This is a genomic window from Sulfurisphaera javensis (assembly GCF_041154675.1).
Lineage (GTDB): Archaea > Thermoproteota > Thermoprotei_A > Sulfolobales > Sulfolobaceae > Sulfurisphaera > Sulfurisphaera javensis.
The window spans coordinates 2,469,784-2,527,454 of the sequence record NZ_AP031322.1; the positions used below are offsets into that span (position 1 = coordinate 2,469,784).

Sequence of the window (57,671 nt, forward strand, 5' to 3'; positions counted from 1 at the left end):
TCATTTCTTTTCCTAATTCATCTCTTATGAATTCTTCCCATAACTGCTCGTTGTAGTCACTCGCTATGCTATCAATTAAATCGTCAGTGTCTTTAAACACTCTTATTACGCGTAGTGCTAAATCTCCTTGAAGCCTTATTCTCATTCCTTCCTTTATTTCCTTAACTTCCCAAGAGTGAAAGTTAAATCCTAAATAGTCTCTAACACCAAGGAAAAACATTCTATCTATATGAAAACCATGAGGCCAATCCCTTACAAATATTTTTCCAGAATCATCTACACCAAAAACAAATCTTGTTCCTACAAATACGTATTCGCCCTCTGCATGAATTGCTTTAGATGTTGAAATTGCTAGGAGAGCTCTGTAATAATGATCATCAGATAAAAAGCACTCCTTATGTTTTACTAATTCATCTAAGTTATATAGTAACTTTTTGCAGTCCATATCTACATTTTCGTATTACTCTTTATAAATTTGTCTGATAAAATTTAAATACCACTTGTAAGAAGGAAATTGTATGGATGATGTTGTTCCATATGCACTATATGAGTATTTGAGTAAGAATCACAATGTAAGCAAGGTGAAGATTAGAGAGGTTTATGAAAAATTCTACTTTGATAACGAAATAACAGCTTTTGATATGGGAATGTCAAGTTTGGCTACTCTTGATTATTTTCTTAAAAGGGATATAAGGAGGGATCTCAAAAGATATTATTTAATAAGCTTATTTCACACTGATATGATTACAAGATTTATTTTACCCGGAGATCTTTTTGCACATTATAATCCAGAGGATTTAATAAGGCTTGTTGAATGTAAGCCTTTGTTAAAGTTTTTGTCTATTCGCAAGAGACTTTCTCTGGGTGATTTAGCTAAGGATTTAAACAAGACCAAGTTGATTCGTATTAGCAGTGACGGTAGTAAAGAATTTACTTTAGCCCTTTATTTTGCACTTAGGCAGATAAACTCAAGAACTTATCTAAATTCAAGTTACATAGATTCTCCTTGCACTGCATATAAATACTTAGGATGTAATCTTTCAATATTTAGAGATAGGGGATTTGAATATTTACATAGAAGTAGATTTGAAAATATTTCTTTTGAAGATACTAAACATACACTGTACCTAAATGTAAATCCAAAGTTACAAATTGTTGCTTATAATGATAGCGGATTTAATAGGAAGTATGAATTGAGAAGGGAGGGAAAGTATCGCGTGATTAAGAGAATTTAGCGATTTTTCTAGGCAAATCCAAGGATGTTTAAAAATGTTTTTCTCAGAAAATGTTTATTACCCCTCTTATTTTTTCTCCTTTTTTGTCTCCTTGTATAAATACAAACTTTGTTTTTCACGTAAGAAAATGTTTAAATAATAGCATTGTGACTATCTATTATGCAAGTCCAAGTAGTTGAGAAGAAGTATACCATCCCTCCGGAGGAAAGCCTTAAGGAGAGAGTAGTAGATCTAACTACAATGGGGAGGAGAGCAATAGATTAAACCCCTCCCTTTTTTATGGTGATTGATATGAAGCTAACAATCCCTATGAAGAGAGTTTACTTAACACTCTCTGACAAACTTTACAAAGACTTTCCCGCATTGATCTTTCAAATTAATGACGTATACATTTACGTTACTACATATAAGCCGTCTCTGGATAAGAAATCTAAAACAATGGTTGTGCCTTTACATGATGCAATAATTACAATTAGGGTGATTGAGAGAAAGGAAAAGCAAAGGGCTAAGGTCGTTAGTTCTAAAGGGTATGAGTTATTAGCTGAAATTATAACAAACCGCCTTGAGAAAATGAGAAGTTTAGAAGAGAGGGAGTATTACAAAAATTTGAGGTTCATGTAGAAAATATATCTACCCCTAGCAAATCCTTTAATATATCTTTTTTACTCTCGTCATAAGAAACGTATATCATGTTACTCTCCTTCTTCAGTATAACAGCATCTTTAATTAATCCTGCATGAGCCATAAAGTTTCTTTCTAATTTATCTTCGCTTTCCTCTTCCACGGACTGAATTGAAGAATTCGCATTCTCTTTTCTCTCCTTCTTTTCATAGACTGAAAAATACGATGCTTCTTCTCCTTCCTTTAATTTTTTCTTTCCTAAATTATACACGTTATTTAGCTCACTATAAATTAGCGTTTTTTGTGCATCAATCTTAAATATCTCATCAGTTAAATGACTTAACTCTTTTGTGCTAACCCATTTCTTTGGTTTAACTTTACTACAAACGTAATCATAAATTATTTCTCCCCAAACGTTATCCTCACTTAAGTAACTCAAGTTTTTAACATCTGAAGAGATTAATAAAACGTTATTTTCTATCCTCACGCTTAACGTATAGTCTGGTATTTTATTTTCTTTACATAAATTGTAAAGGGGAAGTAAAGCGTTGTATTTCAGAGAGAGGACAGTGGCTCTCTTTTTCTTATCCAGGATTTTTGTTTCATCCACAGAATTATAATCAAAATATTGTTTAGAGTAAGAAAGTACTTCAGTATATGTGAAAACTCTGTTTACTGGATCTGTTGGAATGAAGTTTATTACTTTAAGCTTTAAAGACAAGAATGAGGTTAAGCGAGATAAAACGTATAGGGTTAAAGCACCAAGGTAGTTAACTCCATGAGTAATATCTAGGATAACCTCTTCTTTATCCTTCAATCTTTTGTAAAGCTCTAATGTTAAGATTCCTCTTATAAACTCAGTTGGTATGTAACGATCCTCTACTCTGCCATATTCATAATTTCCATATTTCCCAATTGCTGGCAAAACGATAACATCGGCTTGCAAATCTATGTTTTTCAGAATGCAATTTACGTATTCTTCAATCTTCTTTTTCCAACTTTCATAATCTGAGGGAAGAGAAGTTGGTAAGCACTTAACGACATTTGAGTTTTCATTTACTCTTGGTGTTAAAATTGAATCTAAAGTAATTACAATTAACTTGCTAACATCTTTATAGCAAACAGCACTAAGGAAACCTTTCTTTTCTTCTCCGCAAACATACTTTGCCTCTCTCCATCCAGTTGGATCTCCCCAAGTTGAAATGTAAATTGGCATAAGAAATAATTATAAGAGGAAAAATAAAATTTTATACATTGGAAAGGTAATTAGCTATGCCTTGTATAATCCCAGCTCTTAGCTTGAAGAGTTTTTCAATTTTCTCTTCCTCAACTTGTTCTTCCGAAGAAATTTCTAGCATTAAATTCACAATATCCTCTGAAAAATCAGCCGGATCAACTTCAGCATTGAACTTTTTCTTGAATTCTTCCTTTACATTTACTACGTTGACTCTTAGCTTTCCTAACTCTGGGAAATAAGAAGTAGTTAAGATTACATCTGACAATTCTAAGGCATCGTAAAGTAACATTATAACCTCTTTCTCCTTAGGATTCTTTAAAAACTCAACTTTAGTCCCACCAAGGAAGGGGTAAACTACTGCAACGTATTCATCATCTTTTATTCTCAGCCTGTCTAATATTACATTCCTAACCGCTGAAGAAACAACCTTGTCAAACACTTTTACTCTCTTAAATATTTTGAAAGCTAGGGTTAAGGCATCTTTTCTTGCTTTTTCAAAATCTATGCCTTCCATTGGATATAAGGAATAGAAAATTACTTTGAAAGTCTCATCAACGTTGACGTTGTTCAAATAGGAGGAGAAAGTGTCATAGTCCAACTTTTTGCCATTAATTACCATTCCTCCTTCCCTAATTTTCTCTAATAAACCAACTGGTGAAGTTTCCCAGACTTTCAGTAAGTCTCCGAAATAGCTGTAGTTAATGAGATCTGGTCTAATTCCGTAAAACAGTCTCAAACCGGTTAATAGAAAAGACATTCCAGCATCTACATCAACATTCTTAACTTCATATGCATAAGCATAAGTTACATCTTCATGACCTCCTCTTCTGGGAGTTGGATTGCAATTTAAGTCAACTTTGTCGGAGTAGTAAACGTACTCGAGCTTCCCATCTTTAACGCTCGGTAATCTTTTCCTTGAAAGTATATACCAACGAACTCTTACTGGTACTTCTCTGTATTTTACAAAACCTTCTCCTTTAAAGTGAATGTCAACAAGGACTTTAGGCAAGATTCTTCCAAGTTCAAGATCTAACTCAAAGTTAGGTGGTAAGTATTCACCAGTTTCTTTACTCCATTTAGTCAGTATTGCCTCATATTCATCCATACCGTCCTTAATGCACTCGTTCGTAACCTCATCTACTGGTCTTTCAACGACTGTAAAGTATCTGTCTCTTGGATTATACTCAACGTGATCAACAATTGTTTTATTTGATAAGTCAACGTAACCAGGTTGGTAAAATTCAATCAAATCCTTCATACTTATTCTATCAACTTCTTCTTTTCTTCCTCCGCTTTCAATTACTATTCTATTCCTCTCACTGTTTATCTCATAAAACTTGAAAAGACGTAAGCGAGGGTAATTTATTTCTCCCCTTTCGTTAATGAGGTTAACAAGTGAAGCTAAGTTTTTCTCAATTTCGTTCAACCTTTTTCCATCCCTCATTTTAAGCACAGCATTCCATAACTTTACGTAAAGGCTATCTGGGTTATAAATTACAACTTCTGGACCAATGCTTAACCAAACTTTCAAAGTTTCAAAACCGTTTCTTAACCTAGGGTCAAACCCTCCCGGAATGATTATGCTTTCAACGAAATCAATGTTTTCTCTTCTTCCTGCTCTTCCTTCTCTTTGTAAAAAGTCTTTAACTAAAAATGGTAAGCCAAGATGGATTATTCTCTTAGCATGTCCAATATCTATTCCTTGAAGTAGAGTTTTCACAGTGAAGACGTAATTTTCAACTCCCTCTCTTAACCTTTTTTCCAACAACAGTCTAGTTTTCTTGTCAACTTTTGAATGATGTGTAGGAATTCCTAGGTATTTGCCAAATTTTTCACATTCAAGGATTGATGGGAAGAAGGCAATTGATAACTCGTTATTACATGATTTGTAAATTGAAAGCAAATCTTCAATTTCTTCATCATCCTTTAGAAATGCGTCGTAAATGTCTGTTCTTAACTCCCTATCCATGAGGAGAGTAGCGTTATAATAAACATCAAAGATCTTTTGAACAAAATCATCAAAGCTGAAGATTTGATAAGCCCTCAGTTTGTTTAAGTGTTTATAATAAACGTTTTCTAGTTCTTTTCTTTTTCCAATAACTACAAAGTATCTATGTTCTGGTTTGAAAGCGTCACCTTTGATTACTTCAGCATTATTAAGCCTTTTAGCTAGATCATCAGGATTTGATAAAGTTCCACTTATGATTACAAATTGTGAGTGAGAGAATGAGTTTAGAAGGATTTCAATTAAGGCATTTGCCTTAGCCATGTCATAAAAGTCAAGTTCATCAACTACAATTAAGTTTGGTTGAAGTGTTGTTAAGTATTCAAGGTGAAGGATTAGCATGTCTGGATTTGTTGTAATGATTTTGCTTCTAGGAAGGCTTCTAATTACCTCGCTTTTATCACTTGTATCGCCATCATATCTTACAAGATCACCATAGTATATTCCTTTTTCTTCTTTAGCGTATACATTATATCCTAAACAAGAGAGGTTTTTGTAAAGCCTAAATGTTTGATCGTTTGCTAAAGCCTTTGTTGGGTAAATTGCTAGAACTCTTACTCCTTTTCTCAAAAAGTAAAGTAGCCAAGATTCTGTTTTTCCACTTCCAGTTGAAGCTGTCAATACTACGCTTTTTCCTTTTTCTAAGGCTTCAAGGGTTTGTAACTGATGAGGATAAAGGTAATAATCGCAGAAAGAGGAATTGCAATTTTTACAGTCAACGAGGTCTCTGAATTTTTTGTCTGTCTTAACTGCCTCTTTTTTTGGCTCACTGTAAACTAAATAAGCGTAATCCTTGAGTAATGTGAAACTATCGCACATAAAAGTATTTAAGAAAAGGAATTTAAAAAGTATTACTTTTTCAGAGACCAGAGGTTTTCATCACTTTTCAGAAGGATTTTTTCATCACTTTCTTCTCATTAACACCACAGCAACAGCTATAATTATTACTATTACGATGGCAATGGCTATTATTGGTGTTAAAGATGATGTTGGAGATGTAGTTGAGGAAGTGCTAGGTATGGTAGAAGTCGTTGTAGTTGATGAGCTGGATGTTGTGCTAGAAGTAGTTGTTGAAGTAGTAGTGCTAGTTGTAGTAGTTGTTGTTGTGCTACTTGTTGTAGTAGTTGTAGAGGTTGTTGGCGGTGTGGTTGTTGTAGTAATAACAGACACTACACTAGTTAGATACAACCCTGGGAAAGTGGCATAAGCTACATAGTAGTTGTTACTAACTTTTATTCCCAGATACTGTACAGTGAGAACAAATTGATTATATTCTGGCTTAACATAAGGTAACTTTGCAATAACATTCACGCTTTGGTTAAGGTAAAGTAAATACACACTGTCATTATAATATCCTATAAACAAAGGTTCAAATGGTGGTTGAAGTAAGAATGGGGGGAAGAATATTAATAAGCCTGCTGTAACGTCATATAATCCCCTAGTAATGTTGTAGGGTGTTATAAATGACTTTACTCCGCTGATAGTGTAAAATGTTAAATTAAATTGACTGTTTAGAGCTTTTTCTTGAATAATATAATTAGGGAAGGGGAAGAATGTACCAGTTAACGAGAATAAGGTTTTACCACTCATTGTTTCAAAATATGTTACTGAATTTTTCCCAACCATATCAAGAGGTTCATTATCAAGAGTAATTAATCCAGCTGGAGTACCGTTAACGGGGATTTTCATCACTGTGACAATTTTTGACGGAATTAATGACATGCTAACAACGTAAGTTTTACCATTACTTACATTATATACATAAAGCACGTTGTTAGCTACAGTAACAACATTTTCAACTTGGGAAACATTAACCAACGACTCTTCAAGGTTTGGCAAGTTTAACATCAGTGTGTACTCATAATATGATGTTGGGGTTACATAAATGAAAACGTATGGAAGAACTTGATTAGCAGAACTTCCTTGGGTCGATGCGTTTGTAATCAATACACCGTTTGGAGTGTAAATTACATTTGGAGTATATCCTTCTGGTTCAATTGGTAAAAGTAAAGTAAAGTTCTTGTTGTAGGTTGAAGTTTCCACTTGAATCTTTTCACCATAAAGAGTAATATAAATGCCTTCGTAGTAGATAAGAAATCCATTTAACTTTTCCTCTGTCACGCTTACTCCATTGTACTTAAAGAGTGTTATGTTACTACTGTTAGTATTTAGGTTAATGTAACCTATTTCAACGTTTAATTCACCGTTAGAAACAAATATGTATGATATAATTGCATAATTTTCTGGTGGAACTTGATAAGTCACGTTAAATATTTGTTGCAAATTTTGATTCACTAAAACATATGTGATCTTGCCAGATGAATTGTATGCATATAGCAAGTAAACTTGGCCGTTATAATATGCTAAAGCTGCTGGTAACGCAAAACTGCTTGTAATTTTTTGGACTGACACACTTCCTAGAGTGTTAGTTGGTATTAAAAACAAGAGGAATAAGAGGAGTAGTAAGACAGAATATTTTTCTTTCATATGAACTATTTGCAATCTTTCATAATATAAAATTAATGTAATAGTGCTAGGACTCGCTAACCTAAGTCTTCAATTAGTTCACGTAAAATTTAATTTTCACTAACTTTTTGTATTGGAAAAGAAATAGGAGTGGAAAGGTTAATTAAAGTTGTAAGTTTAATTTGAGTTGTTACAGTATGAAAACTGCTCGTAAAAGTTTTATTAATCATTCATTTTAAATATTCTTTGTTATGCGATTCACTGAATTTCATTCAGGCTTTTCGAGATCAAGCAATTATTACTTTGTCATTAATGGTAATAAACTAATTCCTTTAGTCAACTTTGCAAAATCTAAAAGTGGATATTATGATTATGTTACTTACGAAGTCGATTTAGATAATGTTCCCGGAGAAACCGTCGAGTTATCAGTTAGTAATAGAGGGCATATCACATTATCTAAGTTTAATTATCCTTTCTCGATATCGAATTCCGTTTTTGTTCCTCTCTCGATTTTAAATAATTTAGATTTTACCTATTTAGATAATGACGAAAAGAGATTTCTTCAGGGTGAATGGAGAGAATATTACTTACCAATGTTAAATTTTATAAGACAACTAAATGAAGCAGTGTTTCCCTCACTTTTGAATAATCAAATTAAATATGCAAACTATCCCTTATCATTCCTACTTTATTACAGTAAAAAAGCTAGAGAAAAATCGTTGGAAAATCTCACTAAACAAATTCATCAAGTTTGGTTAGCTACTTTCATTGCCTCTTATTATCACTATACCAGAAAAGCGTTAATTAGTTTTAACCCAGATTTTACCCAAAGTTCCTATTATGCTATAGCCACTGTTAATTGTCATTCAATAAAATGTGGTATTTGGTATGAATTTGACATGCAACCTCATACTATGTGTAGAGGAGTAAACTGGTGGGGTCATAAGTCTTCACAAGAACTTCAACAATTTCGTACAAGAGTTGAAGAAGTAAAATCTCAATATGGATTAAAAACAGCCCCCATAAGACCAGATATTGTTATTTTGTCTTATGCATCTAACTGTGATGAAATAATGCAGTATGGATTACATGTTGATACTATCATTGAACTCAAAAATTCCGATTTCTGTTTCTGGCAAAACTCAATATATCAACAAATAGTTCCTTATAAACAGATTTTCTCACCAAGGCAACTTATTGTAGCTTCGTTAAAACCAGTACCTAAATCAGTTAAAACAACATTGAGCAATCAAGGAATTACAATTATAGATGAAGTTCATCCGAATGGGGATGGATTAAAACAACTATTACAATTATTACCATAACTTCAGTCTTTACACAAACTACTGTTATAGATTAGAGAAGAATTCAAAGTTTAATGACTTTAGTAAGCGATGAGGGAAACTCATAATTTAACTAGCGCTCACAATTAGTTTTCTGATGTCTTCGTATATTGCTTGAAGTAGAACATAATACGATTATCTTTAACCAGAAAAATTTAAGATTTTTCCTTCAATTCTATTACTTATGTCGAGTGAGTTGTTAGATCGAGTTAAAAACTTGATAAGTATGCTTGATGCAAAGGAGGGAGTATATAAGTTAGTAGCTTATATAACTTTACTTTATCTTTATCATTCGAATTTAAACTACAATAACCGAATTAATTTCATAAGGTTGCTCTCTAATAATTCAGATGCAGCTAAACTAAATGAAAAGATAAACAAAGAACTAGAAAATATACGCCAATATTATAACAGTCTAAGTAATAATAATAAGATTACAGCTAAGCAAAACATAAACATGGAAATTGAAAAAGCAATAAAAAATAAAAGTGATTCACTTAAAGATATTCATTATAAATATATTTCAATAAAATCAGATATAAAATATTTACAAAATCTTGTAACTTTAATTAAATATGTGGATCCTGTGTTTGGGACTGTATTTGAAGCTTATGATAAAGATACACCATATATATTTTTTGATATAAATAACTTCGACAATCTCATAGATTTTTCTAAATCTTCAATACCTAGTTATAAATATAGTAACTTTAATGATCTAGTAAGCTGTTTAGAAAATAAAGGAATTGCAATGCAGATAGAAGAAGACAAGATATTAATCTTTCCCGTGGTAACTAAATTTTCGCAAGTAACAGTCGCTGTAACATCACTACAACAAATTAATTTCCAAAACGTTTATGGTTATACAATTGTTGGAAAAATAGGTGAAGGAGCGACTTCAATAGTTTATAAAGCTGAAAAAGGTGGAAAGTATTATGCAATTAAAATATTTAAACCAACAACGACAGGAGGTACAACAAGGTTAGCAACAAACTATTTCTCAAACGTAGCTACAGAAGCTAGTAACTTAATTACATTATCTGGTAAATCCCCCTATATTGTAAGGATTGAAGGAATCCATATGGATGTGAACTCAATTAAGGACTTAATTAACGGAAGGATCGATCTAAATAATCCACCAGCAATAATAATGGAATTTATGGAAGGAGGAAGTGTATGGGAACTAATGCAAAATACCAATATCACTTATTCCACTTGCTGGCCAGAAATCGTCAAAAAGATAGTAAAACAAGTAGCCTTAGCCTTAGATTATTTACACTCACAAGGATATGTGCATTTAGACGTTAAGCCCCAGAACATCTTTCTGTCAAAGGACCCGGGCAAGACTGGAGCAGATGTTATGAATAACGTTGATGGAATAGTTAAGTTGGGCGATTTAGGTTCAGCTGTAAAAATTGGAGGAAAAATTGATCAAGTCACTCCAGCTTACGCACCACCAGAACAAGTTGAAGCATCAATTTTAGGCAGTGGGGCTGATCCAAAGATGGATATATTTGCTTTAGGTATGTCAACTTACGTTTTATTAACCTTACGCAGTGATAATCCAGCTAGTAACTTTCTAGATAAGGCAATAGAATCATACAATAATGGTAACATCAGAGACGCTTTAGATTTAGTAAATCAAGCTAAACAAGCACTTTTATCATGGAAACCAACATTACCTCAAAATACGCCCTCTGAACTACAACAAGTTATATTGAATGCAATAAAAACGGATCCACAATCAAGGCCAACTGCAAAAGATATTATAAAAATGTTATAAATATCTCATTCAGAAAGGGAAAAATTTAATAAAATATGCACTTCTTTTATTATTATGTCAAACGGTTCATTAACACATTTAGATGATTTAATACAATTACTTTCATCAAGAAACGTTGAGGAGAAACTTGGGGCTTACATTGGATTACTTTACCTTTACCACACAGATTTTTCATCTTATCCTAAAATAGATTTTATCCAATTATTCCCAGCAAGTACAACAACATATTACGTAAACCACAGGGTAAACATTCAATTAATGGGGATTTACATGGACTACAAATTAAACATTATCTTAGGCTATGATATTAAGCCAGACATTAACGCGGTAATTGAACAAGAGATAAATAAGGTAAGCGATTTACTTAAGGACATTCATTACAACTTCATAAGGAGAAGAATAACAAGGAATGATGAAAGAATTATTTCACAACTTAGTAATTATGTTGACCCCACTTTTGGAACAGTTTTTGAATTATATTACCAACCTCTAACCTTTTACAATCCAAATTATGGTTATGTTGATTTTACTAAAATTTTCCCCTTTATGTCTCTAGCTCAGCTAATTAAATACATTATAAGCAAGGGAATTGGAATTCCATTAGAGCGTGAAAGCAGAATATTGATGTTTCCAGTAGTTAGCAAATTTTCTACTGCTAGTGCGACTTTTGGAATTATCACTGCTAGTTTCAGCATATCGTCCCCACAAACAGTTTACGGTTATAAAATCTTAGAAAAAATCGGTGAAGGAGCTACTTCAACAGTTTATAAGGCTGAGAAAAGAGGGAATGTTTACGCTATAAAAATCTTTAAACCCGTAACTTCTGGTGGAACTACAATGATGGCTAAAAGTTACTTTGACAATATAACTGCTGAGGCTGGCAATCTAATCATGCTATCTGAAGGCTCTCCTTACGTTATTAAAATTGAAGGAATTCACGTGGATAGAAGTTCAGTAAGGGATTTAATTAGTGGAAGACTTGATCCAAATAATCCACCAGCAATAATTATGGAGTTCATGGAAGGAGGGAGTGTTGAAACACTTATGTTGAATCCTAACATAACTTATTCCACTTACTGGCCGGGAATTGTTAAAAAGATAATAAGGCAAGTTGCAATGGCTTTAGCATATCTTCACTCAAAGGGTTATGTACATTTAGACGTTAAACCTCAAAACATTTTTCTGTCAAAGAACCCGGGGAAGACTGGAGGAGAAGTTTACACAAACATCGACGGAATAGTTAAGTTGGGTGATTTAGGCTCAGCCGTAAAAGTCGGTGGGAAAATTGATCAAGTTACTCCTTCTTATGCACCGCCAGAACAAGTTGAGGCTGTGATTCTTGGTAAGGGAGCAGATCCTAAAATGGATATTTTTGCTTTAGGAATGACAGCTTATGTAATGTTAACCCTACGTCGTGATAATCCAGCTGGAGATTATTTAGATAAGGCAATTGAGGCTATTAATCAAGGTAAGGTTGGAGAGGCATTGAATTTTCTAAATCAAGCTAAACAAACACTAGCAGTATGGAAACCCGTACTTCCTCAAAACACACCCCTTGATCTACAACAAGCTATTTTCAGAGCCTTAAATCCAGATCCTAAGCTAAGACCAACTGCACAAGAAATTGTTAATACATTACGATATCCATGACATAAAGAAAGATTGTGAGAAAGTAAATATAGCTTGTTATGACTCTGTCAAAATTTTCTTAGCTTTTTCATACATTTCTTTTACAGTTTTAACGTAACCCTCAATGTCTTTCAATTTTCCTTCATGAAAACCCCAAACGTGTAAATAATAAGCTGTTACCCAACCTTTATTTAACCAATCTCCAAGAGTTTTTGACAGTTCATATGCTACGTTACCAAGAGTGTAAGCATACCATTTTCCCTCTTGTTGATACTCAAGAGTGTTAAATTTCTCAGCTAAAGCTTTAACAATCTCCTCAGCAACTTTGTATGCCTTTTCTGAAGCTTGAACAGTATCACCTTTCTTCAAATACTCTTCACATTCATTCAAGTACTTATCAGCTAGCAAAAGTCTAATTTTAATGCTTTCTTTAGGGTCAAGTTTAGATAATGCTGAAATTATAAGATCTTCAACGTTTATACCTTTTTTCCTCGGCCTTTTTAATTAACTCTTCCATAATGGATTTTCATTTCCTATTCTTTTAAACTTAGCTAACAGTGAAGATAAATCAATTTGAACTTTAGTTTAACTATTCTTTAAAACAAAACGAGAGTTTATAAATTAAAAAGATTCAAATACACAGAGTATTACATTTTCTTAACGCACTTTACTAATTTTTTAGCAAAAAGAATTTTATGAAAAGACAGTTAAATTCTCATAGAGACTCTTCAAAACATGCTTTGTGAAGGAAATTCTTAACTCTCTTTACGTTTTGTCGTATACCCTAACTTTATAGCTAATTTTACACCTTGTTTATAACCATATATTCCAAAAATTACTACAGTCAATATGACTAAAAAGAATCCAATACCAAGTGTGTGAAGATTATGCACATATATTGGAGTTACAATGTTATAAGTTAATAATGGCGGGTACAATAGGATTGCAATACCACCAATTATAAATGCTAACCCTCCATATTCAAGAACAGTCTTAGTTATAGTTTTACCTACAATAGCTATTCCTTCCATTGTTAAGTTTTTCATCCTACTTAACCAAGTTCCGAATAATGTACCAAACATTACTTGTGCAGTTAAAGTTCCTAAACCAAATAATGCCCCGGGTAACCAGCCTAAATAAGCATTAGGCATAACTGGTGCTAGGACAGTATAAACTATTAATGCAAATGCTCCAAATCCGAATCCTGCAATAAAACCGTGAATGAAAGCTAATTTAACTGGTACTGGTTTTGTTATATCTTTCTCATTAACATAAGCTGGATTTATTTTATGTTCTAACTCAAGTTTTTGTAATTCACTACCTTTCTCATGTATACCACTAATTTCTCCTAATTTCTTCTCTAAATAATGCCAATGGAAATATCCTCCTTTTTTAGCTATGTAAATTCCAGCCAAAGTCATTGCTAACCCAACAAAAATATACGTTACTCCAAATGCTGTAGTAGTCATAAAAATTCCAGCTAAAGCTAAATATGCTAATTCAGAAAGTATTGATCTTTGTAAAGTAAAACCAGACGAGAAAATTAGCCCAGTTTTAGCACCACCTTTAGCACTAAAAGTACCTACTGAGTAGGAAAAAGTTATTGGCCATGTATGTTCATCTGGTGTAACTCCATGCAAAATTCCCAGTAGATATGCTATAACTAAAGCACTAATTACGTCTACATTTTGTGGATTCCAAAGATTAATAATTAACCAGATAATCACAAGTAATATTAGGGGAACCCTAATATTTAAGTTTTTCTTGCAGTATGTTTATCTATTATAACACGGCAAGACTCTGTCATCTCCTTGATACAAGGACTAAATGTATAAGATAAAAACCATGTACACCAATTTTTCGAGTTTTATTCCAACTAACTATTTATTTTTTCCACCTAATCACAAAGGTTTTCATTTCGGGATTTATAATCTTCAAAACTAAAACATTTTCATTTTGTATAAATTCATGTTTAGTTTTTATTTTGTCAAAATCTAAGAGGTTTTCAGAATAAACCGTAAGTTCGTTTGCTTCTGCCCAAGAAGGTTTCCATGGAAGTTCAACTTTAATTTTAAAATAGTATGTAGGATATGGCACAAACGAACCAACACCATCCTCCCTTTCATTAATAAATTCTTTATACCAAATATAATATCCCCATTTTACTATTTGCCCGGGTAAGAGGGATGGATTGAGAGAATAAGAGATTTTTAGGCTTCCTTTATTGTTAATTTTTTCGCAAGAAATGTTAGGAGTTCCCAGATCGAAAGGATCAAACACTTTTATTTTTCTACATCTAATACTATAGTAACCAGCCTCGGCTAAATAAACAGATTCCATTCCATTTAATTCCCTAACAGTTGAAATAGGAAAAGAGATGTAAGTATAACTTTTGCTTAAGTCATATTTAGGTGAGACTTTAGCTTCTACTTCATGAACTAAATAATAAGCCATTTTCCTTTCCTTTATCTTCTCATAAACAGTCCCTCTTCTAATCTTATCATTTTCAATCTTAACAGTACCATTAGGTTCCATAGCTTCTTTAATCAAGTTGATAATTTTTTGAAGAGATTTTCCTTTGAACTTTTCCTTTACTTCTTCAATGCTAATTTCCTCATTCTCGTATAACCTATATAAAATGTAAGCAATGATCTTCCAATCAGAAGTATTTGAGATTATATCCATATTTTGAATATTATGTGTAAGCATAAAAGCGTTACTATTAATGTTTAAATTGTTTTAAAGAATAAATGATAATGAATTTTTATACGTACAATTAAAAAATAATAATGATCCTACAAGTAAATACATAACTTTCTGTCATAATGTGATAATTGAAAAAGTGTATTCTAAATGAAAATAATACCTTGATATGATAGAAATGAAGCGTGAGAATTTTATTTTTAAAGTTCTTAACGCGTAGAGTTAAGTCACGTAAGTTAGTAGTTGAAGGAAAAATACAAGGTTAGTTCTTGCAAGTTCTGCTTTGGACGGTTCTCAAACCAGAGTTTACATCGTGAAGTGAATGCCATGGTTAGCAAGTATTGAAGATTTTTCTGAGGTAAACAATACTTCCTCAATGGTGATTTTAAAAGAACTTATTAAAGTATTTGGAGAATATTATAGTTGAGACAGTCTTTAAGGCAATTCACGTAAAGGCCAGATGGGGTTTTCAAGATAAAAATATCAAAGACGAGATTTCAAAACTAGATTAGGAGATAAAAAGATTTAATCTGACATGAGATATTAAGTTTGTGGAAGAGGTTATTAAAAAAGCAGAAGAAAAGGGTATAGATGTTATTGACGTTTTGTTGAGAGAGTTACAAAAGGAAGACCCCGAAGAAAGTTTGAAATTAAGAATTCACTTGGCTGATAAATTTTTATCAGAAGCAAAATCCTATTTAGAAAAGAATGACATTGTTCAAGCGAGTGAAAAGGGATATAATGCTGGAGAAGAAATAGTTAAGGCACTATCTGAAAAATACAAAACGAGGGAATACGAGCAGTATACGAAGGAAGGGAGATGGTATACATATTCCCTTTTCTCCTCAGCAATTAGTTTATCAAAAGTATTAGGTGATTGGGTTTTAGATGGATGGAGAAATGCTTATGATCTTCATGTTTGGGGATTTCATGAGGGAAAACTTGATGTTGAAAAGGTAAAATATCTATTAGGAAAAGTTGAGGAGTTTGTGAATAAAGTAAAGAGTGTGTTAAAAGTTGAAGGATTAAGTAAATGAACAATCTTTATCGTACAGCTGAAGATAAAAATTCAATATCTTATGATATTATTCAGTAAAGTAACAAGATTTTTGTGAGAAAGAAAGAAAATACATAATGTGTACGATTTGTTTTCTCATTTATCTATGGGCAAGAAGTTAAAAAAAAATCACTTCCTTCTTACAAAAACTACTGCTACTCCTATCAAAGCTACTACTATTACGATTATTCCGACAAAGGTTAAACTTATTGAAGTTTCTAGGCTTTCGTTTATTGGTTGGTTAACTGTAATGCTTCCACCCAGTGGTATATTCTCTGTACCTACGAAGCTTCCAGTTTCGTAAAATGGTAGGTTAACATTTAGCGTTATTGTAGTTCCAGCATCTACCCATTCGCTTGAGGTTGTAATTCCGTTTATTGTTACTGGGTAAGATGAGGATATAGTAACTAAGTATTGTTTGACGGTGACGATTTTGACAGTAGTTGGTGAGTTTACATTAAATGTTTGTGGAGTAATTGAGGTAATTACAAACCTTGTATTTGGAGACTGATAATATGTGATATTTTCCACTTTTATTGAAGTATTTGCATTATACCAACCAGAAGTTAAAGATTCGTTTTTGCCATTTATTAATGCATAAAGTGGAACTGAGGAAGAAACGTTGATAAAGTACTGAGGAACTGCTGTAATAGTTACTGTAATTGGATTATTAACTGTAAACGTTTGTAATGAAATTCCAGTTATTACAAATCTTTCATTTGACGTTTTATAATACGTTATGTTTTCCACTCTTACAGAGGTACCAGCGTTATACCATCCAGAGGTTAAACTTTTGTTCATTCCGTTAATTATTGCGTAAACTGGTATTGGTGAATTCACGTTGATAAAGTATTGATTAATTCCAGAAACATTTACTGTTAATGGGCTATTCACAGTAATTGTAGTTTGGGGATAAATTGAGGTTATTACAAATCTATGATTAGATGAGTAGTAGTAAGTGAGATTTTCAATTTGTATTTCTGTACCCTGTGGGTAATAGCCAGAAGTTAGAGTTGTGTTTTTGCCATTCACTAGCGCATAAACAGGTGCTAATGAGTTTACGTTGACTTTGTAATACCATGTATATGACGGAGTAATCTTGTATATAGTAGGTAAGTAATCGCTTGGATAAATTACATAACTACTTTGTGACGTAAGTAATGCAAAGGCCGAAGAATTAGCCGTATAGTTTGTAGTGAACTGAACTGTAATTGGTTCATTAATATACATTGCTATAGATTTATTTGTGATAAGAGTTCCATTTATGTAAAATGGTACTGGAGATGAGATTTCAACATATGTTAAACTTGGTGGAATGAAGTTAACAGGAAATGTGGCATTGTTGAAAGTACCAGTAGTAACAATGATTAAGCCATTATAATATATTACATGTAAATTATCAGCTCCCTCCGCCGTATCATAACCATAAGTTGACACATCTGGAACACTAACCCATTGACCGTTTTGTAAATAGTATAACGCTAATGCTGATTGCATTTCCTGGAAATATGTTTGTTCTCCATTAGCAAATCCTCCCCAGATTAATTCAAAATCATCATAAAGATAACCAAGTGGTCTGTAAGAGTTTACAACAAAACTAGCATTGATGACGTTACTCACTGGTATGAACACAGTATCATAAATTATAAGATGTGGAGGAATTTGCTTCACTCCATTAAGAAGACTGATATAGCCAACACTAACATACACTCCGTTACTTGTATAGCTCTCATTCATCCACAGATAGAATGAAAGTGGAAGTGAGTAGAAACTTAATGGAGTTGTATAAACATATATAGTATTATTGTATACGTATCCATGCCCGTAAGCTGTTAGAGTAGCGTTGTATGTTGTAATGTTGAACATGTTAATTCCAAACGCATACTGACTACTATTTGTAATAAAGCATGCAAAATTCTGTACCCAGAAGTAGTAAGTTTGTGTAGGAGTTTGTACTTGTAACACAGCATTTAGCTGTAAAGATACTCCGTAAGGCTGTTGTGTAAACGAACTGTTATAGGCTAGTAAGCTCTTAATGTATGCGAAACCTAGGAGAGCATTAGTTGAGATATTTGGATGATATACTCCAATTCCAGTTGGTATACCTGAAAAAGATATTGCTGAAATTATTACAGGAGATAATAAGAGTAATAGGATTAACCATTTCATAGGAAGAGGAGTCAAGATACTCTTTAAAAACCTTACTTTTCCTGTTAGTGTTGAAGTTTTAATTGAGTCTATTCTCTAAAACTAAACCTTATTCACGATAAATAGACGTCAGAGCAAAAACTTCATATTGATATTTTCGTAACTATATTCCCAGAATCTTTGTTAAAAACAAGCTCTTTGTTCTTAGAGTTAAACGTTAAAATGATTTATTTTCTAGACTGAAATGAAAATAGTTAGAAAAGTTTATAAATACTACACGATTTTTAGTTCAATCTCTATAATGAGACTCTACAGATTTAGTAAACTATCATTAGTTTCTTTAAATCGATAGAAGTATTATACCTTCGTAATATTTCTCAATAAAACTGTTTAACTTTTTTGCAAATAAAATGAGGCTTATTAAATTCGTAGATAAAAGAGAAATTAAAGTCTAGCTAAAGAGTAAGACTTGAGATAGTGTGATGCTATTTAGTGTAGTAACTAAGGTGCAAACTAAAGACGTTTTATAATCTCTTTATGAAGACAAAATGAAAGTCTATCATTCTAGCTAAAAGAAAAAAGGCTAACTTATAGGAGCAATCTATGTCTAACTAATGTCACTATACTTATCACAAATATCTCTTTATAATAATTATTGCCAGTATTGGTAAGAGTATTATACTAGCTAAGATAAATAATGGCTGTTGTTGAGAGTCTGATGAGATTCCTACTGTTACGTTATACGACTGTACAAGAAATCCGTATTGAGATAATGGAATTAATGTTAATCCTACTTCCCATTCTTTGACTGGTGAATAAAGCGAGATCTCGATTACTGAATTCATTGATATCGGTTTACTTGTAGATAGCTTAACTTTGATTTTGTTCATTCCAGGATATAAAGTTACAGGTGTTGCAATATGAGTATTACCATAATTAATTACTAAAACTAGGTAGAATGTGTTGTTGTTTTCATTGTTTATTTCAAGCTTAAGATTACCTCCATCTAATTTTGCTTCTTCTAATTTAATTAGGGAAAATTGATGTTTAATTATTGATACTATTGTTGAAGTATAGAGGAGAGCCTGTTCTTTAAACCATATTGGACCATTAGCAGGTGGTCCAGTTTGCCATGTCCAATCGCTACCTTCAGCAACATATAAGTAATTCCATAAAGTGTCTAGTAAATTAGTTGAGTTAGGAGTTTTGTCAAATGGTAAGTATACTACTGGAGAGATGTTTGCTCCTAATGCAATTGTATAAGCAATTAAGTATTCTCTAGCAACAGACAAGTTTTGCCATATCTCAATTTTTCCGGGATAACCATTATTCCAGTAATCTAGATTTAAATCCCACGAACTTACTGGTAAGTTAGTAATTACTGCAGTTGGTTTATGTGTTAATAGTGCTTGGCTTGCTGTTTGTGTTATAAGCCATTGGCCTTGATATTCTGATAGGGTTTTATATATTGCATAAAGGTCTTCGGGACCAGTAGTTGGGTTGAAAATAAGTGGATTTTCTCCATCTAAAGCTACTGTAACTATTCCTCCAGGATTATACATGTAAATTTCAGCCAATTGTTGTATTAATTCTCTTGCAGTTAACTGGGGGGATTGACTAAATAATAAGAAACCAAATTCATTTGATAATGTAGTGTTTCTAAATAATACGAGAATTGTTTGCCCTAAGTTATTTTCAACAATGAAAGGTTCGTCTGGATTTATTGTGCCCTTTACTAATGTTGCATAAGGTAAGAATGCTTGTTCATCAAGAATTGTGAATGATATATTGGATTCGTTATAAATTCCAACAAGTCCCATACAAAATGCCATTTCTGGAGTCCAAGTTCCATTAGCTTTAACTCCAAATACTTGGTAAGTCATGTTTTCTCCCATAAGTACTTGGGAAACAACATCACTCCAATATCCGTCACTTAATAAAAGAGGCTGTAATGGATGGTAAAATGGTACTGTTAATACTTCTACTTTTCCTTCTTCAACTAATTTCTTATATAGATTTAAAGTAAAGTTTACAGCCTCAACATCATGAGTAACGTTTAATCCAAAGTTTGATGTAAATGTGTAATTCTTTTCATGTAAAATAGTTTCCCATTGATAGAGTAAGACTGGTGTAAAGTCTATTGTTACACTCACATTAAACTCATTTATAAAGAGTGCTTGTAACTCGTAAGCTCCTACAAGGCTTCCATTCCAGACAAAATCTTGGCCAGTATGTAAAAATACCCATGGCTGTTCCCAAGTTCCGTTAGGTGCAATATAAAGTGGCTGATGCATATTCCACACAATTACTAAACTTAATGGTTTCTTACCAGTTACGTTTAAGATGTAAAGTGCTGGTAATGTAACTTCTCTTTGTAATGAACTATTTACATAAATAAAAAGAACTGGATAGTAAATTCCTTGAGGAATATTCTGTGTGTTTAACGTTAAGTTTACCTCATTATAACCAGGGGATAAGGTTTCTTGATAATTGTAGTTTACTCCTTGAATGGAAAGTGAGAAAGTTGAACTTACAGTTTGCCCATAAAGGTTATTTATAAGGATTGAAATGATTGCATTCTGCCCTTCTACATAAACATACTTGTTATAAGTTGCGTTAAGAAATATTATTGGCGAATATACATCTTGTATTGCAAAGTTTGTTCCAGATACGTTATGAATCCATTGATTTAAGGTTAAATCGTGATAAACCCATTGTACCCATTGTCCCGGTTTAAATGGTCCAATCATAATAGTATAGTTTCCCCAGAGAGGGTTATAGCTCATTAATTCATCTGTTATGTTACTCCATGGTAAACCGGTTTGTGGTCCAGTTGTTAAACCGTAATGAATGTCTATTTCGTCTGGAGCTCTACCAATCATTGTTATTAGTATACTTCCGTTTTGAAGTACTGTAGCATAAGTATACCCAACATTAGGTGGATTAACTTCTAAATTCCAATTCCAAAATGGATGATTTTGGTAATTTATCCATTGTCCAGTTGTATTATCATAAAATACCCAAGCGATCCACGTTCCATTCTTAAAAGGTCCTATAGTTGCTGAAAAATTTTCTCCGTTCCAGACCATTTCTTTATTAAAAATTTCAATCCATGCTTGTTGTGGTCCATTTTCTATACCATAATGCAATGTAATTGTATTATTTTCTGGTAATCCAGCTAAAAATATTGTTACTAAACCATTACTTGTTACTGTGAAATTAACGTTTATTTGAGATTGAGCTTTTAACAAAGGAAATGATAGCAATATTTGTAGAAGTAATAATATCATGACGAAATAGGAAATTTTTCTTATCATAACAGTTTCTATTTCTTATGGTATTAAAGTATTTTTCACTTTCACATCATATTTAAACAAGTCCCTTCTATGAGATTTAAAAATTTGCAATATTTTTAGCTGAATATAAAAACTTACTTTAAATTTTTGGAAAAGTAATGTTAAGTATTAGTTTAGATACTTTTTTTAAGAGAGAAATGTAAGGTTAATATATGATTTTACATTACGAAATGTTTCATTTTTGTATGCTTAAAAGTTTTTAAGAAGTAGATTACTCTCTTATTTTGTATACTTTAAATTTTTATATTTGAGGATTGACAAATAATGTAGAAAGGTGTTTTTAAAATGAACTCAAAAAATAAAAAAGAGAAAAGAGCTCTTTCTAAAATTGCTATTGGCATAATTGCTATCGTTATAATAATAGTTGCAATAGCCGCTGTATACTTTTTAACAAGCCATCCTTCAAAAACTACAGTAACAACAACTGTTCCTTCTACTATTACAACAACTACTACTTCAGTTCCACTAAACACTTCTAATCCACAAGATTTAATGGAATTAGTTGGATTAACCTCACCACCTTCAACACCAGTAACAATTACTGTATGGGATAGTTACAGTACTTCAGAAAATCAAGCTTTCAATCAAACTTTAGCTCAATTCGAAAAAGAATTCCCATGGATACATGTTGAGGTAACATATGGTGTTGGTGTAGGAACCTCACAGTTCGAAACTGCTGCTAAAGCTGATCAAGCTCCTATTGTTTATAGAGATACAAGTGATTCTGGTGGAGCATTATTTGCTTCTGGATTAGTTTTAAACTTATCTCAATATTTACCGCCAAGCATTACATCATTATATCTACCAACAGCAATCCATGATTGGGAGTTAAATGGTTCATTATATGGTTTACCAGATGATATAAACTATATAGTTATGTTTTACAACAAGAAGTTTGTTCCATATCCACCAAATACAACTCAACAATTAATACAAATTGCTGAACAAGTAAACTCTACTTATCACATTTGGGGAATAGCTTACGGTGCAAGTGATGAGTATGGTTATAGATTTGCAGCCTGGTTTGCTGGATATGATGGACAAATATTTACAACTATGAATGGTCAAGTTTATCCAGATCTAAATACTACTGCAATGGTTGAAGCTTTGCAATTCTGGTATAATTTAACTTATGTATATAAGGTGAATTATTTAGCCCCATCTACTGGTGCGGGAGGAGTTGAAGGGCAATTATTCATTGCAAATAAGACGGCGATAATATTTGATGGACCTTGGGATTTAGATGCGTATTTACAAGCTTTAGGACCTAACTTAGGAGCTGCACCATTACCAGTTGTTAGTCAAACTGGTTTAAGAGCAGAACCGTTCATTGGATCTACTGGTTGGTTAATTGCTTCTCCACAAGCTAGTGGTGCTTCACCTTTGCAAATTAAAGCTGCATTAATCTTCATTCTCTATGTTACCAATTATCAATCTGACTTGAGGTTATGGAATATTGCCCATGATATACCAGCAAATGCTCAAGCATACAATACAGCAATTGCTGAATTAAATGCTGGTGAATTAAAGCCTTCGTACTTAAACTCTATCATGAAAGGTATTTTAGAGCAAGCTAAATATGGTCAAAAGTTCCCCAATATTCCTCAAATGGCATATTATTGGAACTCATTCCATGAGTATGCTAGCGAGTTCTTTGCAGGCAAAATCTCTGCTCAACAAGCAGCACAAGGAATGGAGCAAGCATTTGTACAAGCTTTAGTTCAAAACGGGTTACTTAGTAGCATAAACTTACCTCCACCACCATTACCAACATTATCAACTTATGTTTTAATTTTAAGTGCTATTCTATCTCCACTTGTTATAGATAGGAGGTGGAAAATTTGAGAAAAGACAAGCTTTTTTCTTTCTTTTATATTTTACCAATTCTTGTTGTAACAGTTATTCTATTCGTGTTTCCTCTAGTTTATTCAGTTTACATTTCATTTACAAACTTAAGTTTATTTCACTTCTTCAAGTACAGTTTTATAGGCATTGAAAATTACATTCTCATCTTCAAATACGGATATTTTAACACTTTGCTAATTAACACACTAATCTGGACTTTGGGGAGCTTAATTACTATGATGGCTTTAGGATTCTTCTTAGCTTTAATACTTAATCAAAGAGACTTAAAGGGAAAGTCAATATTTTACGCAATATTAATTTTGCCATGGGCTTTTCCTGGATTTATCTCATTACTTATATGGCAAGGATTATGGGTTGACCCTTATGGAATGATGAATAGATTAATACTTCCCCTTTTACATTTGCCTCCAGTTAACTCTCTTACTTCAACAAAGGATGCTTGGATTGAATTAATAGTTACTAACGATTGGTTATCATTTCCTTATTTTATGACAGTATTTTATTCAGCTTTACAAAGCATTCCAAGAGAATTATATGAGATTGCTGAGCTTGATGGAGCTAGTACTTTTCAAAAATTCTTCAGAATAACTTTACCATCGCTTAAAAGAACTATTGCCTTTGTGTTTATAACTAGCTTTGTATTTACATGGAACAATTTCTATCCAATTTTCGTTTTAACTGGTGGAGGGCCGGGAATTTCTACTGAAACTTTCATAGTTTATGCTTATGAAGAGGCATTTGATTACAATAATTTTGCCTTAGCAGCAGCTTGGTCAAACATTTCAACACTTATAATCATCATTTTAGCTATAATTGTAATTAAGTATACTCATATTTTAGATAATATAGCTGGGTGAGAGAATGAACAAATACACTTTATTTAAAATTATTAGGCTCCTTATTTCTTACTTTATATTAATTATAATGGCAATTTTTTCAATTTTCCCTCTATATTATGTTTTCATGACTTCATTTAGCAATGCACCTAATTTAATTTCACTTTCAATTTCTGATCTATTTCCAAAGCATTTGCACTTGACAGCTTATAAAGAGTTACTTTCAGCAAATCTTTATGGTGGTAATTTCCCATTGTGGGTTAGGAATAGCTTAATTTTAGCTTCCTCAACAGCAATAATCTCGGTCTTCTTAGCCTTAATTACTGGTTATGCATTATCAAGACTTGATATTCCAGCAAAGAAGATCTTAGCAATCTTCATTTACATCGTGACATTCTTCCCTTACACAGCAACAGCAGTACCTTTATACTTACTTTTTGCAAAACTTCATTTACTTAATTATATAGGTTTAATTTTAGCTTACACACCGGGTACATCAATTTTCGCAGCATTTATAGCAAAACTTAGTATTGACTCAATTCCATCATCTTATGAGGAAATTGCTATGATTGATGGCTTATCACGTTTTGGTGCATTCTTAAGAATTGTAATGAGATTAGCTTTACCAGTTGTTGTATTAACAGCAATATTAGGGTTTTCTGGAGCTTATCTTGATTTTGCCTTAGCTTATGCTTTCTTATTACCAAATGTAAAGGAATGGACTGCAACTATTGGCTTATATTACTTAGCTGGTTTATTAAATCCAGCAAGTGCTCCAGCATATAACATTTTTGCAGCTGGGGCAGTTTTAATGGGAATTCCTTTAACAGCTTTATTTATAGTTTCACAAAAAATGATGACTAGAGCTTATAGTAATTTAGCTGGGGTGAAACAATGAGTTATGTTAAGCTCGAGGATGTTTGGAAATGGTATAAGAATAAAAACAAAGTGACAGAAGTATTAAAAGGAGTAAATCTAGATATAGAGAAAGGAGAGTTTGTAGTAATTCTTGGGCCGTCTGGAGAAGGAAAAACAACAATTTTGAAAATAATATCTGGATTATTAAAGCAAGATAAAGGGCATGTATATCTTAGAGGGAAAATTGTTGATGATGTTCCTCCTAAAGATAGAAACGTTGCCATGGTTCCTCAAAATTATGCATTATATCCATTTATGTCAGTCTTTGATAACATAGCTTTTCCGTTAAAAGTTTCACACACTCCTAAAGAGGAAATAAAGAAGAGAGTAGTTGAAGTTGCTAAAATGTTAAGAATTGACGATTTACTTGACAGAAAACCTTCACAATTAAGTGGTGGGCAAATGCAAAGAGTTGCTATTGCTAGGGCATTAGTTAAGGGGGCTGACATTATATTAATGGATGAGCCATTATCTAATTTAGATGCACAAGTAAGAGTTCTAGCTAGAGAAGAGTTAAAACAGTTACAAAGGGAACTAAAGTCAACAATTATTTACGTTACTCACGATCAAGTGGAGGCATTAAGCTTAGCATCAAAATTAGCAATACTTCATGATGGTATAATCCAAGCTTATGGTGATCCAAAGGAAATTTATAATAATCCAAATAACGCTTGGGTTGGTAAGTTTTTAGGCAATCCACCAATGAATGTTATAAAGGGAAGTGTTAATGGTGATAGTATAATCATTTACGATTATAGGATTCCTTTACCAGAAAGGTTTAAAGGAATAGTTAAGGACGGGCAAGATGTTTTAATTGGAATTAGACCAGAGGACTTATTCATATCTGATAAAGGAGTTTTAGAGGGAGAAGTTGCAATGGTTGAGGATTTAGGACCTTACACTATCCTTCATGTCAAGATAGGTGATGAAACCGTAAGAGTGTTTGAGAAATCGTTTATAAGGAAAGAGAGAAATGAAAAGGTTAAGTTAGATGTTAATGTGAATAAGATAGTATTGTTTGATCCTAAGAGTGAGAGAAACTTACTTTTACTTACGGGTATAGGGAATGGTAAAAAGTAGAAGTATAATAATCGTGGTTATCGCTATTCTTTTTCTTATTTTAGCAATTTCTTTCTTTCCTTCAACAAAGAAAAGTAGTATCGAGAAAACTACATTCACCTTTCCCAATTACTTTGTAGTTCATAATCTCGTAATATATGACTCACCTTCCTATTTGTTATTAAACAATTGGGTAAATGAATCAATTTGGATATCAACTGGAATACCAGAACCAAACGCATTGTTAAATAACTTACCAAATTTGCCACCAACAATAACAAACCTTTATGTTGGTCCTTATGGTTTATTAAACTTTACCTTAAGTGTTAACGCTAATACTTCTTTAGCTTATCTAAATTTAAATAACTGTATTATTCTGGAAACTAATAAAGGAAACATTACTATACTTGAACCTCCTTACACACCATATTTTCTAATCCTTTTCAGCTTAAACTCAACTACTGCAGTTACAATTAAACCAACTAGCATGAGAATTTCTTCTTCTCTTTTCGTCATTAATGAAACTTTGCCAATTTATATACTTACAAATGGTACATTTCCTTTAGGAAAAGGTAAGTGGTTTATTGAGGTTAGCGTGTTAGAAAAACCAAACAGTAGCATATTAGCTTTAATAAAACTTAACAAGATGGAAGTTACTAAGTGGTTAGATAAATCTAAATCAACGAATCTGCCGAGTAACCTTAAGAAGGAGTACTATTTATCCCTTTTGATTGTCAAAGATGATCAAAATCCTTATTTAGGAACATTTTCAGCCTCTCCATCTCCAATCTATTTATATTCATGGGTTAGGGATTCAGCATTTTCAGCCTTAGCTTTACAATATTCTGGCCATTATCATTCAGCATTAAAGTATTGGCTATGGCTAAGTAAGGCTGAAGAACTTTATCCAGGAGTTTTTTACACTAGGTATAATTTTTACAACGGTAATCCAGATACAACTTTTGGAATACCAGAACTTGATGGTATTGGATTATTTGAAATTGGTATTTACTCTTATTATAACTTAACTGGTAATGTATCTTTCTTGAGAAGTGTATTTCCAACATTAGAGAAAATTGTTGAATATCAAATAAAAGAGATAAACTCTTCTCCTTATCATCTTTTACCACAAGATTTAAGCGTTTGGGAAGATAGAGATGCTTATCACTTTTGGACTGAGGCATTTAACGATCTCGGTTTATATTATGCTGTGAAAATTTACAAAGCTCTTGGTTTTGAGAATTACACTGTAATTGAAAAGTACGAGGAAATGCTAAATCAAAGTATAATTAGTAACTTCTGGCAAGGAAGTTATTTTGCCTCAGCCTTAGGTACTTCAGTAATTTTTGAAAATGGGAAGAGTGAAACTGTCTTATCACCAGAACCCCCTTCAATAGATTCAGCAACATTATTACCCCTAGATTTAGGTTATTTACCGGTAACTTCAAACTATTCTTTAACAAATTTTGAAACCGTTAAATCAAAGCTTACTATAAATGGTGGTTTAGCAAGGTTTTATGGAGATGATTATCATTATGACGAATATTTGTATGACAGTACTGGACCAAACCCACCATGGATTATTACAACACTTTTTGAGGCATTATATTTTGAGAAACTAGGGAATTATAGTCAAGCATTAAACTTAATGAACTGGGCTTATCAACATTCTCAACACGGATTATTACCAGAGGCAGTTAACCCAGTGTCTCCATCATATCCATTACCAACAACTTCGCCCTTGACTTGGTCATCTGCAATGTTTATTATAGTAGCTTTAAATTATAACTAACTATTGTTCTTTATGAGATAATTGTAATTTTATGTTGTTCAATATTAGATAAGTTCAGTTAAAGTGCATCGGATTTCAAATAATTGAGCCATAGTGTTTAGCTTATTATTATGATAAGGCAATATTATATTAAGACGTAAATTTAAATTAGGCGTAAGTGAAGTTTATTATGCGAGATAAAATATGCATGAATCAAAAAGGGTATTTAAAGATATTTTAATTATTTTCCTTATATTTACATTTTTAATATATCCTATCTTAGGCTTAATTTTACTTGCTGGGGGCATTTTTATATTTAACTTTGGTGTATACTTTATTCTTCTTATATTATCAGAAATTATAGGCATTTTGATTATTTCTTCACTTAAAAAAAAAAGACGGAAAGTATACACACTAAACCCTATTCCATATTATACTCAACGAATATCATTCAAAAGAAAGCATTATAGACCACACAGACACAAAAGAAAGCATTATAGGTCACCAAAATATAGTAAACCTAAGAAACAATACTCTCCACCACCTCCTCCTAAATCGCCTTCTCCGTCAGTACCACCAATATCTAATTGGGATCCTAACGTATGGGTAGGTAATGAAATTCACGGATATAAAGTCGAATCAGTTATTGGAACAGGTGGAAATGGTTATGTCTTAAAGGTTTCTTTAGGTGGAACTTATTATGCAATGAAAGTTCTTTCAATAACTCCACCACAAAGCGGTACTGTAACAATGATTGCTACAAGCGGTTTTGATCAATTATTTAACGAAAGTGAGAATTTAAAGAGATTGTCTCAAAATCCAAACTTTGTAAGGATATATGGAATTTATGTTGATTCAAATATAATAAGACAAGCCCTTAAGGGCGATTCAATGGCTTATTTTAAGAATCCACCAGCAATAGTTATGGAATTTATGGAAGGGGGAAGTGTGGACAAATTATTAAATGATAGAAACATTGTATACTCAAATTATTGGCCACTAATTGTAAAGAAGATAATAAAGCAAGTAGCTTTTGCCTTAGATTATTTACATTCGCAAGGATATGTGCATTTGGACATTAAACCTCAAAACATTTTCCTTCTAAGAAATCCCGGTTATTCCGGTTATGAAGTTTATAATAACATTGATAAGATTGTTAAGCTTGGTGATTTAGGTTCAGCAGTAAGAATAGGAGGAAGAATAGAGCAAGCAACAACTGCTTATTGTCCTCCAGACCAAATAGAGGCAGTAATTTTTGGCAGAGGTGCTGATCCTAAAATGGATATATTTGCTTTAGGAATAACAGCATATGTTTTACTAACATTACGCCGTGATAACCCAGCTATAGTATATTTAGATCAAGCCTTTGATTCATTTGTTAATGGTAATATTAATGATGCGATTAGTTTCGTAAATCAAGCTAAGCAAGTATTAGCAACATGGAGGCCAATGTTACCTTCAAATACACCACCAGATTTACAACAAATAATTCTGAGATCAATAAATCCATATCCACAATATAGGCCTACAGCAAGGGAAATCGCATATGGGCTTTCTTAGATTGCATTGGAACATTAACAAGATCATAGAAATTTTATTCATCACGAACCAAAAGAGCTCAATTTTTGAATTAAAAATATTTATTCCCTTATCAGAATATTCTAACAATGTTATGGGAATGTAATGTTCGTAAAAGTTCGCAACTACTAAATTTCACACTTCTGCGGGTGGTTTGATGACTATATCCGCTAGACTAGAATTTAGTCATAAATATTCTTTTAATTCACCTATAAGGGGGACATTCAAATTAACAGTAGTTCCAGAAATGCTATCTGTAGCCTCAGGCTTTCATTACATAATTTTACTTGACACTTCTGGTTCAATGAGAGGAGAAAAAATCGAAACAGCAAAAAGAGGTGCAATTGAATTATTAAATAGAATACCTCAAGGAAACAAAGTTACGTTAATTACATTTTCTTCTTATGTAAATACTTTATTTGAGTTTGAGGAAAGAAAGGATTTAGTTATTGAAAATATACAAAGAATTTATGCTAAAGGATACACAGCATTTCATACAGCATTAACTACTGCAGTACAAATTGCTAAAAAGTATAATGTGCCGGGATATTTCATATTACTAACTGATGGACGCCCTACAGATAGAAAAGATATTCAAGCTTATGAAATGTTAGACTTTCCAAGAGAATTCAAAGTCATAGCTTATGGCATTGGCTATGATTATGAGGAAAGATTTTTGAAAATTATAGCTGATAAAACTGGCGGTATTTTCATTCACATTCAAGATCCTAAGGAGATTATAAATTCACTTCCTCAAGCAGCTGTAACTAAAATAGGGGCAAAGGATGTCGTAATAGACATTGATGCACCATCATCAATAAGGTTATTAAATTATCCCGGACCACCAGTAATATTAAATGCAATAGATAAAACAGTGACAATTTACGGTGAAACTACAATTCCAGCAAGATTTAACGGAAATGCATTAGTAGTAACGATTAGTTATGTAAATCCTTTAGATAACTTAAAAAAGAATATTACATTACAAGCTCAAGTTTATCCAGCAACTGATACCCAAATGTTTCTTAGTGGTATTAATAATGAGATTAATAATGAATATCAGTATTATGAGTTAATGAATAAACTTGCTGACCAAGTTAATTCAGAAAACTTAATAGAGGCTACAAAGACATTAAATCAAATGCAACAAATAGCACAACAAACAAAAAGGGTTGACTTAATTGAAACGACTAGGAAGTTACAACAAAGTATTGGATCAACTAGAAATGTAGAACAGACTAGGAAAACCATAATGAGTGAAGTTACGAAAAAGATGAGATCATAAATTGTAAAGCTCTTGTCTATGAAAACTACATTTCAATATCTTTATTCATCTCTTTAGCTATATTAATTAACTCTTTAGGACCAAGAGAGACATCAGCAATTTCTGGCGGTTTCTCCTTTAAGCTTATTAGACCAACTTTAGGTGCAACTTTACTTAATTTCTTCACAACCTCTTTAGCCTCTGAAGTTGTAATTTCACCCATCTTAACTTCAAATGCAATTATTGGTTTCCTCCTTCTCCTAATTATAATGTCAATATCCTCTTTTGGAGAATAAACAAATTCACCTTATATAGTATTTGCTCATCATTTCACCTATGGAAAATTGCACTTTCCAACCTATTGGTAAATCTTCAATCTCAACATCCCTTTCACTAAGCAAATACTTTGATTCCGCATAAAGGGAGAGAGATAAAACTGGAGATAAATGCTTGTAATAGTACTCTTTGCCAGTCGTTTTTAACTTTCATAATTAACCCCATTTTACTCAGCTTGTTTAACATAGATGAAACAGTTGCTTCACCCCCTCAACTTGTAGTATTCCAGCTAATTCAGAGCTTTTCCAAACTCCTTCAGCAACTTTTAGTAAAATTCTGTAGTACGTTTCCGTCAACTGCCTTTCCTCTTCTTTAAATACTTCTTCTATTAAACCTTTAGAAATCAGTATGAACTCTTTAACTCTAGATACAAAGTCATCATAAGAGTTTATAAAAGGAATAATCCATGGGTCTCTAAAGAGGACAGACAGTATTGGATCTTCTAATTGTGCCAGAACTGTATCGTAATTCATTATCCTTATCCCCTTAGGAGTAAAGAAACCTAAAAGGTGAGAATTTGAATCAAAGACTTTGTTTAGCACACCATAACTTGACCCGGCTAAAACAAGTATACTGTCCTTGGGCATAGTAGATAAGTCAGTATAATACTTCATTGGCAACCTCTGGAATTCATCAATTATAACAAAACTTCCTTTTCTAAGCTCTTCCCTTATGTCCTTTAGGATCTCTTCTATCTTCTTTCTTTCACCATTTTCTAATAGCCCTTCTTGTTCATCAGCAATTGTAACGTAATAATCGTACTTGAGACAGTTCTTCAAAAGCGTAGTTTTTCCAGTTTTTCTTCTTCCGTAAATTAAAGTCCAATAATTAATCATTTTCAGCTCTTTGCATTCTTTTCAGTACTAGTCTCACAAGACTAGTCCTATAAGACAAGAATATATAAATTTAACTATTCAGGAAAATCGTAATGAGGGAAGTTTAAGATAATAGAAGACTTAATAATTTCTCAAAGTTATGATTCTTAAGAGAGTTAATGAAGAAGTAATGTCTATTTAAGAATTAGGTCTCACATATTCTTCAATTTTCATCAATGTTTGAATTGCATTTTCCAAAGTTTCCTCATTATACACGTGATGATCTAATAATCTAACAAAGTAACCTTTTCCAATTTTCTTAACCCAAGAAGAGTAATAGAGTCCCTTACATAAAGTGTAATCAAGCTTAATTTCTGAAATGGGCAAGATAGACACACTCGCTTTTTAAAGGTCTTAAGGTTTTTCTATCTTTGTAGTTTAACGTCTCTCCGAGTAATGTCTGTTCAGCTTCCTTTTCTTCATTCAAATAGCACACATTTCCTATGTTGAAGAACTTCAGATAATTCACGTTGTAAGGAATGTATTTTACTTCCATGTTCTTCTCTACATAGATTGTTGATATTATGTCTCTGTAACATAACATTTCTCCTTTTCTTGTTGGTTTCAAGTGAGTAGAAAAGAAATCAAAGTGTGGTAGCCATTTGCTGTGTTTCTCCTTGAACAGTCCCTCTAGGACTTCTGGTTTATCATTATTTTCAATACACCTTACTCTATAAAAGAATGGTACATCACCTAGCCAAACAAATATTCCACCTTCTTTTATAAACCTTGCAAGGTTATTATCAAGAGAAGTCAAAGTGTCGTAATCGACATTAAAAAGTGTGTAAGGCATTACACCCTGAAGCATAATAAGTATTCCAGGTTTTTCTACAGCCTTATTCACACTGTGGTAATCAACAACTTGAACCTCTTGTTTTCCCTTACTCAAGCAGCTAAGGAAATTAATTTAACAATTGAATATGAAGTAGTTCCATTTACACCAACATTAAAACAAGATTTAATAACAGGAAACTATCAATTGATTACCTTTGGATGGGATGTTACTCCTATAGTACCGGGCTTTCTATATTTCATTGATGGACCTTTAGCACCATCTAATAGTGATGATGATTTCGTAAATACAACTATTAATCAATTATTAACAGAAGCTTATGTAACTCCCTCTACACTTAACCAATCTGAGATGTATACTAAACAAGCCATATATGATCTACAATATGCAGTACTAGAAATAATAGCTGGCTGGGGTAATAGTGTAGCTGGCGCTTATTTATCTGGGTATGCAAATTACATTCCAACTGTAAGTGCTGGAATTAGCTTAATGAATGTCCATGTAGCTAATTCTACTAAAGGTAAATTTACATGGGGTTTAGCTCCAGAATCGGCAGCACCAACTACTTATGATGTTTATTCTGCAGAAACTGCATGCGAATTTGATGGACTACAAGAAGTGTATGATACACCATTATCATCACCACCTTACAATCCATTACAATTGTTACCATGGGTAGTAGCAAACTGGACTATTATTGATCACTTAAACGAAACTATACCCGGTACTAATATCAAATTAGTTAACGGACAAGAGATAATAATGTATTTAGTTCACAATGATACTTTCCAAAATGGTTTACCACTAACAGCCTTAGCTATAAACTTCACAATATGGTACTTTGATATGGGTGGTTATTCAAGCAATCCGTTTAACGCTTCGAAAGATACAGTATATATAGGAACTTACTGTGGTAAACCGGTCATATTAAACTACACTGCTGAAACAAGTGCTCCATCATTTGAATGGTTTGATCATTTACCAAATTTAGTTTATTCATACGTACCTCCAAATAATCCATACGAAATAGAAATATTCTTCAATGATAGTAACTTATGGAACATATACTCATTAAGTGGAATCTACATAGTTCCACCAAACATATTTGAAAACATTCCACCACAATGGTTAGGAGAAGACATTTACTCAGTATCTCATAATGGTCAAGTAATTGGTTCTGGTCCATACTACTTATACTCATGGAACACAAGTACTGGATCAATATTCTTAAGAAATAATGGTTACTTCAGATTAGACCCATTAGTTAACTTCATTGCTAACATTACTCAAGGAAATACTTACACATTAACATTTAACATTACTCAAGTTTATGGAGCACCGGCATACATTAATGGAAAAGCAACAGTAACAACACCATTAGTACCAATTGATAACGCTACTGGTGTTGCTGAAATATGGATATATGGAGAAACACCAAAGCCAATAGAGACAATACCAATAACTCACGTTAGTGGAAATACTTATGAGGTAACAATTAATACAGCAAACTTAACTCCCGGAGATACTTACGTAGTGTTCATTAATGCAACATACACAGAACCAGTAATGTTAAACTTCAGTGCTAACAGCGTTGGTGGTGGAGTTAAATATGTACCAATGACTCACTACTTCTATGAGTACTATTCATTTAATGTAATATCAAAGACTGCTGTTGTAACAACTACAACTACGTCAACAACAGTCACAACAACCACTACAACTACAACTGCAGTTTCAACAATTACTCCAGTAACATCTGTAACACTACCAAGTGTACCAAGTGTTACAGTAACAACTACAACTGCAGTATATGAATCAGTTGGAATTGGAGCAGTATTTATAATAATAGCTATAGCAGTTTCATTCTTATTAGGTAGAAAGAAAGAATAAAGGTAATTTTTCTTCTTCCTTTCTTTTTTATTTTCCACTTATCATTTCAATAGCCTTATCTAATTGTAAATCTCTTTTTTCTCCCGGTGGAATATCAACCTCTATATCTGGTTCGACACCTTGATTTTCAATTTGTAATCCAATTTCATAGAAGTGAACAGCATGCTCTGGTTGGGTTACTACTGTTCTATCTGCTAAAGTGTGCCTTAGTGAAATTCCAATTACACCACCCCAAGTTCTTTTTCCAATAACAACTCCCAACTTGTATTTCTTAAATAGATAAGTAAAGATATCACCATCTGAACCAGCATATTCATTAACTACTTCAACTAATTTAGGTGGAGAAGACATATAAGGTTCTGGGATTGGTTTCCTATTTCTACTAACTACCTCTCCTTGCCTTTTTAAAAGTAGGCGGGAAAGAATTAAACCAGATATAAATCCACCCCTGTTAAATCTAGCATCAACTATTAAGCCTTCTTTATCAAACTCTGAAACGAAAAGCCTGTAAAATTCTGCAAAACCTTGAAACATCATATCTGGTATGTGAATATAACCAACCTTGTTATTAGTCTTTTCATGAACATATTCCCTATTCCTTTCTACCCAATCGCGGTAAAGTAAATACTTTTCATTCTTCAATAGACGCACATACACTCTCCTCTTTTTGCCATCTTTTGTTATTACATCAAGAGTTACGTTCTCTTTATTCATTAAATAATACTCTATTTGCCTATAAGTTATACTCTCTCCATCAATTGAAACTATACAATCTCCTTCCTCTAATTGAACTCCGGGATCACGTAAGGGACTTCTTTCGTTCTCATTTGTAGGATCTCCCTTATAAATCCTTGTAATTTTAAAACATCCATTCTCAAACTTTACTTCAGCTCCTAAACCGTAAGTGAATAATGGATCATCAGTTTCATAACTATAAACGTATTGGTAAGAGTGGGAAGTTTTAGCTTCACCTTGCATTTCGTTAATTAAATCTGCTAATTCAAATCTAGTGCTTATCCTATCCACTAGTGGTAAATACTTATTTATTACTTCATCCCAGTTATTAAGTCTTTTCTCATTCCAATAATTTTCCTTTATTAATTCCCAAGCTTCAGATAGCATTTGTTTCCATTCTTTTTCTGGGTCAACAAGAACTTTTACCCTAGATAGATCTACAACGCCACCTTTCTTGCCTTGTGCATTTAAATCTGGTTTAGTTGATACGTCAAATAACCTTACTCCATCTTTTAGCTGAACTAATATTTTGCTTTTATCTAATGAAAGTGAGAAAAATCTTACGTTTTCAAGATAAGTGTCTAAGCTTTCGTTATCAAGATCATAAACTAATAATTTACCCAACGTCTCGTCTTGAGATAAATTACCCTTCACTGGGAAAGTTAGTAAAAATACCTTGTTACCCTTTGCTCCTTCAATTTTTACATAAACATCTTCATCAACTGGGAATGGGATTACCCTATCTTGTATTCCCTCAATTTCAATTTCTTTCTTATCTTTAATTTCTTCAAGAGGTTGGTTAAATGGGGAATAAACGTTGGCTAATGTAACTAAATAAGGTTTAATTGCCTTCTGAAAACTCATGTTAAATATTACTTTATCTGCCGTAGGGTCTAAATGCCTAACTGACAGAAAATATAAGTATCTACCATCTGGATCGAAAGAGGGTGAAAAGTCATCGCCATAAGGTGAAGTTATTCTAATTATTTTACCACTCACATTTCCAAGTTTGATTGACCTAGTATAAGGACCTTCTGGGAATGAGTATGCAAACCATTCACTATTAGGATGCCAATCCATTTCAGTAATTATACCATATTCACTTTTATCAATAAGCTTTGCATTACCACTATCTAGCTCTACAAGCCATAATTCAAGTTTGTTATTTGAGACTAGAAGTTTTTTACCATCTGGTGAAATTTTCATGCTTTCAATTCTTCCTAAATTAACGTTGATTTTCTTTTCGCCATCAAGAGAGAGAATTAATAATTCCCTTTTGTCATTAGTTGCTATTACTTTTCCATCTGGAGTTACTTGGATAGAATAATATTTTACCCCTTGTTTTTCTCCCAATTGATATGCTGGACCTTCAAAAGGTTTCATTATGAATACTTTACCTCTACTAACAATTGCTAAATATTCATTGCCAATTTTACCATCTGTAATGTAATCAAATGTTGAAACAAAGTGAGGTTTTCTTTTCTTTCTATCAGTAAATATTGAAATGTCAAGTTTTCTTAACTCGTCTTTCTGAGGATTAAATAAATAAAGATCACCTTTATGTTGAAATACAATTAATTTTCCATCGCTAGATGCATTTCTACAATATTCTAAGAATGTGTGTTGTCTTAATTCACTCCCATCGAGGTTTACTGAGTATAAATTTGATTTTCCATCATTATCATAAAGGAAATAAACGCGGTTATTAATTATGATTGGCCAACTAATTATTCCGTTTAAAGATAAGAATTTCTTGAAAGTTTTACTATTATCAAAAGAAATCCAAAATTCTCCTTTTGTACCACCTTTATATCCTTTCCAAAATGGGAGATCTTGATAGCCTCTTGCCACAATAACGACGTTGTCTTTAATTGTTACGTTTGAAACTATTCCATAATCAAGCCTTTAATATTCCCCAGTTTCTACGTTTATTTTATAAGCGACTGTTGAAAAAGGCGTTTTATAATCAGTTATTGCTATAATTTCTTTATCTGAAATCCATTGAGAAACTCTTATTGAAAGGGTGTTAAAATAAGTAATTCTCCTTTCACCATTTTCGTCAATAAGAAAAAGATCTGAAACAGATTTCCCTTTATTTAACCAAATTCTGGTAAATACTATACTTCTCTTATCTGGACTTATTTTAGGCCATACTGAAACACCATTACCACTAGTTACTCTACTTGCAGTCCCTTTACTTATGTCGTAAATCCAAATGTCATCATCTGTAGTAAAAGCAATTAAATTTTCTTTAATATCTGGAAACATGTAATATCCTTTCATATATTAGGAAATTTGAGTTACATTATAAAAAATTATTGAAATGAATGTGCTTACTTACGTTAATTCATAAAAAATTCTATCAGAAGAGATGAGATAAAGGAAAATTGAAGTTGGAATTATTATCGTGTCATTTTTCTTTTCAAATTCATCTAATGAGAGAACGTAACTAGGTAAAGATGAGATTCTTTTTATATTTCTCTCCCATTTTACTTCAATTCCAATTTTACCTACTAGAAAATCAATTTCTTTACCACTCTTAAAGAAAGTATATGTTGCTTCACCATACTCTCTAGCTAAATGTTCTCCAACTACTCCCTCTATTAAGATTGGTATTTCGTGATTCTCAAGATCTCCACCTATGCTGTATCTTTTCATTACTCTAAATAAGAAAGGATCAAGAAAGTACACTTTTTTAAAAGATTTGAAGTTAATTTTCCCCGTATCAATTTCTTTCTTCCTAAAGATTCTAATAATGAAGAGTTTTTCCATTGTTTCTAGGTAATCCGAAACTGTGTTATGTGAAACTGAAATTTCTTTAGCTATTGTATTATCCGAAATTCTACTCCCAATACTTTCAACTATTTTTCTAACTATTTGCTTAAAAAGAAGTTCGTCCTTATTTGCCTTTAAAATTTCTGAAAGAATTGCATCTTTATAAATTTCGTAAAGGGAAATTGGATCGTTAACTAAATTAGTTGCAAAATAACCGCCTTTTTTAACATATTCAAGTAATGCCTTATTTAACTCAGATATGTAAGGGAGAAGTCTAACAGAGTATTCAAAAATTTTATCTCTTTCATAAACTTTGACAGTAGGCACTTCTAGTCTTTTATAGAAAATATTAAAATAATTTCGAAAGTTCAAAGGATAAAATATAACTTTTTGTATTGGTCTACCCGGTAAAGTTTCTTTGTAAAGATTTACTGAAGAGGAACCAGTGACATATACTAAGGAATTTTTAAAGTAACCGGCATTGAATAAGTGAAGTAAACCAATATTCCAGTCCTTGACAGACGTTATTTCATCAAGGAAAATATAACTTTCTTCCCCACTGTTTATCAACGTTCTATATTCATGAACAAGTTCTATTAACTCTTCCTTTTTTGAGAGAGCATCACACGAAAAGAAAAGTATTTTCTCTGGTTTAACCCCTTTCTCAAGAAAGTTTTTTATTGTAAGTTTAATGAAAGTTGTTTTCCCTACTTGTCTTGGACCTAAGATAAGGGAATTTTGAGAGAGAGAAGGGATGTAAATTTTACCCTTTTTTACATTTTCATCGTCATAAATTTTCTTGGAATCGATCCACCAAGGGTTTTGAAAGCTCATTTGAGAATATAGTGACACTGATAATTATCTGTCAACTTTTATTTAAATCTTGTCATATTGTTGACAAGTTTTCCGTAAATTTTGTCATTTAATTGACAAGTTTTCCATTATCTTCATAGAGATTATATTTCCTTCATAATGTAGTTTTCAATTGCTTTTCTCCAACTTACAAATAACAAGGCTAAGTTAGATATTACGATAAAGAGAATAACGTAAAGAGGGAAGAACATGAAAAATACTGTTATAAGTAACATGTAAATTGAAAGAACAAGTCCGAACAAGGAAGTTTTTCCAAGTGTTATTCTCTCCATTACAATTCCTTGTTTAGAAATAATTGGAGAGTACATCAATGTGTATGTAAGTGTTATAAAGAAAAGTGGAAGAGAAAGAATTAATAAAGTCTCTTCAATATTGCCTAATATCGATGATACGACAATTAAAGGAAAAGTTACAAGGTATAGGGGTATGAGTTTTGAAGCAATATAATATCTGATAAACGTTCTTTCATCCATAACAGTTATATAAATCCAGACTGCCTCACCGACCAAAGAAAACTGGGAATACACCATGATGTTAAAAAGGAGACTTACGTTAACTATTAACACTCCTATATTTATATTTTGAATCGTAAATATGGGAATTCCTCTAAGCAGATCTTCAAAGACGTAATAAATTACTGACAATATTGAGGAAAGGATCAAGTACCCTCTTAAGTTCACGGAAACTAATCCAGTATGACCAGCTATTCTTATATTTTTCTTTAACATTGACATAAAAATTGAAGATGAAAATGCAATTTCTTTTCTTCTTCCTCCTAAAACTAAAACATTTAGTTGTGTAGGAATTGTATAGTACTTAAAGTAAAATGGTATAGTAAGTATGGAGAAAGCAATATAAGTATAATAACCTATGAAGTCACCGTAAATTACAGATAATGGAGATAATGGGAACTTAAACAAAAAGGATAGGAACCATAACTCTATCACGAGAATTATTATCCACCTATATTTTGAAAATTTGTTCGTGATTACATTAAGTGTGGTAAAAGAAATTGCCAATGAGATAACAAAAGGTAATGAATACACACCCATAATAAAGATGAGAAAAATAAAAGTGGGTAATGAAAAAGTTAACAAATTGAGAATAATAGAAAAGATAAAGAAAGCTAATGCAAAATCTTTCTTATCTGCTGGTATTGTGAATAGAAAGTCAAAGTCGGATTTATCATATAATAGAGGACCAGCAGGATTACCTATACTACCTACTAGTTGTATAGTAAGTAAGAAAAAGAACATTAGAAGATATAAAGCTAGGAGTGAAACCGAAGTTTCTTTTAAATATCGAAATGAAAATGCAGTTATAACATACACAGCTATGATAAGGCTATTAGCTATTATGAGAGGGATACTAAATCTAGTTTTTAACTTTAGTTTCACAATTTTCCATATCATATTTGAGGTCCTTTTGTCAATATTCTTGCTACTATACTCTCTATTGGCTCATTCTCATTTCCCATTTTTCTTAACTCTTCTATTGTACCACTCCATATAACTCTACCGTGGTTAATTATGATAGCATTAGTAGCTAATCTAGTTGCAATCGACATTATGTGAGTTGAAACTAAAAGTGTTGAAGTTACGAAATTTTTTAAGATAGAGATCACAAGCTCTTGAGTAGGAATATCTAAGTAGTTTAAAGGTTCATCAAGTAAAATTATTTCCGGATTATGAAGTAAAGTCATTGCTATTGAAAGCTTTTGTAAATTTCCTCTTGAAAGCTTTCCAGCCTCAGTGTACATGTATTCTTTAAGATTTAAGAGATAAATCATTTCTAAAGCTCTTTGTCTTGGATTTGGTAAACCACGTAAAGAGGCAATATATTCAAGGTTTTCTAAAACTGTAAGAACACGATAAGGCATAGCATCTTCTGGTAAATAACCAAGAATCTTTTTTACCTCCTTTGATGTAGGACTCATTCCTTTAATTTTCACATTCCCAAGATCTGGGGTTAAGAGTCCAGCTAAGATCTTTAAGGTTGTTGATTTTCCTGCCCCATTTGGACCAATTAATGCATATTTCCCACCACAAGGAATTGAGAATGATAATCCATCTAATGCAGTAACGTTTCCAAATTTCTTAACTACATTTTCAAGTTCTATGCATTCCACATTTTAAAGTACCGGTTGAAGATAAAAAGATTTTTGAAACTAAGATATTTTCCTTTCCTTTTAAGTATGAAGAATGCTCTTCTTCTATTAAATTTTTTAAATTACGAAAAAGATACTTTGGGGGGCAAAGTAGTTTGGGGGGCAAAGTTATATTTTCAAAAAAGCCTAGGCAAAGTGTAGAAGAAATCTTTGATAGAGAGGAGGAAATAAAACAACTATCCTTTCTACTTGAAAGAAATGAATGGGTAATTCTTTTAGGACCTAGAATGAGTGGAAAGACAAGCTTAGCATTATCAGTTTCAAATACATTCTCCAATCGTAAGACAATTTACGTTGACCTTGTAAAAGTGAAAGGATTAAAAGATTTCATTAACAGACTTTATTCCTCTATTCCTAAAAATCTCGTCGATAAAGTAAGAGATTCATTAGAAAGTTTAGGTGTAAAAATCGGTGTAGCCTCACTTTCGTTTAGAATAAGAAGTACTACTGTTATTGAGGCAATTATAAAGTCAATTTGCTCAGATACAATCTTAATTTTGGATGAAGCTCAAGATTTAAAACAAGGGATAAACCATTTAATACCAGTTTTTCACAGACTTCTTAATTCATGTCCTTCGCTTTCAATTATTTTCACTGGATCAGCTATAGGTTTAATAAAAACTTTGCTTGAACAAAAAGGAGAAAAACCATTAGCTGGAAGGAGACCTACTGAAATTTTCTTAAAACCTTGGAGTGAGGAAATTGCTAGGGAATATCTTATTGAGGGACTTGATGAATGCAAAGTAAAATATAACGAGAAAGAAATTAATGAAGTTTTGCAAGAGTTAGGAACATTAGTAGGTTGGTTAAACATATATGGTGTAAATAGATGCATTAAACCCCATGAAGGGGGCACTAAGAGACAGTATAACTGAAGCAATAAGTATAGCAAAGGAAGAGATAAATAATGCAATAGAGAGAAAAAGCTGGAGAAAGAAGGCTTTGAAACTAATGGTTTATGGTGCTAATTGGAGTTTATTAGAAAGAGAAACTAAAGTTTCTAGTGAAACATTATCTTCTTTCTTAGATAAGCTTGAAAGACTACATATTGTCGAAAAGAAGGAGAAAGTTTACATCGTTACTGACCCAGTATATAGGAAAGCAATACTTAACTTATAATATCTCTTGTAAATTCTCCTTTACTGCCATCAATTAAATTGACATTAACGAGTTTGTTCTGTATAGTAGAAGTTACGAGGAATTTTAAGAAAAATTTAAAAATTTGATTGTAAAAAAGCTTAACATATGAAAACTCTCTTCGCTGTTGCAATATTATTTATAGTTATAATAGCAGTAGTATTATACTATGATCAAGGAAAACTTAATTTTTTGACTTACAATAAGACGACGTCAACTTTGACAACAACTACTGTTTCTGAAGCAAAGTCTCCTCCATCACCTATTTATCCTACCAACATGAAAGTAACGTTCATTAACATAACTTACAGCTACGGTTTAGCCTACTATAACAATATAGGAGTTTATACGATGACAATAAATGGTCAAGAAGTCACGGGAACTTCAAGAGCTGTACTTGCAGTATTTATTCAAATAACATATGAAGGAAATTCTCAACTAAATGTATCTCCTAGTAACTTCCATTTAGTTTGCTATTACGGTACTCCGGGTAATTATAATATCTCAACAATTAATGCCACGTTTAAGCTAATCAAAGGACTACCCGGCATTTATTTACATCAAGTCACATTAACTAAAGGTGAAAGCACGGAAGGTAATGTGGTTTTCCTCCCGTTTGTAAATGCAAATGCGTCATACATGTTAGAATATGTTAATAACGGAAATGTGTTATTTAGAATTCCTATAAAACCAAACGTATATCTTTACGTGTTTCAAGGGATTAAAATTAACAATGAACCAGGGAGGAACTTATTAGTAATTATACAGAGCGTTTCCCCACCAATATCTGCAAGCATAGAACCCGGTCTTAGTGTAATAAAAAATGGTACAATAATCAATATTACTTTTCAGATAGAGAATGTATGTACTAGATATGGTTATGAGTTATCATTTTATGGAGTATTTCCAGTATTTCCAACGAATATTAGTAATCCTCACTTACTCCTCCCACCAGACTCAGTGAAGTACTTAACATTAAGAATAAAAGTATTGCCCAACCTAGACTATTACGGACCGCTTATCATAAATTTAGCCTTCTCACCAGTAGGATATTAGTTAAGAACTCCACCTCTCAATAATATCCTTGTTATCAAGAACTAACATTAATCTTTGAAGATTTTGCAACGACCTTTCATGAGCTGATTTATCTGATGAAGATACTGCTTCCTTAGCAATTACTGGTAAGAAACCTAAGGCTTGAGCATGTCTAGCAGAAGTTTCTACTCCAATATCAGTAACGATTCCAGTAAAGACAATTGTAGTAATTCCAACGTTTCTTATAGTCATTTTCATAGTAAATGCAACGTCATCCATAAATAAGGTCGTATGATTGAAATTTATCCGTTGCATTCTCAATGAAAATGACTATAACATCAATTCAAAGTTTGTTCCAACAAAAATACTTGGTGTGTTTTTATTAAGTACAACATCTCCAGGCTGAGGATATACTTCTTTGACTATATCTCCGGGATTAAAAGATCTTCTAAAAGCTGGGTTTTGAAATCTCTCTGGTAAAGGAGTTAATATCTGCTGAAGTTATTGATTTAAGAACTCTAGTACCGTTAGATGAGGAAACCATTGTTAAGTCTGCTAAAAAACTGGGAGAGTTCTGATAGTTGATGAAGATTATATGAGCTATGGCATGACTGGTGAGATTGCTTTTCGAATTCAAGCTAAAGCATTAAAAGACCTTAAAGTTCCAATAGTTAGAGTTGCTAACCCTGATGTTCCAATACCTTTCTCTGAACCTCTCGAAAATACTGTTATACCAAGTGTTGATAGAATATACTCAGAGGCTAAGAGGTTAGTTCAAAGTAGTTAATTTTCTTTTTATCTTTTTTCTCAGTTTGAACTTTTGTTCATTCCAGCAAAGTTACTTCGTTTCCTTTAGATTCATATATGAAGTGTAAATTGCTGATGAAATAACTAACATATTAAACGCATTTAACACATTCTACGTCAAATCTATTTGAATTAATTTAACTAATGTTCATCATTATCTAAACTCTTTTCCCTTATTCTTTGAAAGCTTCTTGAATTATCCATGTTAGCTTATTTCAAGGCATTTAAAATGCAATCGTAAATTTCACTCACTTTCCTCACATTCTTAATATTGACTTTTTCATTAGGATTATGTGCTTCTTCTCCCGGACCAATATTTATTACTTGGGTCATAAAAAATACAGCATCATATCTAATTTGAGAAACTAACTTTGCTGGGTTTATTGAAATGGCTCTTTTTACACATTCTTCAGCAATTTTAACCAATTCTGATTTTTCATCAATCTTATACCCTGGCACATTAGATTTTATGCTAAATTCAAAGTCTATGTTAAGTTGTCTTCCAATGTCATTAATGAATTTTTTGACTTCTTCCTCAACCTCTTCCTCCTCTGGTGAAATTGATCTATAAAAACTGAAGGTAAATTCACCAGGAACAATGCCATCATTATCACTACTGTTTATAGTATAACCACCGAGGTTCAATGAGATTCTCTTATTTTTTCTCTTTATGTATCCCCCATAAACTTTTTCAATCTCTAATGCAAATTTAGAAGCTTTTAAAAATGCATTATCTCCTCCAATACTAGCATGAGCTTGTTTTCCTTTAACTTTTATAAAACCTCTAATTATTCCATAATGACCAATGAAGATGTTTGGAAAGCTTGGCTCTCCAATAATTACATACTTTGGTGAGACTTTTCTTTTCTCTATAAGGTATTTAGTACCTATTCCTCCGCTTTCCTCATCTGGTACTAATGATATTTCTACTGGTACCTTAGCTTTACTTAACGTTAAGTACATGCTTACAATTCCTCCTTTCATATCCGATGTCCCTCTTCCATAAGCATAATCATCAACAATTTTTAGTTTAAATGGATATGTTAACCATCCCTCCTCAGGTGGAACTACATCATAATGAGCATTGAAATGAACTAAAGGTTCTTTATCATTTTTAGCTAAGACAATATACCTTTTATATCCCTTATTTCTTGGATAATAAATATAATTTCTGTTAACATACTCATCATCAATTTCTATTATCTCTACTGTAAATCCTATTTCTTTCAGTAAGTCTCTTAAGTAGCTTGAAATTTCCGAGTAATTCTCCCCAGGGGGATTTACTGTTTTGAAAGATACAAGGTCAGAAAGTAATTTCTCTATCATTTTTCTCCCAATGGTTTTAAGTATTTCCTAACTTTATCACGTTCTTTTTACTTTAATTAAGTTTGATTTTCCTAATTTTTCCTCTAACTCCTTTAATTCTTCTTCATTATATACTTTTCCACCTTTTTCTACATACTTTATCATCTCTAAGCAAAATCTTGAAGCGTGTTCTAGCATGTTAATATTTAATACTCCTGTTACATACCCCGGGATTACTTGTTTTGATACTGTTGCAATTCCTATTACTGGTGAGTTTGTGTATAACCAGGGTGAAACCAAAGTACTTATGTGATAAACCTTAAAATCTATTGGTGTTAAATCCCCTGTTGTTAAAGGTATAAAATAAATTTCATGTCCAGTAATTCTATTGTAAATCTCAATTACATTATCGTCTAGCTTGAGAATATATCCATCTTTAATAACATGAGTTAATGCAAAGTCGTCATATTTTGCAATTATATTCCCTTTTGTAGAGTCTATTGATAAAATTAAGTCTGCTTTTGGATCTACCTCTTCCTTTAGTGCATCATTAAAATCTATTAAAGGTACCATGAAGTTAAAGGGCTTGTGAGAAATTAATTTAGCATTTAATGAAATGTTAGTAATTATTGAGATGTCTATATCAAATTCTATTCCTTTTTGCATTAAATTTACTAGTTCGAGAAGTGCAGTTAAGGAAACTATAGCTCCATCTGCATCAGATACTAATCCCTTGTTTTCTTTCATTTGTATTGCTCCCAATCTTCCTAAAATTTCTATTCTTTGTTTACCTCCCCCTTTATAGTAAGCTTTTACATAAGTAACTTCACCTATCTTTTTCTCTTCATATTCAATATCCTTTGGAATTTTTCTCTTTAGTAACTCCAAAGGGTTATTTGATTCTAATAAGTCAATTACATCAAGTAAAGTTTTCAAAATCATAATCTCAATTTCCCCGGATTTAATATATTGTGAGGATCTACAATGATTTTATACTTCTTCATTAACTCTAATCTAAACTCCTCGTCAACTCTATCATTAACTTCTATTGAATGTATTTCAAATGGTATTCCTTCCTTTAACATTATTGAATCAATAACATCAAAGTTCTGTTTTTCGGATATGAAAACAGTATAAATTATAATCTCATTTCTTAATGTCATTACATCGCCGTGTATTAAAACGTTTTTATCTAAAGCCTCCTTTACTTGTTTAACTACTCTATTGAAACTATCTAATGACAATAATCTAACTTCATAGAAGTATTCTTTGAAGTTTGTTAATTTACTCATAGTAACGTAAATTGCAGCAAACGCTAACTCATCAAGGAACCTTAAATTTACTTCTTCACCAAAGCTTAAAGTACTTGCTAATATAATATTCCATTTACCAATCTTATCTACTCTCCCTTTACTAACTAATGAGAAAGCCTCAGAATCTTCAATTGTGATTCTTCTGATTTTACTTCTGTAGTTGCTTAAATTTTTTAGTATTTTTATAACATCTTCTAGTTCTTTTACTCTAATTAGTTGATCTTTCCAGTCCTCATAGTCTACTGTAGCTATTTCTGCTTTGGATATTATTCCAGTTGTTCCAGCTGCTTGAGCTACAGCTAAAGTATCTTTTCCTTGTAGGTTAAAGTCTCCTTTTGGTCCAATGATCTTTATACTCTTTATACCATTATTATCGAAATGATAACCATATTGGAAAGAACCTATTCCCACATCTCCTCCAGCAATGTAACCACCTAAGGTTGAAATGTAAAAGCTACTTGGGTAAACTCTTAACTCTTTTCCTCTTTTACGTAAATAGTCTAAAGCTTTTTTAACCTTTACGCTAGGAGTTATAACAGTCCATTTATCATCATATTCTATTCTCTCTTCCATTTTATTTATATCTAGAATTATACTCTCTTTTATTGGTAATACTTGACCAATAGTTGATGTTCCAGCACCTCTAGCTACAACTGGGATTCTGTATTTATCACAAATTGATAAAGCGTTCTTGATGTCTTCCTCATCATTAACAAACAATACTCCCAATGCACTTTTACCCATTTTTGAAAGGATTGGAGAGACTAAATAAGGTGCCTTAGAGGCTTCATCGATAATTTTTCTATCAGTAGTGAATTTTTCTCCAAATTCTCTCTCAAATTCCTTTAATAAAACTTCCATATATAAAAATCAGTTTAAAACAATAAAAATATCACCTTTAACAATGTAAAAAGGGATTGAAGTGGTTTATAAGCTATAATCGCCAAACCTTTTCATTATTTCAGGTTTTCTTACCTTTAAAATATAATATATGACTATATGTAATCCAAGAACACCCCAAGCTAAGTAGACTGCAATGTTTAATGGGAATGCTGGAGCTGGATATGTACCAAAATAAATTACTAAAATGTAAGTTATTGCTGAAATTATAGGCACTATTATATGCTTTATAATATCAAACATTTTCACCTTTACTTTATGCATAACAAGGCCTATTGCTGCAAATAAATGACCGAATGCAACATAAAATGATCCAAAGGTTATTAGGAATATGCTAGCTTCTAAAGGTCCTAGAATATAACCAGAAATTAAACTTATTCCTCCAGTTATTATTCCAGTTAATATTATTGATTTCCCAGGAACACCATACTTATTTATATCAGAGAACATCCTTGGATATAATACGTTATCCCTTGCCATTCCGTAGATCATTCTGCTTCCACTCGTTGCAAATGCTATAGCAGAAGAATTGAACATAAATGCTACTAACACGATAAGGAGAATTACAACAATTGTTGGAAAGTATTTACTATAAATTACAATCATAGGATCTGGGAGTGATGCATAATTAAACATGTTAGACGGGCCATAGATAACTGTTTGAGCATAAGCGTTTAATATTAATCCTAATCCTAATAGTCCAAACTCTAAAAGTAATGCTCTTGGTAATGTTTTCTTTGGAGTTTTAGCTTCTTCAGCAACCCCAATAGGAGTTGTTGCTCCACCAAATGTTGTAATTCCAAATATCATGGCTGTTAATACTAATATCCAGTTGTTGTTTATCGGTTGTGCTGTAAATACTGAGAAAGTATTTTTACTTCCAGCTATTCCAATTAACACTATTGAAGTAATAATTAAGAATGCAATAGAAATTAAACCTATAGCTAAGTTTAACATACCTGTTGGTTTAACTCCTAACCACATTAATATTGTTATTTCAGCTGTCATTACAATAACTATGACAGCCCATAACCACGGCATTGTTGACTGTATTGAGGGAGAAATTAAATATAAGAAAGATGCTAATCCTAATAATCCAAAACCAGCAGTACCAGAAATAAGGTATTGATAAATATATCCGTAACCTACTGTAAAAGCAGCTAAACTACTCCCTAAACCTTTCTTAACTATAGCTATATAACTATAAGCAGAAGCAATATCTTTACTCCATTCGTAGATCACTACTAAGGTTGTTGCATAAATTAAATAAGATAAAATTGTAACTAATGGTAATGCGCCACCAGCTAATCCAGCTATTCCAACAAAATATAAAGTTGCTACTGCTATTGGTGCGTTTGCAGCTATTCCATAACTTGCTACTAGCCAAGTGTTTAATACTTCTCTTTTTAATTCTTTTTTTACAACTTCTTTTCTTTCATCCATATGATACTTTTTAAGATACTATTATATATTTTTGACAAAATTGAGTTTTAAGTAAACTAATATGAACAATCATTAAACATTGTTAATAGTAAAACTTATAAGGTTTAAAGTTTAGGTGTTTCGTTTTATGACAAGCAAGATTATATATTAAAATCTATTGAATTTAGGAGTTTGCTTATAGAATTTCTTATATGATATAGAAATGCTTGTTTTGATATTCCTAGACTTTCAGCAATATCTTTTGCTTTTACACTTCTAGGATAATTGAAGTATCCCATTAATAATGCAGTTTTAAGAATAAGTAATTCTTTCTCAGTTAAGTTATTTTTTACTATGCTATCTAATTTAATATTCCTAACTTTGACATTAGCTATACCAAAGTTTTCAGTTAAATCTTTAACTATTTGATTGTTTAGAGTTATTATATCCCAAACTTCTATTCCCTTATATACATAATTATCATAATCCAGTATATCATCCTCATAATTAAGGAGAAACCCAGATATTGAGGAGTGTTTATCCTCTAAAAATTTTATTAAATAGCCTCCGTTTAACTTCTTATATTTTAAAATTTTAATTACATTTTCTGATTTTCTCAATTCTTCAACTATATTATAAGGAGAGGCAATAATTACTTTTACTTCGTTTCCCTCATCTATAATCTTAACTGTTCTAATTCTGTTCTTAATTTTCTCAGTCCAACATCCCTTATGAGATATTGAAAACCTTACGTGGTATAGGTTCTTCATTCTTATAAAGATTATCTTAAATAGTATTTAAGGATTATTTTTATAAACTTAAACATATGAATAAATTTATTGGGAATAAATTAAATAGAATTCACTTTTCTTTAGGAAGAGAAAGTAAAAATTTTTCTTTTTTGTGATTGGATAACAGTAAATATTGAGCAAAAGTAACTTACAAAAATCTTTATAAATCAATAAATAGTGAATAGATAACATAATTCATAAATTGATTCGTTTTTACTTTGTGTTCATAGTGTAACTGAGGTATAAAATTATGGTTATGAGATCTCTACATGAAGATTAGATGAAAATGTTTATATATGCTAAACATTAAAAAATGAAAAGGTATAGAAATAACTTATGGTTTAATGACGACGTAAGGAGGAAATTCTTGAATAATTGTTAAATACTCTATCTAAGAAAGAAAGAGATAAGTTTTATCGTTGTGTAATATTATGGATCTTTTGATAAAAAAAGGACAAACCTCGCCTTTTTACGGCGGGGTAAACAGTGTTCTACAAGAAGAGTAATAAGAGATGGTAAGAACTTGATTTTTTAACTCTATGCGGAATGTATACAATGCGGTGTAAAAACTTAAATATATTCAGTAGTAATGTATACATGAATATGTCTACAGAAGTTTTGTCTATTAGGATTAAAAAAGAATTAAAAGAGAAGGCTGAAAAACTAGGAATAAATATTAGGGAGGTTGTTGAAAAAGCGTTAGAGGAGGAAATAAAGAGAAGGGAAGAGGAGAAAATAAGGGAAGTAGCAAAAGAAATCATAGAAAATATGAAAGATGTAACTGTTAATGAGTGGATTAAAATAGTAAGGGAGAATAGGAGTGAAAGATGAATATTTGCTTGATACATCAGCCTTATACCCATTATTATTTAAGATTTTAACTCATGAAGTTAACATAGATTTTATTTCTTCATCTCATATTCTTGATTTAACTATTTATGAGTTAGGTAATGCTATATGGAAGGATGCTAAGCTTTTGAAAAGGATAAAGGATCCACTTAGCGTTATGAGGAACTTCATGATTATTATTAGTAAAATGAAGACGGAAAAGGTTACTGACTATGTTGAAGTAATGTTGATTGCAATGGAAAGAGATTTAACTTTTTATGATAGTGCTTATGTTTATGTGGCTGAAAGTAAAGGTTATACTTTAATTACTTATGACTCCGAACTTCTAAATAAATGTAAAAACGCTAAAAGATTAGAAGACATTCTAAATAAACAATCATAAGACAAAGGTACCTGATGAAGTGTAAAAATAATCTCTGATTTTAAGTAAACATTTATAAGACTATATCTGTGTATTTAATAAAAGTTGAACTTAATATTTATCCTCCGCATGACGTTATTTTACCTCTGTTACGGGTTTGGGTCTCATTGAATTTCATATACTTTGTATTCAATTCTCGACCCTTGGAGTTCACCAAAGTCGCGGATTAACCCGTTCATCCTTCTCACTCCCATTAGGGGATAACCCTACTCACCTTACGAGGAAACTCCCACGTCCTAAAATTAAACTTATGCAGAAACCTCTTCATAATTCTGCAAAGAGAACTCTTATTTAAGGGTTTATACTTCTTTGCCTTAAAGAAAACTACTTTGCTTAACTCTCTTAACGTTAAGTTATAAATCCTTTAGTTAAAAATTTTGCATATTTATATAAATGTGTCCAATAATTCTATAAAAAGGGAAAGTTCCATTATCCTGATAGAATATTAAGCAAGAAAAATCAGGTTATAAAAATAGAAAAATAGTTTATCTTATGACCGTTTATTTTATAAATTTACAAAAAGCAAAATTGTGGGACACACTTATAGTGACATCTTTTAGGTATAATTTAAGGCATTATCAATCTCTAATTAAAGATTAAATGAAAATGATTATATATGCTAAACATTAAGAGTATATTGAAAAGGTATAGAAATAATTTATACCTTAATGACTACATAGTGAACATGTCCAATTTTCAGTATTATAAACCTTAAAAGAAATCATAAGTATGAAAAGTTTTATTATTTTTTATGTTTATTTTATGTTATGATATCAAAAGTGTTAACTTACGTGCTAGTAGCTCTTTTGATAATAGCAATAGCACTTTTTGTCTTCATCAGACTTTCTACTCCAATCGTTAACTCTTCTGTTGTTTTTACACTTCCCTTATCAACAGAAAATGTGTCCTCTGTATTAGGAGGAGATTGGACTATTAATAATAATTACACTTTAACATTTCAGCATTTAAAAAATGACAAATATGTTGTAATTTATTTAAATACCACAGGTTTTAACACTACTAATTATTCACTACCAACTATAGGATTTGATTCACAATATATTGCAATTTATCCATTATTGAGCACAATGATATCATTTGCTAACAACGGCACTCTAGAGACTCTCTTTAATAATCAAAGTGATGTATTAGCAATAGCTATTATGTACTTTAGCTCTTCTGCTTCTCTTTTTGCTAAACAACTATCCCTTTCGAATGTAACAGTTAATGGTACGTATGAGAGTTTTAATTATATATATTCTAACAACACTTATGAGCTCACTTCACAAAATCTTTATTATCAAATTGTTTATCCAGAAAGTGAAATTGTGTTAGTTCATGAAAATGAAGTTATTGTAATAATTACCTCTGGTTTTACGCTCTCTCCGCATCAATTACTACAGATTTTTTCTAAGTCCTCTTTCCAAAGAGAAATTATAAAAGTCAAAATATTATCTGAAAGTTAAGGTCTGAAATTAACTACCCCTTTTATGTGTAGCTCCTTTTTTCTATAGTATAATTTCATTATAAATTAGAATCATTTTATGATGCTTAATGAGATCTTTTAGCAATTATTTGACTGTAACATTTTTTGAAAGAGTCTATGAATAACAATTAACTCTATTTAATAAACAGTTTATCGTAGGAAAAAGATAGACTAAAAAGGAAAAATATATGCAATTTTCTTTCTTTTCACTTACTCTTTAACTACTATAGCTAAATTATCATAAAATCTATAGATTATTTAGAATATTTAGCATTTATTTCGTTGGTGGTTTCCAAACTAATGCATAAGCTCCCATTCGAGGATTAACTAACTCTAATGTAACCATATTATTTTCTATCTTTAAGTTATATGGAATAGTAATCGGATTTAAGAATATATTAACGGGAGAAGTTATGGATTCTTTAGCTTGAGCTAAACTGGGTTTCCATGGTAATTCAACGGTTATTTTAGCTAAATACGTTGGTGAAGCTATTGCAATTCCCTCACTACTGTAATCAACATTATACTTTTTCATAATTTCTTCAATAGTAGTACCGTAATACTCTTTATCCCAAGTGTAATAACTCCACGTAACTATTTGTCCTGGAATTAATGAAGGTTGAAAAGAAACGTCAATATTTACAATATTCCCTTGTTGTTGTTTTTTGCAATCGGCTGTCACTTTACCTAAGTTTAATGGATCATAAATTCTAACTTTATTACATCTTACTACGTCAGAAGATGTCTTTGAGTGATGTTTATGCATTATATGACTGATTTTATCTAAAGGTGTTAATGGTATTAATTCAGTTAAAGAACTGTAAGCCCTGTCTCCTCTTTCTGATACGTTAATTTTGATATCTCTTTTTAGAACAAAATAATTTTTGTTCTCGTTATAAATATACCCTTTTTTTATTTTATTTCCATCAATTTTTATTACACCATTTTCCTCGAGAACATGCTTAATTATATTATATTTTCCTTCATATTGTCTATTATCTGGAATGATGTCTGTGATATAGATCTCATCATAATTGTAAAGCTTGTTAAGTATTGATGCAATAAGTTGTTTTGTTAAAGGAGAGAGGTCTTCCATAATATAATTTCGAATTGAAAATTATAAATGTTTTCTGATTTCCTTAATTTGAAAACAAATTGCTTGAATCATTTAAAATCTGTTTTAACGTTCAAATTATGATGTCATAATTCGAGATAAAATGGTAATATTTACGTATGTTATTATTAGTCGAGTATATTGTTTAGTTCAACCATATAGTTGAAATATAAGAAACAGAAATAAGATAAAAGAAAACTTCTATTAAACGAAATTATATGTACCAAGATAAAACCATTTTTCTTAAAAATGATATATATAAGCAGAGGAATTGGTGAAAATGAAAACTATTTATATCGTAAAGTTAGATTATTGTTCTAGCAATATATATTAGAATAAAACTATTGAGTGAAATTACTTTACTTTAAATTACTCAATCTATCTTAGATCCGAACTTATTAATACCATTATTTAAATTTGTGAGATACTATTTTAATTGCTCTGTGGGATTTATGTAAACTGTTATAATTTATTACAAAATTAAAGAAAAATTCGAGCTGACGTTTATAGAGATTAAAAAAGATAAAGATCTTCACTATTAAAAAGATTTAACGTTAGTGAGTATAAAAGGTCTTTAGACCAATAACCATGTAAAGGTAATTATGAGTATAGACCAATAACTTAGAAAGACTTGCCGGAAACAGTAGTCTTTCAGTAAAAGTTAGATTTCACGGTATGTAGTATGTAGGTATTGTTATTGTAAAAGTTTGATTATTATATTGTATTATCATTATTGTTTGGTATATCACGTTATTTGGTGTTAATCCTTGTGGTAATGTGTTTAACGTGACCGTAATAATATTTTGACCAACGGTCAAATAATTTGGTGTTATGTTTACTGCCACTAAATTAGTCTTATCTACAACTACTCCAATTATCTTTGCATTCACGTTAGAGTCTAAGTATAAAGACATTGTACCATTACTCTTTATAACACCAGCATAATTAGGCCTTATTGTAGGAGGTTGCATCATAGGAAAAGCTGATTGTTGAGCAACTATAGGAGTAGACTTCTTACCCCCCTCTTTATGGTAAGAATACCACCCACAACAGCAAAAACACTTGCAATCACTACTATTAGCACTAAAAATATGAAATAATTATTAGAAGAACTAACTGAAGAAGTAGTCGAACTAGAAATTATAGGAGCAGAAGAAGTTGAAACTGTAGAGGAGCTAGGGAGATAAGTAACGGAATAAATGACACTAACAGAATTAGAATCTTCATTAACCACATAAACGTAACCGTTTATAGGATCGTATACTGCACTTACTGGATTTTCCCCTACAGTTATTGTGTACAATAATTGAGTATTATTTATTATATACACAACTCCATCTCCTAAAACATAAACGTAACCGTTAGCTTGATCGTAAACACCACACTTAGGTGCAAAAGCTTTAATTGAAGTTATAATGGAAGTACCAGAAACAACTACTACAGTATTATCTCCAGGGTCCATAAAGTATACGTAGCCATTCGAAGGATTGTAAGTAGCTGTTGTAAGTAAACCACCAGCATTTATTGTATATGGAGTAGGAGTACTAGAAACAACTGATATTGTTCCAGCTAAATAATTTGTTATGTACAAATACCCATTTGAGGGATCGTAAGTAACAGAGTAAGGTTCAACTTCAACCTTAATAGATCCAATAATTGATGTGCCTGAAATGATTGAAACTTGATTAGAAGGGATATTAAAAGTTGGATTACAAAAATCTGCTACAAATACATCTGTGTTAGCTGGATCATAAGTAGCGGAAATAGGGTTAAATCCTATTGGTATATTCGCTATAACAGAAGTATCAGAGATTACTATAATATTTTCACCACTATAGTCAACAAGATATATATAACCGTTAGCTGGGTCATAAATCGCATCAGTTATATAAATGTGATTATAAAATGGTGGACTTAAGGCTGAAGTAGGTGGAGTACCTAAAGATATTGTTGTGATAACGGTTGTATTAGAAATAACAGAGACAGAGAATGAGCTATTATCAACCACGTATATATAACCATTAGTGGGGTCATAAACTCCTAAAACTGGATTTGGCTCTACGGAGATATTAGCTATAACTGATGTGTTAGCTATAACTGAAACTGTATTAGATCTTGAATTTAATACATAAATATAGTTATTTTTTGGATCGTAAATTGCATATGCTGGCGAAGAACCTACTTTAATAGTTAAAGTTTTAAATTCAATATGAGTAAGAACAATAGATGCTTCAGATAGAATACCAAGTTTTGATAAATCTTTTGTAGAGTAAGATTTAGCATTATTATTTTGAGTACCCTCTATATGAGAAATTCCATAAACGTTGAAAGTTAAACTAAACAATAAAATAGTCAGCAAAAATAAGACGAGATTTAAACCTACTTTTCTAATAGACATCCTATTATATTCTCTTCCTTTTTATATTTAAAGATAACGATAAATTTCAAATACCCCTTTTATCTTTCATGTGCTTTCTGTATAAATCTTTATGAAAATTTTGACTATTAATCTATTTCCAGGCATATTTTAACTTTTCAAGAGTTAGAGATATTAATAGATTGTCTTTCTTTTTCCCTTAATAAAACAACAAACAAGATAAAAATTTTTAAATATAATTTGAGGTTTTAAAATATCGATTTTACTACTAATATCTAGTTAAGTAGTCTATACATAACTTACGAATTAAGCTCTATGTAAAAATCAAATTATAAACGTTAATGGTTGAGTCATGCTATTAGGGCTTATATAAAGTTCTTGCAAACAAAATATCATTTGTAATTGCTTAGAACGAAAGCTTTCTCGATAAAAATATCTCTTATCATTTGATTGCCTCCATTATGTCACAATTTTGGTACAAATTATTTCTATAACTTTCCTATATACTTTTAATATTTAGCATATATAGACATTAACATTTTATCTTTACATAGAGACCAAAAAGTCTTAAATTTGCACCTAAGTAGCCACATTATTAACGCGTTCTGTGAATGTACATTGTAATCTAGGGCTATCGCATAAATATTCTTATAGAATATTTATTGACATTATTTCCACAATTTACATTAATCTTGGTAATAGGCTATACTATTTATAGTTGTTAAATTGCCATTAGTAGATATATAAAGTGTTATTATATACTGATTACCTTTAATAAGATTTGGTAAATTTCCAAAATTAATCACTATATCATTATTTCCTGGATTTAGAAATACTGGATTTATATTATTTGATACCAAAGAGGTCCCCTGGATTTGTGCAGATGCTATTACAGCCGTTGTAGGGGAGTATAGAGTAAGTTGTGCATAACCATTACTTTTTATTACTCCTTGACCTATTTGAGAAAATTGATTTACGTATGTTTGCTGTAATTGCTGTCCATATGAAGGTTGCTGTATTAGTTGCACTGGGTTTTGCGCCATAATTGGAGTAGGATAATTAGTTAATGAAAGTTTATTAATTATTTTGCTTAACCCATAATATGCAAACATATAACCAATAAATGAAATAATAGGTATTGCAATTAATGTTCCACCAACTCTTGTTGTCCCCTCATTATATTCATCTCCTACCCTATAAGTACCAATGCCTAACAAAATTTCTCCTATGAGAATTAGAGTTGTTCCTAGTATAGCGGCTGAGTAGAAGATAATAATAATTGCAAGAGTTATGTTATTTTCTGTAGAAGAAATACTTGATGCATTAGGAGATGTGATGCTAGAAGTCGTAATTGAATTCATAACTAAAGTCCCTAATAATAAAACAACAATTGGA

At 31.7% G+C, this 57,671-nt stretch carries 46 protein-coding genes and 3 pseudogenes (2 of these 49 only partly in view); 21 read left to right on the forward strand and 28 right to left on the reverse strand.

Features of this window, described 5'->3' with window-relative positions:
• Positions 1 to 445 carry the 5' portion of a hypothetical protein gene (locus tag ACAM25_RS13565; RefSeq protein WP_369610228.1) on the reverse strand. The gene continues 440 nt to the left of window position 1, outside the view, so only the first 445 of its 885 coding nucleotides appear in the window; it begins with the start codon at positions 443 to 445; its stop codon lies beyond the left edge, outside the window.
• Between the two features lie 73 nt (positions 446 to 518).
• Between ACAM25_RS13565 and ACAM25_RS13570 the strand changes: the two genes are divergently transcribed.
• The gene (locus ACAM25_RS13570) at positions 519 to 1,235 is read left to right on the forward strand and encodes a hypothetical protein (protein WP_369610229.1); all 717 of its coding nucleotides are present in this window, start codon (positions 519 to 521) and stop codon (positions 1,233 to 1,235) included.
• Between the two features lie 291 nt (positions 1,236 to 1,526).
• Positions 1,527 to 1,856, forward strand: coding sequence for a hypothetical protein (locus ACAM25_RS13575; protein WP_369610230.1), 330 nt, complete (start codon positions 1,527 to 1,529; stop codon positions 1,854 to 1,856).
• Here ACAM25_RS13575 and ACAM25_RS13580 read toward each other — a convergent pair.
• The 3 genes from ACAM25_RS13580 to ACAM25_RS13590 all read right to left on the reverse strand — a co-directional run bounded on the left by ACAM25_RS13580 (position 1,849) and on the right by ACAM25_RS13590 (position 7,585).
• Complete coding sequence (locus tag ACAM25_RS13580; RefSeq protein WP_369610231.1) at positions 1,849 to 3,072, reverse strand: TM1812 family CRISPR-associated protein; 1,224 nt, start codon at positions 3,070 to 3,072, stop codon at positions 1,849 to 1,851. The genes ACAM25_RS13575 and ACAM25_RS13580 overlap by 8 nt on opposite strands.
• Positions 3,073 to 3,103: 31 nt before the next feature.
• Entirely contained in the window at positions 3,104 to 5,917 is a 2,814-nt protein-coding gene (locus tag ACAM25_RS13585; protein WP_369610232.1) for a DEAD/DEAH box helicase, read from the reverse strand.
• An 84-nt stretch (positions 5,918 to 6,001) separates the two neighbouring features.
• Positions 6,002 to 7,585: a hypothetical protein gene (locus ACAM25_RS13590; RefSeq protein WP_369610233.1), complete on the reverse strand. Its 1,584-nt coding sequence runs from the start codon at positions 7,583 to 7,585 to the stop codon at positions 6,002 to 6,004.
• 230 nt (positions 7,586 to 7,815) lie between these two features.
• Between ACAM25_RS13590 and ACAM25_RS13595 the strand changes: the two genes are divergently transcribed.
• The 3 genes from ACAM25_RS13595 to ACAM25_RS13605 all read left to right on the forward strand — a co-directional run bounded on the left by ACAM25_RS13595 (position 7,816) and on the right by ACAM25_RS13605 (position 12,340).
• The gene (locus tag ACAM25_RS13595; RefSeq protein WP_369610234.1) at positions 7,816 to 8,889 is read left to right on the forward strand and encodes a hypothetical protein; all 1,074 of its coding nucleotides are present in this window, start codon (positions 7,816 to 7,818) and stop codon (positions 8,887 to 8,889) included.
• Between the two features lie 202 nt (positions 8,890 to 9,091).
• Positions 9,092 to 10,690: a serine/threonine-protein kinase gene (locus ACAM25_RS13600; protein WP_369610235.1), complete on the forward strand. Its 1,599-nt coding sequence runs from the start codon at positions 9,092 to 9,094 to the stop codon at positions 10,688 to 10,690.
• 54 nt (positions 10,691 to 10,744) lie between these two features.
• On the forward strand, positions 10,745 to 12,340 hold the full coding sequence (locus ACAM25_RS13605; protein ID WP_369610236.1) for a serine/threonine-protein kinase: 1,596 nt from the start codon (positions 10,745 to 10,747) through the stop codon (positions 12,338 to 12,340).
• A 36-nt stretch (positions 12,341 to 12,376) separates the two neighbouring features.
• Here the strand turns inward: ACAM25_RS13605 and ACAM25_RS13610 are convergent.
• The 3 genes and pseudogenes from ACAM25_RS13610 to ACAM25_RS13620 all read right to left on the reverse strand — a co-directional run bounded on the left by ACAM25_RS13610 (position 12,377) and on the right by ACAM25_RS13620 (position 15,004).
• A pseudogene (locus tag ACAM25_RS13610) lies at positions 12,377 to 12,836 on the reverse strand (PaREP1 family protein).
• 238 nt (positions 12,837 to 13,074) lie between these two features.
• A complete protein-coding gene (locus ACAM25_RS13615) occupies positions 13,075 to 14,046 on the reverse strand; it encodes a hypothetical protein (protein ID WP_369610237.1) in 972 nt (323 codons plus the stop codon).
• Between the two features lie 157 nt (positions 14,047 to 14,203).
• Positions 14,204 to 15,004 carry a hypothetical protein gene (locus ACAM25_RS13620; protein WP_369610238.1) on the reverse strand — a complete coding sequence of 267 codons (801 nt, stop codon included), beginning with the start codon at positions 15,002 to 15,004 and terminating at the stop codon, positions 14,204 to 14,206.
• 569 nt (positions 15,005 to 15,573) lie between these two features.
• On the opposite strand from ACAM25_RS13620, the gene ACAM25_RS13625 reads away from it, so the two are divergent.
• On the forward strand, positions 15,574 to 16,059 hold the full coding sequence (locus ACAM25_RS13625; RefSeq protein WP_369610239.1) for a PaREP1 family protein: 486 nt from the start codon (positions 15,574 to 15,576) through the stop codon (positions 16,057 to 16,059).
• Positions 16,060 to 16,208: 149 nt separating this feature from the next.
• Here the strand turns inward: ACAM25_RS13625 and ACAM25_RS13630 are convergent, their stop codons facing one another.
• Positions 16,209 to 18,248 (reverse strand): thermopsin family protease, encoded by a 2,040-nt coding sequence (locus tag ACAM25_RS13630; protein WP_369610240.1) that lies wholly within the window; start codon positions 18,246 to 18,248, stop codon positions 16,209 to 16,211.
• A 608-nt stretch (positions 18,249 to 18,856) separates the two neighbouring features.
• On the reverse strand, positions 18,857 to 21,544 hold the full coding sequence (locus ACAM25_RS13635; RefSeq protein ID WP_369610241.1) for a glycoside hydrolase family 57 protein: 2,688 nt from the start codon (positions 21,542 to 21,544) through the stop codon (positions 18,857 to 18,859).
• A 324-nt stretch (positions 21,545 to 21,868) separates the two neighbouring features.
• On the opposite strand from ACAM25_RS13635, the gene ACAM25_RS13640 reads away from it, so the two are divergent.
• The 7 genes from ACAM25_RS13640 to ACAM25_RS13670 all read left to right on the forward strand — a co-directional run bounded on the left by ACAM25_RS13640 (position 21,869) and on the right by ACAM25_RS13670 (position 30,896).
• Positions 21,869 to 23,428, forward strand: coding sequence for an extracellular solute-binding protein (locus tag ACAM25_RS13640; protein WP_369610242.1), 1,560 nt, complete (start codon positions 21,869 to 21,871; stop codon positions 23,426 to 23,428).
• Positions 23,425 to 24,306: a carbohydrate ABC transporter permease gene (locus tag ACAM25_RS13645; protein ID WP_369610243.1), complete on the forward strand. Its 882-nt coding sequence runs from the start codon at positions 23,425 to 23,427 to the stop codon at positions 24,304 to 24,306. Before ACAM25_RS13640 ends, ACAM25_RS13645 begins: the two co-directional genes overlap by 4 nt.
• Positions 24,307 to 24,310: 4 nt before the next feature.
• Entirely contained in the window at positions 24,311 to 25,183 is an 873-nt protein-coding gene (locus ACAM25_RS13650) for an ABC transporter permease subunit (RefSeq protein WP_369610244.1), read from the forward strand.
• Positions 25,180 to 26,283, forward strand: coding sequence for an ABC transporter ATP-binding protein (locus ACAM25_RS13655; RefSeq protein WP_369610245.1), 1,104 nt, complete (start codon positions 25,180 to 25,182; stop codon positions 26,281 to 26,283). Before ACAM25_RS13650 ends, ACAM25_RS13655 begins: the two co-directional genes overlap by 4 nt.
• Positions 26,270 to 28,054, forward strand: coding sequence for a glycoside hydrolase family 15 protein (locus tag ACAM25_RS13660; protein ID WP_369610246.1), 1,785 nt, complete (start codon positions 26,270 to 26,272; stop codon positions 28,052 to 28,054). Before ACAM25_RS13655 ends, ACAM25_RS13660 begins: the two co-directional genes overlap by 14 nt.
• Positions 28,055 to 28,237: 183 nt before the next feature.
• Positions 28,238 to 29,593, forward strand: coding sequence for a serine/threonine-protein kinase (locus ACAM25_RS13665; RefSeq protein ID WP_369610247.1), 1,356 nt, complete (start codon positions 28,238 to 28,240; stop codon positions 29,591 to 29,593).
• Positions 29,594 to 29,768: 175 nt separating this feature from the next.
• Positions 29,769 to 30,896 (forward strand): VWA domain-containing protein, encoded by a 1,128-nt coding sequence (locus tag ACAM25_RS13670; RefSeq protein WP_369610248.1) that lies wholly within the window; start codon positions 29,769 to 29,771, stop codon positions 30,894 to 30,896.
• 25 nt (positions 30,897 to 30,921) lie between these two features.
• Here ACAM25_RS13670 and ACAM25_RS13675 read toward each other — a convergent pair whose 3' ends face one another.
• The 4 genes from ACAM25_RS13675 to ACAM25_RS13690 all read right to left on the reverse strand — a co-directional run bounded on the left by ACAM25_RS13675 (position 30,922) and on the right by ACAM25_RS13690 (position 32,975).
• A complete protein-coding gene (locus ACAM25_RS13675; RefSeq protein ID WP_369610249.1) occupies positions 30,922 to 31,098 on the reverse strand; it encodes a hypothetical protein in 177 nt (58 codons plus the stop codon).
• A gap of 292 nt (positions 31,099 to 31,390) precedes the next feature.
• Entirely contained in the window at positions 31,391 to 32,047 is a 657-nt protein-coding gene (locus ACAM25_RS13680) for an AAA family ATPase (RefSeq protein ID WP_369610250.1), read from the reverse strand.
• Between the two features lie 177 nt (positions 32,048 to 32,224).
• Positions 32,225 to 32,413 carry a hypothetical protein gene (locus tag ACAM25_RS13685; RefSeq protein ID WP_369610251.1) on the reverse strand — a complete coding sequence of 63 codons (189 nt, stop codon included), beginning with the start codon at positions 32,411 to 32,413 and terminating at the stop codon, positions 32,225 to 32,227.
• Complete coding sequence (locus tag ACAM25_RS13690) at positions 32,394 to 32,975, reverse strand: hypothetical protein (RefSeq protein ID WP_369610252.1); 582 nt, start codon at positions 32,973 to 32,975, stop codon at positions 32,394 to 32,396. Before ACAM25_RS13690 ends, ACAM25_RS13685 begins: the two co-directional genes overlap by 20 nt.
• Between ACAM25_RS13690 and ACAM25_RS13695 the strand changes: the two genes are divergently transcribed.
• Complete coding sequence (locus ACAM25_RS13695; RefSeq protein WP_369610253.1) at positions 32,958 to 34,769, forward strand: ABC transporter substrate-binding protein; 1,812 nt, start codon at positions 32,958 to 32,960, stop codon at positions 34,767 to 34,769. The genes ACAM25_RS13690 and ACAM25_RS13695 overlap by 18 nt on opposite strands.
• Positions 34,770 to 34,796: 27 nt before the next feature.
• Here ACAM25_RS13695 and ACAM25_RS13700 read toward each other — a convergent pair whose 3' ends face one another.
• The 5 genes from ACAM25_RS13700 to ACAM25_RS13720 form a co-directional block, all read right to left on the reverse strand.
• Positions 34,797 to 37,286 carry a S41 family peptidase gene (locus tag ACAM25_RS13700; protein WP_369611698.1) on the reverse strand — a complete coding sequence of 830 codons (2,490 nt, stop codon included), beginning with the start codon at positions 37,284 to 37,286 and terminating at the stop codon, positions 34,797 to 34,799.
• Between the two features lie 123 nt (positions 37,287 to 37,409).
• On the reverse strand, positions 37,410 to 37,787 hold the full coding sequence (locus ACAM25_RS13705; RefSeq protein ID WP_369610254.1) for a hypothetical protein: 378 nt from the start codon (positions 37,785 to 37,787) through the stop codon (positions 37,410 to 37,412).
• Between the two features lie 54 nt (positions 37,788 to 37,841).
• Positions 37,842 to 39,131 carry an ATP-binding protein gene (locus tag ACAM25_RS13710; RefSeq protein ID WP_369610255.1) on the reverse strand — a complete coding sequence of 430 codons (1,290 nt, stop codon included), beginning with the start codon at positions 39,129 to 39,131 and terminating at the stop codon, positions 37,842 to 37,844.
• A 104-nt stretch (positions 39,132 to 39,235) separates the two neighbouring features.
• A complete protein-coding gene (locus ACAM25_RS13715) occupies positions 39,236 to 40,564 on the reverse strand; it encodes a hypothetical protein (protein WP_369610256.1) in 1,329 nt (442 codons plus the stop codon).
• Positions 40,561 to 41,280: an ABC transporter ATP-binding protein gene (locus ACAM25_RS13720; RefSeq protein ID WP_369610257.1), complete on the reverse strand. Its 720-nt coding sequence runs from the start codon at positions 41,278 to 41,280 to the stop codon at positions 40,561 to 40,563. The genes ACAM25_RS13715 and ACAM25_RS13720 overlap by 4 nt, the downstream gene beginning before the upstream one ends.
• A 134-nt stretch (positions 41,281 to 41,414) precedes the next feature.
• Between ACAM25_RS13720 and ACAM25_RS13725 the strand changes: the two genes are divergently transcribed.
• The 3 genes from ACAM25_RS13725 to ACAM25_RS13735 all read left to right on the forward strand — a co-directional run bounded on the left by ACAM25_RS13725 (position 41,415) and on the right by ACAM25_RS13735 (position 43,512).
• Positions 41,415 to 42,194, forward strand: coding sequence for an ATP-binding protein (locus ACAM25_RS13725; RefSeq protein WP_369610258.1), 780 nt, complete (start codon positions 41,415 to 41,417; stop codon positions 42,192 to 42,194).
• Positions 42,163 to 42,438 (forward strand): hypothetical protein, encoded by a 276-nt coding sequence (locus ACAM25_RS13730; RefSeq protein WP_369610259.1) that lies wholly within the window; start codon positions 42,163 to 42,165, stop codon positions 42,436 to 42,438. Before ACAM25_RS13725 ends, ACAM25_RS13730 begins: the two co-directional genes overlap by 32 nt.
• Before the next feature lie 126 nt (positions 42,439 to 42,564).
• Entirely contained in the window at positions 42,565 to 43,512 is a 948-nt protein-coding gene (locus ACAM25_RS13735) for a hypothetical protein (protein WP_369610260.1), read from the forward strand.
• Here ACAM25_RS13735 and ACAM25_RS13740 read toward each other — a convergent pair.
• Positions 43,513 to 43,983 (reverse strand): annotated as a pseudogene (locus ACAM25_RS13740) (cysteine hydrolase family protein); the annotation flags it as partial. It abuts the gene before it with no gap.
• On the opposite strand from ACAM25_RS13740, the pseudogene ACAM25_RS13745 reads away from it, so the two are divergent.
• Positions 43,971 to 44,278 (forward strand): annotated as a pseudogene (locus tag ACAM25_RS13745) (transketolase C-terminal domain-containing protein); the annotation flags it as partial. The pseudogenes ACAM25_RS13740 and ACAM25_RS13745 overlap by 13 nt on opposite strands.
• Before the next feature lie 230 nt (positions 44,279 to 44,508).
• On the opposite strand, the gene ACAM25_RS13750 reads toward ACAM25_RS13745, so the two are convergent.
• From ACAM25_RS13750 to ACAM25_RS13770, 5 genes are all read right to left on the reverse strand, one after another.
• Positions 44,509 to 45,624: a M20 family metallopeptidase gene (locus tag ACAM25_RS13750; protein WP_369610261.1), complete on the reverse strand. Its 1,116-nt coding sequence runs from the start codon at positions 45,622 to 45,624 to the stop codon at positions 44,509 to 44,511.
• A gap of 36 nt (positions 45,625 to 45,660) precedes the next feature.
• Positions 45,661 to 46,545: a DUF1177 family protein gene (locus ACAM25_RS13755; RefSeq protein ID WP_369610262.1), complete on the reverse strand. Its 885-nt coding sequence runs from the start codon at positions 46,543 to 46,545 to the stop codon at positions 45,661 to 45,663.
• Positions 46,542 to 47,777 (reverse strand): FAD-binding protein, encoded by a 1,236-nt coding sequence (locus tag ACAM25_RS13760; RefSeq protein ID WP_369610263.1) that lies wholly within the window; start codon positions 47,775 to 47,777, stop codon positions 46,542 to 46,544. The genes ACAM25_RS13755 and ACAM25_RS13760 overlap by 4 nt, the downstream gene beginning before the upstream one ends.
• A 66-nt stretch (positions 47,778 to 47,843) precedes the next feature.
• Entirely contained in the window at positions 47,844 to 49,259 is a 1,416-nt protein-coding gene (locus ACAM25_RS13765; RefSeq protein ID WP_369610264.1) for an APC family permease, read from the reverse strand.
• Between the two features lie 140 nt (positions 49,260 to 49,399).
• On the reverse strand, positions 49,400 to 50,008 hold the full coding sequence (locus ACAM25_RS13770; RefSeq protein ID WP_369610265.1) for a helix-turn-helix domain-containing protein: 609 nt from the start codon (positions 50,006 to 50,008) through the stop codon (positions 49,400 to 49,402).
• Positions 50,009 to 50,632: 624 nt separating this feature from the next.
• On the opposite strand from ACAM25_RS13770, the gene ACAM25_RS13775 reads away from it, so the two are divergent.
• The 3 genes from ACAM25_RS13775 to ACAM25_RS13785 all read left to right on the forward strand — a co-directional run bounded on the left by ACAM25_RS13775 (position 50,633) and on the right by ACAM25_RS13785 (position 52,765).
• On the forward strand, positions 50,633 to 50,860 hold the full coding sequence (locus ACAM25_RS13775) for a type II toxin-antitoxin system CcdA family antitoxin (protein ID WP_369610266.1): 228 nt from the start codon (positions 50,633 to 50,635) through the stop codon (positions 50,858 to 50,860).
• The gene (locus tag ACAM25_RS13780; RefSeq protein ID WP_369610267.1) at positions 50,850 to 51,260 is read left to right on the forward strand and encodes a type II toxin-antitoxin system VapC family toxin; all 411 of its coding nucleotides are present in this window, start codon (positions 50,850 to 50,852) and stop codon (positions 51,258 to 51,260) included. Before ACAM25_RS13775 ends, ACAM25_RS13780 begins: the two co-directional genes overlap by 11 nt.
• An 806-nt stretch (positions 51,261 to 52,066) precedes the next feature.
• Positions 52,067 to 52,765 (forward strand): hypothetical protein, encoded by a 699-nt coding sequence (locus tag ACAM25_RS13785; RefSeq protein ID WP_369610268.1) that lies wholly within the window; start codon positions 52,067 to 52,069, stop codon positions 52,763 to 52,765.
• A 294-nt stretch (positions 52,766 to 53,059) separates the two neighbouring features.
• Here the strand turns inward: ACAM25_RS13785 and ACAM25_RS13790 are convergent, their stop codons facing one another.
• The 4 genes from ACAM25_RS13790 to ACAM25_RS13805 form a co-directional block, all read right to left on the reverse strand.
• The gene (locus tag ACAM25_RS13790) at positions 53,060 to 53,881 is read right to left on the reverse strand and encodes a hypothetical protein (RefSeq protein WP_369610269.1); all 822 of its coding nucleotides are present in this window, start codon (positions 53,879 to 53,881) and stop codon (positions 53,060 to 53,062) included.
• A 686-nt stretch (positions 53,882 to 54,567) separates the two neighbouring features.
• Positions 54,568 to 54,990: a DUF973 family protein gene (locus ACAM25_RS13795; protein ID WP_369611699.1), complete on the reverse strand. Its 423-nt coding sequence runs from the start codon at positions 54,988 to 54,990 to the stop codon at positions 54,568 to 54,570.
• The gene (locus ACAM25_RS13800) at positions 54,897 to 56,297 is read right to left on the reverse strand and encodes a YncE family protein (RefSeq protein WP_369610270.1); all 1,401 of its coding nucleotides are present in this window, start codon (positions 56,295 to 56,297) and stop codon (positions 54,897 to 54,899) included. The genes ACAM25_RS13795 and ACAM25_RS13800 overlap by 94 nt, the downstream gene beginning before the upstream one ends.
• Before the next feature lie 665 nt (positions 56,298 to 56,962).
• Positions 56,963 to 57,671: the 3' portion of a DUF973 family protein gene (locus tag ACAM25_RS13805; RefSeq protein ID WP_369610271.1), read on the reverse strand. 368 nt of this gene lie beyond the right edge of the window; only the last 709 of its 1,077 coding nucleotides appear in the window; its start codon lies off the right edge, out of view; the stop codon is at positions 56,963 to 56,965.

What these genes read in the sequence shown, in the direction of transcription:
- ACAM25_RS13570 (WP_369610229.1), top strand. Translation starts at nt 519, where the DNA reads ATGGATGATGTTGTTCCATATGCACTATATGAGTATTTGAGTAAGAAT.
- ACAM25_RS13575 (WP_369610230.1), top strand. Translation starts at nt 1,527, where the DNA reads ATGAAGCTAACAATCCCTATGAAGAGAGTTTACTTAACACTCTCTGAC.
- ACAM25_RS13580 (WP_369610231.1), bottom strand. Translation starts at nt 3,072, where the DNA reads ATGCCAATTTACATTTCAACTTGGGGAGATCCAACTGGATGGAGAGAG.
- ACAM25_RS13585 (WP_369610232.1), bottom strand. Translation starts at nt 5,917, where the DNA reads ATGTGCGATAGTTTCACATTACTCAAGGATTACGCTTATTTAGTTTAC.
- ACAM25_RS13590 (WP_369610233.1), bottom strand. Translation starts at nt 7,585, where the DNA reads ATGAAAGAAAAATATTCTGTCTTACTACTCCTCTTATTCCTCTTGTTT.
- ACAM25_RS13595 (WP_369610234.1), top strand. Translation starts at nt 7,816, where the DNA reads ATGCGATTCACTGAATTTCATTCAGGCTTTTCGAGATCAAGCAATTAT.
- ACAM25_RS13600 (WP_369610235.1), top strand. Translation starts at nt 9,092, where the DNA reads ATGTCGAGTGAGTTGTTAGATCGAGTTAAAAACTTGATAAGTATGCTT.
- ACAM25_RS13605 (WP_369610236.1), top strand. Translation starts at nt 10,745, where the DNA reads ATGTCAAACGGTTCATTAACACATTTAGATGATTTAATACAATTACTT.
- ACAM25_RS13620 (WP_369610238.1), bottom strand. Translation starts at nt 15,004, where the DNA reads ATGGATATAATCTCAAATACTTCTGATTGGAAGATCATTGCTTACATT.
- ACAM25_RS13630 (WP_369610240.1), bottom strand. Translation starts at nt 18,248, where the DNA reads ATGAAATGGTTAATCCTATTACTCTTATTATCTCCTGTAATAATTTCA.
- ACAM25_RS13635 (WP_369610241.1), bottom strand. Translation starts at nt 21,544, where the DNA reads ATGATAAGAAAAATTTCCTATTTCGTCATGATATTATTACTTCTACAA.
- ACAM25_RS13640 (WP_369610242.1), top strand. Translation starts at nt 21,869, where the DNA reads ATGAACTCAAAAAATAAAAAAGAGAAAAGAGCTCTTTCTAAAATTGCT.
- ACAM25_RS13650 (WP_369610244.1), top strand. Translation starts at nt 24,311, where the DNA reads ATGAACAAATACACTTTATTTAAAATTATTAGGCTCCTTATTTCTTAC.
- ACAM25_RS13655 (WP_369610245.1), top strand. Translation starts at nt 25,180, where the DNA reads ATGAGTTATGTTAAGCTCGAGGATGTTTGGAAATGGTATAAGAATAAA.
- ACAM25_RS13660 (WP_369610246.1), top strand. Translation starts at nt 26,270, where the DNA reads ATGGTAAAAAGTAGAAGTATAATAATCGTGGTTATCGCTATTCTTTTT.
- ACAM25_RS13665 (WP_369610247.1), top strand. Translation starts at nt 28,238, where the DNA reads ATGCATGAATCAAAAAGGGTATTTAAAGATATTTTAATTATTTTCCTT.
- ACAM25_RS13670 (WP_369610248.1), top strand. Translation starts at nt 29,769, where the DNA reads ATGACTATATCCGCTAGACTAGAATTTAGTCATAAATATTCTTTTAAT.
- ACAM25_RS13675 (WP_369610249.1), bottom strand. Translation starts at nt 31,098, where the DNA reads ATGGGTGAAATTACAACTTCAGAGGCTAAAGAGGTTGTGAAGAAATTA.
- ACAM25_RS13680 (WP_369610250.1), bottom strand. Translation starts at nt 32,047, where the DNA reads ATGATTAATTATTGGACTTTAATTTACGGAAGAAGAAAAACTGGAAAA.
- ACAM25_RS13705 (WP_369610254.1), bottom strand. Translation starts at nt 37,787, where the DNA reads ATGAAAGGATATTACATGTTTCCAGATATTAAAGAAAATTTAATTGCT.
- ACAM25_RS13715 (WP_369610256.1), bottom strand. Translation starts at nt 40,564, where the DNA reads ATGATATGGAAAATTGTGAAACTAAAGTTAAAAACTAGATTTAGTATC.
- ACAM25_RS13730 (WP_369610259.1), top strand. Translation starts at nt 42,163, where the DNA reads ATGAAGGGGGCACTAAGAGACAGTATAACTGAAGCAATAAGTATAGCA.
- ACAM25_RS13735 (WP_369610260.1), top strand. Translation starts at nt 42,565, where the DNA reads ATGAAAACTCTCTTCGCTGTTGCAATATTATTTATAGTTATAATAGCA.
- ACAM25_RS13750 (WP_369610261.1), bottom strand. Translation starts at nt 45,624, where the DNA reads ATGATAGAGAAATTACTTTCTGACCTTGTATCTTTCAAAACAGTAAAT.
- ACAM25_RS13755 (WP_369610262.1), bottom strand. Translation starts at nt 46,545, where the DNA reads ATGATTTTGAAAACTTTACTTGATGTAATTGACTTATTAGAATCAAAT.
- ACAM25_RS13760 (WP_369610263.1), bottom strand. Translation starts at nt 47,777, where the DNA reads ATGGAAGTTTTATTAAAGGAATTTGAGAGAGAATTTGGAGAAAAATTC.
- ACAM25_RS13765 (WP_369610264.1), bottom strand. Translation starts at nt 49,259, where the DNA reads ATGGATGAAAGAAAAGAAGTTGTAAAAAAAGAATTAAAAAGAGAAGTA.
- ACAM25_RS13770 (WP_369610265.1), bottom strand. Translation starts at nt 50,008, where the DNA reads ATGAAGAACCTATACCACGTAAGGTTTTCAATATCTCATAAGGGATGT.
- ACAM25_RS13775 (WP_369610266.1), top strand. Translation starts at nt 50,633, where the DNA reads ATGTCTACAGAAGTTTTGTCTATTAGGATTAAAAAAGAATTAAAAGAG.
- ACAM25_RS13785 (WP_369610268.1), top strand. Translation starts at nt 52,067, where the DNA reads ATGATATCAAAAGTGTTAACTTACGTGCTAGTAGCTCTTTTGATAATA.
- ACAM25_RS13790 (WP_369610269.1), bottom strand. Translation starts at nt 53,881, where the DNA reads ATGGAAGACCTCTCTCCTTTAACAAAACAACTTATTGCATCAATACTT.
- ACAM25_RS13800 (WP_369610270.1), bottom strand. Translation starts at nt 56,297, where the DNA reads ATGTCTATTAGAAAAGTAGGTTTAAATCTCGTCTTATTTTTGCTGACT.